The sequence below is a fragment of the Candidatus Pelagibacter ubique HTCC8051 genome (genome assembly GCF_000472605.1).
In the GTDB taxonomy this organism is placed as follows: Bacteria; Pseudomonadota; Alphaproteobacteria; order Pelagibacterales; family Pelagibacteraceae; genus Pelagibacter; species Pelagibacter communis_B.
Genome location: NZ_KI421440.1, coordinates 288,358 through 346,028, shown reverse-complemented (window position 1 = coordinate 346,028; position 57,671 = coordinate 288,358). Strand labels below are relative to the sequence as shown.

The 57,671-nt window shown below is 27.4% G+C and carries 62 protein-coding genes (2 of these 62 only partly in view); 32 read left to right on the top strand and 30 right to left on the bottom strand.

Annotated elements, in window-relative coordinates; all coding sequences use genetic code 11:
- Positions 1-587, top strand: partial view of a type I glutamate--ammonia ligase gene (glnA, locus tag F754_RS0101800; RefSeq protein ID WP_023648207.1) — the 3' end only. It extends 820 nt beyond the left edge of the window; only the last 587 of its 1,407 coding nucleotides appear in the window; the start codon falls outside the window, past its left edge; the stop codon is at positions 585-587.
- Positions 588-594: 7 nt separating this feature from the next.
- Here glnA and F754_RS07765 read toward each other — a convergent pair whose 3' ends face one another.
- From F754_RS07765 to F754_RS0101755, 9 genes are all read right to left on the bottom strand, one after another.
- Positions 595-765 carry a hypothetical protein gene (locus F754_RS07765; RefSeq protein ID WP_023648206.1) on the bottom strand — a complete coding sequence of 57 codons (171 nt, stop codon included), beginning with the start codon at positions 763-765 and terminating at the stop codon, positions 595-597.
- A 66-nt stretch (positions 766-831) separates the two neighbouring features.
- Positions 832-1,167 carry an iron-sulfur cluster assembly accessory protein gene (locus tag F754_RS0101790; protein ID WP_023648205.1) on the bottom strand — a complete coding sequence of 112 codons (336 nt, stop codon included), beginning with the start codon at positions 1,165-1,167 and terminating at the stop codon, positions 832-834.
- Entirely contained in the window at positions 1,167-1,466 is a 300-nt protein-coding gene (locus tag F754_RS0101785; protein ID WP_023648204.1) for an SUF system Fe-S cluster assembly protein, read from the bottom strand. Before F754_RS0101785 ends, F754_RS0101790 begins: the two co-directional genes overlap by 1 nt.
- A 6-nt stretch (positions 1,467-1,472) precedes the next feature.
- Positions 1,473-1,937, bottom strand: a complete 465-nt coding sequence (locus F754_RS0101780; RefSeq protein WP_023648203.1) for an SUF system NifU family Fe-S cluster assembly protein — start codon at positions 1,935-1,937, stop codon at positions 1,473-1,475.
- On the bottom strand, positions 1,937-3,154 hold the full coding sequence (locus F754_RS0101775) for a cysteine desulfurase (RefSeq protein ID WP_023648202.1): 1,218 nt from the start codon (positions 3,152-3,154) through the stop codon (positions 1,937-1,939). The genes F754_RS0101780 and F754_RS0101775 overlap by 1 nt, the downstream gene beginning before the upstream one ends.
- Entirely contained in the window at positions 3,151-4,398 is a 1,248-nt protein-coding gene (locus F754_RS0101770; RefSeq protein ID WP_023648201.1) for a SufD family Fe-S cluster assembly protein, read from the bottom strand. The genes F754_RS0101775 and F754_RS0101770 overlap by 4 nt, the downstream gene beginning before the upstream one ends.
- Positions 4,399-5,133, bottom strand: a complete 735-nt coding sequence (gene sufC, locus F754_RS0101765; protein ID WP_023648200.1) for a Fe-S cluster assembly ATPase SufC — start codon at positions 5,131-5,133, stop codon at positions 4,399-4,401.
- Positions 5,133-6,575 carry a Fe-S cluster assembly protein SufB gene (gene sufB, locus F754_RS0101760; RefSeq protein ID WP_023648199.1) on the bottom strand — a complete coding sequence of 481 codons (1,443 nt, stop codon included), beginning with the start codon at positions 6,573-6,575 and terminating at the stop codon, positions 5,133-5,135. Before sufB ends, sufC begins: the two co-directional genes overlap by 1 nt.
- A 3-nt stretch (positions 6,576-6,578) precedes the next feature.
- A complete protein-coding gene (locus F754_RS0101755) occupies positions 6,579-7,004 on the bottom strand; it encodes an RrF2 family transcriptional regulator (RefSeq protein ID WP_023648198.1) in 426 nt (141 codons plus the stop codon).
- Between the two features lie 138 nt (positions 7,005-7,142).
- On the opposite strand from F754_RS0101755, the gene F754_RS0101750 reads away from it, so the two are divergent.
- Positions 7,143-7,799, top strand: a complete 657-nt coding sequence (locus F754_RS0101750) for an alpha/beta hydrolase (protein WP_023648197.1) — start codon at positions 7,143-7,145, stop codon at positions 7,797-7,799.
- Here the strand turns inward: F754_RS0101750 and F754_RS0101745 are convergent.
- On the bottom strand, positions 7,796-8,944 hold the full coding sequence (locus tag F754_RS0101745; protein WP_023648196.1) for an anhydro-N-acetylmuramic acid kinase: 1,149 nt from the start codon (positions 8,942-8,944) through the stop codon (positions 7,796-7,798). The two genes, F754_RS0101750 and F754_RS0101745, sit on opposite strands and share 4 nt — an antisense overlap.
- 47 nt (positions 8,945-8,991) lie before the next feature.
- Here F754_RS0101745 and F754_RS0101740 point away from each other — a divergent pair, with 47 nt between their 5' ends.
- A complete protein-coding gene (locus F754_RS0101740) occupies positions 8,992-10,221 on the top strand; it encodes a tyrosine--tRNA ligase (RefSeq protein WP_023648195.1) in 1,230 nt (409 codons plus the stop codon).
- On the opposite strand, the gene F754_RS0101735 is transcribed toward F754_RS0101740, so the two are convergent.
- Genes F754_RS0101735 through F754_RS0101725 form a run of 3 tightly spaced genes read right to left on the bottom strand, consistent with a single transcriptional unit; the run spans position 10,218 to position 16,069 of the window.
- Positions 10,218-12,641: a hypothetical protein gene (locus tag F754_RS0101735; protein WP_023648194.1), complete on the bottom strand. Its 2,424-nt coding sequence runs from the start codon at positions 12,639-12,641 to the stop codon at positions 10,218-10,220. The two genes, F754_RS0101740 and F754_RS0101735, sit on opposite strands and share 4 nt — an antisense overlap.
- Entirely contained in the window at positions 12,638-13,729 is a 1,092-nt protein-coding gene (gene prfB / locus F754_RS0101730; protein ID WP_082254660.1) for a peptide chain release factor 2, read from the bottom strand. Before prfB ends, F754_RS0101735 begins: the two co-directional genes overlap by 4 nt.
- A gap of 3 nt (positions 13,730-13,732) precedes the next feature.
- On the bottom strand, positions 13,733-16,069 hold the full coding sequence (locus F754_RS0101725; protein WP_023648192.1) for a PBP1A family penicillin-binding protein: 2,337 nt from the start codon (positions 16,067-16,069) through the stop codon (positions 13,733-13,735).
- Between the two features lie 103 nt (positions 16,070-16,172).
- Between F754_RS0101725 and F754_RS0101720 the strand changes: the two genes are divergently transcribed.
- Entirely contained in the window at positions 16,173-17,981 is a 1,809-nt protein-coding gene (locus tag F754_RS0101720) for an Rne/Rng family ribonuclease (protein ID WP_023648191.1), read from the top strand.
- Here F754_RS0101720 and F754_RS0101715 read toward each other — a convergent pair.
- Complete coding sequence (locus F754_RS0101715) at positions 17,974-18,750, bottom strand: thiazole synthase (RefSeq protein ID WP_023648190.1); 777 nt, start codon at positions 18,748-18,750, stop codon at positions 17,974-17,976. The two genes, F754_RS0101720 and F754_RS0101715, sit on opposite strands and share 8 nt — an antisense overlap.
- Entirely contained in the window at positions 18,751-18,969 is a 219-nt protein-coding gene (thiS, locus tag F754_RS0101710) for a sulfur carrier protein ThiS (RefSeq protein ID WP_027303419.1), read from the bottom strand. It lies immediately after the preceding gene.
- Between the two features lie 16 nt (positions 18,970-18,985).
- Between thiS and aroQ the strand changes: the two genes are divergently transcribed.
- From aroQ to accC, 3 genes are read left to right on the top strand one after another with little or no spacing between them, the layout of a single operon-like run.
- Positions 18,986-19,435: a type II 3-dehydroquinate dehydratase gene (gene aroQ / locus F754_RS0101705; RefSeq protein ID WP_023648188.1), complete on the top strand. Its 450-nt coding sequence runs from the start codon at positions 18,986-18,988 to the stop codon at positions 19,433-19,435.
- Positions 19,422-19,856 (top strand): acetyl-CoA carboxylase biotin carboxyl carrier protein subunit, encoded by a 435-nt coding sequence (locus F754_RS0101700; RefSeq protein WP_023648187.1) that lies wholly within the window; start codon positions 19,422-19,424, stop codon positions 19,854-19,856. The genes aroQ and F754_RS0101700 overlap by 14 nt, the downstream gene beginning before the upstream one ends.
- A 4-nt stretch (positions 19,857-19,860) precedes the next feature.
- Positions 19,861-21,198 carry an acetyl-CoA carboxylase biotin carboxylase subunit gene (gene accC / locus F754_RS0101695; RefSeq protein WP_023648186.1) on the top strand — a complete coding sequence of 446 codons (1,338 nt, stop codon included), beginning with the start codon at positions 19,861-19,863 and terminating at the stop codon, positions 21,196-21,198.
- On the opposite strand, the gene F754_RS0101690 is transcribed toward accC, so the two are convergent.
- Entirely contained in the window at positions 21,195-21,602 is a 408-nt protein-coding gene (locus F754_RS0101690; RefSeq protein WP_023648185.1) for a DUF2155 domain-containing protein, read from the bottom strand. The genes accC and F754_RS0101690 overlap by 4 nt on opposite strands.
- Complete coding sequence (locus tag F754_RS0101685) at positions 21,565-21,924, bottom strand: NADH-ubiquinone oxidoreductase subunit NDUFA12 family protein (protein ID WP_023648184.1); 360 nt, start codon at positions 21,922-21,924, stop codon at positions 21,565-21,567. Before F754_RS0101685 ends, F754_RS0101690 begins: the two co-directional genes overlap by 38 nt.
- A 114-nt stretch (positions 21,925-22,038) precedes the next feature.
- Between F754_RS0101685 and F754_RS0101680 the strand changes: the two genes are divergently transcribed.
- The gene (locus F754_RS0101680) at positions 22,039-22,863 is read left to right on the top strand and encodes a ribonucleotide reductase (protein ID WP_023648183.1); all 825 of its coding nucleotides are present in this window, start codon (positions 22,039-22,041) and stop codon (positions 22,861-22,863) included.
- 2 nt (positions 22,864-22,865) lie between these two features.
- Here F754_RS0101680 and aspS read toward each other — a convergent pair whose 3' ends face one another.
- Genes aspS through F754_RS0101665 form a run of 3 tightly spaced genes read right to left on the bottom strand, consistent with a single transcriptional unit; the run spans position 22,866 to position 26,389 of the window.
- Positions 22,866-24,650: an aspartate--tRNA ligase gene (gene aspS, locus F754_RS0101675; protein WP_023648182.1), complete on the bottom strand. Its 1,785-nt coding sequence runs from the start codon at positions 24,648-24,650 to the stop codon at positions 22,866-22,868.
- Positions 24,651-25,313 carry a DNA replication protein gene (locus F754_RS0101670; protein ID WP_023648181.1) on the bottom strand — a complete coding sequence of 221 codons (663 nt, stop codon included), beginning with the start codon at positions 25,311-25,313 and terminating at the stop codon, positions 24,651-24,653.
- The gene (locus F754_RS0101665; RefSeq protein ID WP_023648180.1) at positions 25,310-26,389 is read right to left on the bottom strand and encodes a hypothetical protein; all 1,080 of its coding nucleotides are present in this window, start codon (positions 26,387-26,389) and stop codon (positions 25,310-25,312) included. The genes F754_RS0101670 and F754_RS0101665 overlap by 4 nt, the downstream gene beginning before the upstream one ends.
- 11 nt (positions 26,390-26,400) lie before the next feature.
- Here F754_RS0101665 and F754_RS0101660 point away from each other — a divergent pair, with 11 nt between their 5' ends.
- Positions 26,401-27,432, top strand: coding sequence for a phosphoribosylformylglycinamidine cyclo-ligase (locus tag F754_RS0101660; RefSeq protein WP_023648179.1), 1,032 nt, complete (start codon positions 26,401-26,403; stop codon positions 27,430-27,432).
- Positions 27,410-27,988: a phosphoribosylglycinamide formyltransferase gene (purN, locus tag F754_RS0101655; protein WP_023648178.1), complete on the top strand. Its 579-nt coding sequence runs from the start codon at positions 27,410-27,412 to the stop codon at positions 27,986-27,988. The genes F754_RS0101660 and purN overlap by 23 nt, the downstream gene beginning before the upstream one ends.
- Here purN and ndk read toward each other — a convergent pair.
- Both ndk and F754_RS0101645 read right to left on the bottom strand, forming a co-directional pair.
- Positions 27,978-28,388 (bottom strand): nucleoside-diphosphate kinase, encoded by a 411-nt coding sequence (gene ndk, locus F754_RS0101650; protein WP_023648177.1) that lies wholly within the window; start codon positions 28,386-28,388, stop codon positions 27,978-27,980. The two genes, purN and ndk, sit on opposite strands and share 11 nt — an antisense overlap.
- Positions 28,381-29,838, bottom strand: coding sequence for a leucyl aminopeptidase (locus F754_RS0101645; RefSeq protein WP_023648176.1), 1,458 nt, complete (start codon positions 29,836-29,838; stop codon positions 28,381-28,383). The genes ndk and F754_RS0101645 overlap by 8 nt, the downstream gene beginning before the upstream one ends.
- 61 nt (positions 29,839-29,899) lie before the next feature.
- Between F754_RS0101645 and F754_RS0101640 the strand changes: the two genes are divergently transcribed.
- Genes F754_RS0101640 through rsmA form a run of 6 tightly spaced genes read left to right on the top strand, consistent with a single transcriptional unit; the run spans position 29,900 to position 37,491 of the window.
- Positions 29,900-31,048, top strand: a complete 1,149-nt coding sequence (locus F754_RS0101640; protein WP_023648175.1) for an LptF/LptG family permease — start codon at positions 29,900-29,902, stop codon at positions 31,046-31,048.
- A 1-nt stretch (position 31,049) separates the two neighbouring features.
- Positions 31,050-32,123 (top strand): LptF/LptG family permease, encoded by a 1,074-nt coding sequence (locus F754_RS0101635; RefSeq protein WP_023648174.1) that lies wholly within the window; start codon positions 31,050-31,052, stop codon positions 32,121-32,123.
- Positions 32,113-34,830, top strand: coding sequence for an organic solvent tolerance protein (locus F754_RS0101630; RefSeq protein WP_023648173.1), 2,718 nt, complete (start codon positions 32,113-32,115; stop codon positions 34,828-34,830). The genes F754_RS0101635 and F754_RS0101630 overlap by 11 nt, the downstream gene beginning before the upstream one ends.
- On the top strand, positions 34,831-35,754 hold the full coding sequence (locus F754_RS0101625; protein WP_023648172.1) for a peptidylprolyl isomerase: 924 nt from the start codon (positions 34,831-34,833) through the stop codon (positions 35,752-35,754).
- Complete coding sequence (locus tag F754_RS0101620) at positions 35,744-36,709, top strand: 4-hydroxythreonine-4-phosphate dehydrogenase PdxA (protein ID WP_023648171.1); 966 nt, start codon at positions 35,744-35,746, stop codon at positions 36,707-36,709. Before F754_RS0101625 ends, F754_RS0101620 begins: the two co-directional genes overlap by 11 nt.
- A complete protein-coding gene (gene rsmA, locus F754_RS0101615; protein ID WP_023648170.1) occupies positions 36,706-37,491 on the top strand; it encodes a 16S rRNA (adenine(1518)-N(6)/adenine(1519)-N(6))-dimethyltransferase RsmA in 786 nt (261 codons plus the stop codon). Before F754_RS0101620 ends, rsmA begins: the two co-directional genes overlap by 4 nt.
- On the opposite strand, the gene gmk is transcribed toward rsmA, so the two are convergent.
- The 4 genes from gmk to fabD are packed head-to-tail and all read right to left on the bottom strand — an operon-like array spanning position 37,480 to position 40,070.
- Positions 37,480-38,112: a guanylate kinase gene (gene gmk / locus F754_RS0101610; protein WP_023648169.1), complete on the bottom strand. Its 633-nt coding sequence runs from the start codon at positions 38,110-38,112 to the stop codon at positions 37,480-37,482. The two genes, rsmA and gmk, sit on opposite strands and share 12 nt — an antisense overlap.
- Positions 38,113-38,120: 8 nt before the next feature.
- Positions 38,121-38,360, bottom strand: a complete 240-nt coding sequence (locus tag F754_RS0101605) for an acyl carrier protein (protein WP_008544320.1) — start codon at positions 38,358-38,360, stop codon at positions 38,121-38,123.
- A 49-nt stretch (positions 38,361-38,409) separates the two neighbouring features.
- Entirely contained in the window at positions 38,410-39,147 is a 738-nt protein-coding gene (gene fabG, locus F754_RS0101600; protein ID WP_023648168.1) for a 3-oxoacyl-ACP reductase FabG, read from the bottom strand.
- The gene (gene fabD / locus F754_RS0101595) at positions 39,144-40,070 is read right to left on the bottom strand and encodes an ACP S-malonyltransferase (RefSeq protein ID WP_023648167.1); all 927 of its coding nucleotides are present in this window, start codon (positions 40,068-40,070) and stop codon (positions 39,144-39,146) included. The genes fabG and fabD overlap by 4 nt, the downstream gene beginning before the upstream one ends.
- 87 nt (positions 40,071-40,157) lie before the next feature.
- Between fabD and rpsF the strand changes: the two genes are divergently transcribed.
- The 12 genes from rpsF to F754_RS0101535 all read left to right on the top strand — a co-directional run bounded on the left by rpsF (position 40,158) and on the right by F754_RS0101535 (position 52,183).
- Positions 40,158-40,511 (top strand): 30S ribosomal protein S6, encoded by a 354-nt coding sequence (gene rpsF, locus F754_RS0101590; protein WP_023648166.1) that lies wholly within the window; start codon positions 40,158-40,160, stop codon positions 40,509-40,511.
- Positions 40,512-40,513: 2 nt separating this feature from the next.
- Positions 40,514-40,786: a 30S ribosomal protein S18 gene (locus F754_RS0101585; RefSeq protein ID WP_023648165.1), complete on the top strand. Its 273-nt coding sequence runs from the start codon at positions 40,514-40,516 to the stop codon at positions 40,784-40,786.
- A gap of 1 nt (position 40,787) precedes the next feature.
- The gene (gene rplI / locus F754_RS0101580) at positions 40,788-41,246 is read left to right on the top strand and encodes a 50S ribosomal protein L9 (protein WP_023648164.1); all 459 of its coding nucleotides are present in this window, start codon (positions 40,788-40,790) and stop codon (positions 41,244-41,246) included.
- 68 nt (positions 41,247-41,314) lie between these two features.
- The gene (locus tag F754_RS0101575) at positions 41,315-42,733 is read left to right on the top strand and encodes a replicative DNA helicase (RefSeq protein ID WP_023648163.1); all 1,419 of its coding nucleotides are present in this window, start codon (positions 41,315-41,317) and stop codon (positions 42,731-42,733) included.
- A 20-nt stretch (positions 42,734-42,753) separates the two neighbouring features.
- Positions 42,754-45,165, top strand: coding sequence for an MMPL family transporter (locus F754_RS0101570; RefSeq protein ID WP_023648162.1), 2,412 nt, complete (start codon positions 42,754-42,756; stop codon positions 45,163-45,165).
- Positions 45,166-45,170: 5 nt separating this feature from the next.
- The gene (locus tag F754_RS0101565) at positions 45,171-45,716 is read left to right on the top strand and encodes a CvpA family protein (protein WP_023648161.1); all 546 of its coding nucleotides are present in this window, start codon (positions 45,171-45,173) and stop codon (positions 45,714-45,716) included.
- Positions 45,670-47,151, top strand: a complete 1,482-nt coding sequence (locus F754_RS0101560) for an amidophosphoribosyltransferase (RefSeq protein ID WP_023648160.1) — start codon at positions 45,670-45,672, stop codon at positions 47,149-47,151. The genes F754_RS0101565 and F754_RS0101560 overlap by 47 nt, the downstream gene beginning before the upstream one ends.
- Before the next feature lies 1 nt (position 47,152).
- The gene (locus tag F754_RS0101555; protein WP_023648159.1) at positions 47,153-47,710 is read left to right on the top strand and encodes an HD domain-containing protein; all 558 of its coding nucleotides are present in this window, start codon (positions 47,153-47,155) and stop codon (positions 47,708-47,710) included.
- A 30-nt stretch (positions 47,711-47,740) separates the two neighbouring features.
- Positions 47,741-49,036 carry a glutamate--cysteine ligase gene (locus tag F754_RS0101550; RefSeq protein ID WP_023648158.1) on the top strand — a complete coding sequence of 432 codons (1,296 nt, stop codon included), beginning with the start codon at positions 47,741-47,743 and terminating at the stop codon, positions 49,034-49,036.
- Positions 49,026-49,952 (top strand): glutathione synthase, encoded by a 927-nt coding sequence (gene gshB / locus F754_RS0101545; RefSeq protein WP_023648157.1) that lies wholly within the window; start codon positions 49,026-49,028, stop codon positions 49,950-49,952. The genes F754_RS0101550 and gshB overlap by 11 nt, the downstream gene beginning before the upstream one ends.
- Positions 49,949-50,809 (top strand): DMT family transporter, encoded by an 861-nt coding sequence (locus F754_RS0101540; protein WP_023648156.1) that lies wholly within the window; start codon positions 49,949-49,951, stop codon positions 50,807-50,809. The genes gshB and F754_RS0101540 overlap by 4 nt, the downstream gene beginning before the upstream one ends.
- Positions 50,810-50,866: 57 nt before the next feature.
- Positions 50,867-52,183: an MFS transporter gene (locus tag F754_RS0101535; RefSeq protein ID WP_023648155.1), complete on the top strand. Its 1,317-nt coding sequence runs from the start codon at positions 50,867-50,869 to the stop codon at positions 52,181-52,183.
- 11 nt (positions 52,184-52,194) lie between these two features.
- Here F754_RS0101535 and F754_RS0101530 read toward each other — a convergent pair whose 3' ends face one another.
- Positions 52,195-52,563, bottom strand: coding sequence for a thioredoxin family protein (locus F754_RS0101530; protein ID WP_023648154.1), 369 nt, complete (start codon positions 52,561-52,563; stop codon positions 52,195-52,197).
- A gap of 63 nt (positions 52,564-52,626) precedes the next feature.
- Positions 52,627-53,646, bottom strand: coding sequence for a D-2-hydroxyacid dehydrogenase (locus F754_RS0101525; protein WP_023648153.1), 1,020 nt, complete (start codon positions 53,644-53,646; stop codon positions 52,627-52,629).
- A gap of 73 nt (positions 53,647-53,719) precedes the next feature.
- On the opposite strand from F754_RS0101525, the gene F754_RS0101520 reads away from it, so the two are divergent.
- From F754_RS0101520 to F754_RS0101505, 4 genes are all read left to right on the top strand, one after another.
- The gene (locus tag F754_RS0101520; protein ID WP_023648152.1) at positions 53,720-54,205 is read left to right on the top strand and encodes a YajQ family cyclic di-GMP-binding protein; all 486 of its coding nucleotides are present in this window, start codon (positions 53,720-53,722) and stop codon (positions 54,203-54,205) included.
- Positions 54,205-54,981: a hypothetical protein gene (locus F754_RS0101515; RefSeq protein WP_023648151.1), complete on the top strand. Its 777-nt coding sequence runs from the start codon at positions 54,205-54,207 to the stop codon at positions 54,979-54,981. The genes F754_RS0101520 and F754_RS0101515 overlap by 1 nt, the downstream gene beginning before the upstream one ends.
- Before the next feature lie 37 nt (positions 54,982-55,018).
- Complete coding sequence (locus F754_RS07680; protein WP_082254677.1) at positions 55,019-55,549, top strand: prepilin-type N-terminal cleavage/methylation domain-containing protein; 531 nt, start codon at positions 55,019-55,021, stop codon at positions 55,547-55,549.
- A 109-nt stretch (positions 55,550-55,658) separates the two neighbouring features.
- Positions 55,659-56,948 (top strand): hypothetical protein, encoded by a 1,290-nt coding sequence (locus F754_RS0101505; protein WP_023648149.1) that lies wholly within the window; start codon positions 55,659-55,661, stop codon positions 56,946-56,948.
- Between the two features lie 310 nt (positions 56,949-57,258).
- Here F754_RS0101505 and F754_RS0101495 read toward each other — a convergent pair whose 3' ends face one another.
- Positions 57,259-57,633, bottom strand: coding sequence for a hypothetical protein (locus F754_RS0101495; protein WP_023648148.1), 375 nt, complete (start codon positions 57,631-57,633; stop codon positions 57,259-57,261).
- Positions 57,634-57,635: 2 nt separating this feature from the next.
- Positions 57,636-57,671, bottom strand: the 3' end of a protein-coding gene (locus tag F754_RS0101490; RefSeq protein ID WP_023648147.1) for a hypothetical protein. The gene runs 543 nt beyond the window's last position; the window shows 36 of its 579 coding nt (coding positions 544-579); the start codon falls outside the window, past its right edge — the gene reads right to left on this strand; it ends in the stop codon at positions 57,636-57,638.

Sequence of the window (57,671 nt, the reverse complement as noted above, 5' to 3'; positions counted from 1 at the left end):
TATGGAAGGGTGAAACACCAGTATTTTCTGGTGATGCTTATGCTGGTTTATCAGAGACTGCGTTACATTATATTGGTGGTATTTTAAAACATGCCAAAGCAATAAATGCTTTTGCTAACTCTACTACTAATAGTTACAAGAGATTAATTCCTGGTTTTGAAGCTCCAGTTCTTCTTGCTTACTCTGCAAGAAATAGATCAGCATCTTGCCGTATACCAATTACATTAAGTAAAAAAGGTGCAAGATGTGAAATAAGATTTCCAGATGCTTCTGGAAACCCATATCTAACTTTTGCTGCAATGCTTATGGCTGGACTTGATGGAATTAAAAATAAAATCCATCCAGGTGAATCATTTGATAAAGATCTATATGAATTACCACCAGAAGAAGTTAGTGCTATTCCAACTGTGTGTGGCTCTCTAAGGGAAGCTATGGAAAGTTTAGATAAAGATAGAGAGTTTCTAACTCAGGGTGGTGTATTTACAGACGATCAAATAGATGCCTACATTGCACTTAAGTTTGAAGAGATACATAAATTTGAGCACGCACCTCATCCAGTTGAGTTTGAGATGTACTACAGTAGCTAATAATTAATTACTGCCTAGTTGTTGCGATTGTATCTTTGTTAACACCTTTTTTAACAACGTAGTCCTGTGTACCGTTTGCACCAGTTTCTACTTCTTTACGAAGATCTTTGAAAAAAGTTCTTTGCTTTAAAGAATTCTTAAGGGTTTTAACAAGATTTTTAAATTCAAATGTATTCATAACAGATTCTTACACTAGATATGCAAGATTTGCAATACTGATATGCAAATAATAGGATAATACGTCCTACTCTATTTTAAAAGACTCACCACACCCACAACGCTCAGTTTCATTGGGGTTATTGAATACAAAAGATGATGAAAGTTCTTCTTTTTTATAATCCATCTCAGTTCCAAGCAAATACATTATAGCAGCAGAATCAACGAATACTTTTACACCTTTGTCATCAATAACTTCATCATTAGGATTAATTTCTTTTGTATATTCCATCACATAAGACATACCAGCACAACCACCTGTTTTAACTGACACTCTTACACCAAGTGAATCTTTTTCTGCATTAGACATGATTTCTTTAATTCTTAAAGCTGCATTATCACTTAATTTGATTATAGGATTCATTATAAATTTAACTCCAATTTTGCTGCTTCAGACATCATATCTTTATTCCAAGGAGGCTCCCAAACTAATTCAAGATCAACATCTTCTATTCCTTCAACTTGCATAGCACCTTCTTTAACTTCTTTAGGTAAGCTTTCTGCTACTGGACAATTAGGTGTTGTTAGTGTCATCTTAATTTTAGCAAAATTTTCATTTTCAACAGTAACATCATAAATTAAGCCTAGTTCATAAATATTTACAGGCAGTTCTGGATCGTAAATTTTTCTAATCTCTTCAATTATCTGTTCTTTTTTAGACATATCTTTTTAATTTTCTGTTTTAACTTCCTCATTTTTATCATCGAATGCAGACACTAAAGTGTGCCATGATAAAGTTGCACATTTAACTCTCATTGGATATTGCTTTACACCCGATAAACACATTAATTTTGTTTTTTCATCTTCTTCCAAATTTTCAGATTTTAATTCTGGATTTTCTTTAATCATTCCTAAGAAATCTTCAACAATCTCCTTAGCTTCATGTTCATTTTTTCCTTTGATTAAATCAGTCATTATAGATGCTGATGCCATTGAAATGGCACAACCACTTCCTTCAAAAGAAATGTCTTCAACTATTTTTTGACCATTAAGTTTTAAAAAAACATGAACATTATCACCGCATAAGGGATTATGTCCTTTGGCATCTTTATTAAAATCATCGGTCTTACCAAGATTCCTTGGATTTTTACCATGTTCTAATATTATTTCTTGATATAATTCTTTTAAATTCATTATAAGTTGAATATTTTTTTACAGTTATTTATAGCATCATTAAGTTTATCAAGATCATCTTTAGTATTATAAATTCCAACTGATGCTCTAGAACTTGCAGGAATATTTAATTTATCATGAAGTATTTGACAGCAATGATGGCCTGCCCTAATAGCCACACCATCTTCATCTAATATAGTCGCTACGTCATGTGGATGAATACCTTCAATGGTAAAAGATAAAACGCCACCCTTATTTTTTGGATTACCAATTAATTTAACAGAATTATTTTTTTGTAATAACTCTTGTCCATATTCAACTAATTCTGCCTCATGTTTCATCACATTTTCTATTCCAACACTCTCTAAAAATTTAATAGATTGGTCAAATGCTATTACTTGTGCAGTAGCCATTGTGCCAGCCTCATACTTATTGGGTAATTCACCATAGGAAATTCTATCTTTTTTTACCTCATTGATCATTCCTCCACCCCCTTGATATGGTGGCAATTCTTCAAGCCATTTTTTTTTACCATACAAAACCCCTAAGCCGGTAGGACCATACATTTTATGACAAGAAATCGCATAAAAATCACAATCTAAATCTTGCATATCCAATCTTAAATGAGGCGCTCCCTGACAACCATCAACAACAACAATTATATTTTTGGAGTGTGCTAACTCAGTTATTTCTTTAATAGGTAAAATGGCTCCTGTAACATTTGATAAATGGGTAATTGATATTATTTTTGTTTTGGGTGTTATTTTTTTTTCAATTTCTTCTAGAGTAATCTCACAATCTTCATTAATTTCAGCAAAATTAATTTTTATATTTTTTGATTTTCTCAAAAAATGCCATGGTACATAATTAGAATGATGTTCTAATTCTGTAATAAGTATCTCATCACCTTCTTGCAAATAATCTTGACCTAAAGTATTAGCAACTAAGTTCAGTGCTTCAGTAGCACCTTTAGTAAATACAATTTCATTCTTGTCTTTTGCATTAATATATTTTTGAACTGAAGCTCTTGTATTTTCGTATAAATTAGTAGCAGCAACAGCAAGATAATGAACGCTTCTACCTACATTAGAAAATTGTTTTGTATAAAATTCATTGATTTTATCTGTTACAACTTTCGGTTTTTGTGATGAGTTTGCACTATCTAAATATACCAAATCATTATTTTGAATTTTTTCATCAAAAATAGGAAACTCTTTTTTAATTTCATCTATTTTCATTCTTTAATTCCAATCATATTTTTAATTAAATTTTTTATTTCTGAGTCGGTAATCTTTTCAACCACATCAAGTAAAAAACCATTAATCAATAGTTCTCTAGATTGCTGATAATTTAATCCTCTAGACATTAAATAAAATATAGAGTCTTCACTTAAGCTACCTGATGCAGAGCCATGTGAACATTTTACATCATCTGCATAAATTTCTAATTCTGGTTTAGCATTAAATTCAGAGTCTTTATTTAATAAGATTGCTTTACTTAGTTGGTATCCATCTGTCTTTTGTGCTTCTGAATTAACAAATATTTTTCCCTGATACACTGATTTAGAATTATCATCTAAAACACTTTTAATTAATTGATAACTTTTAGTGTTTTCAATTAAATGGTTTATTATTGTTCTAATTTCATGATGTTTATCATTATTAAGAGAGAGAATGCCATTCACAAAAGCTGACGAATATTCCCCTTTTAAATTACAATTAATTTCATTTTTAAAGAAATTTGATCCCGAAGACAAAATAAATGTTTCTGAAATACTATTTTTATCTTGTTCAATATTATTAAAGGAATATTTAATATTTTTATTTTCAAGTTTATCTACTTTGTAATTTTTTAAAACTGCATTTTCTTTTAGATCAAAGTTATAAAAAATATTTAAAAAATTTTTTTCAGAAGTATCGTTATATAAGTCAATTAATCTTAAAGAACTATCTTTACCTAACTCAAAATCTAATCTTAAATTTATATTTTTGGACCAAATATCAGAGTTGGTAATATGATAAATAATTAGCGGTTTTACAAGTTGATAGCTATTTTTAACAATTATTTTAAATGATTTGTTAGTAAAAGCATTATTTAAATCAGATAGAGAATTATCATTATTAAATTTATTTATAGTTTCTGACTTATCAATTATTTCTATTTGGTCTTTTTTTTCATAATCAAAATCAATTTTTTCAATTCTGCCATTTATAAAAACTATTTTATTATGTTCTAGTCCATCTACAAATACAGAAGTATCAACTTTATTAGTAGATGTATAATCATTATAAAAACTTAATTCCCCAATATTTTTTTTTATTATTTGATTAAGATCTGAAAATTTCCAATTTTCATCTCTTCTATTCGGAAAACCTTTGTTTATAAAGTTATCTAAGTAAAATTGTTTAATTTCAGTATCTCTTTGAGATAAACTCAAATTTTTAATAATATTATCAAAATCTTTTTGTAATTGCTCTTTCATCTAATGAAAATTTTCGTATCCTTTTTTTTCTAATTCTAATGCTAAGTCTGGTCCTCCAGATTTAACAATTTTTCCATTCATCAATACATGTACAAAATCAGGTTTTACGTAATCAAGTAATCTTTGATAGTGAGTAATAATTAAAAATGAATTTTTCTTATCTCGCAAGGTATTAACTCCTTCAGCAACAATCTTTAAAGCATCAATATCTAATCCTGAATCTGTTTCATCTAAAATTGATAACTTTGGTTCCAATAATGACATCTGTAAAATTTCATTTTTCTTTTTTTCTCCGCCTGAAAAACCGACATTTAATTGTCTATTTAATTTCTCCTCATCAAATTTAAGCTCTTTGGATTTTTGTTTAACTAGTTTTAAAAATTCTATAGCATCAAGTTCTTTTTCACCTCTTGCTTTTCTAACTGCATTTAATGATGTCTTTAAAAATATATTTGTATTCACTCCTGGAATTTCAAGTGGATATTGAAAAGCTAAAAAAATACCTTTATGAGCTCTTTCCTCTGTTTCAAGTTCAAATAAATCTTTTTCTTCAAAAAAAACTTCTCCAGAAACTTCATAGCCTTTTTTTCCTGATAAAATATTTGATAATGTGCTTTTACCAGATCCATTTGGACCCATTATAGCGTGCACTTCTCCAGGATTTATATCGAGAGAAAATTCCTTTAAAATTTCCTTATTATCAATTTTTGCATTTAATTTATTTATTTTTAACATTACCCTACACTTCCCTCTAAACTGATACCCACAAGCTTCTGGGCTTCAACTGCAAATTCCATTGGCAACTGTTGCAAAACCTCTTTGCAAAATCCATTCACAATCAATCCAACAGCCTCTTCTGCATTCAATCCTCTTTGCTGACAATAATGTAATTGTTCTTCACTTATCTTTGAGGTTGTAGCTTCATGAGCAATATTTGATTCAGAATTTTTATTCTTAATATATGGAACTGTATGCGCTCCACATTTATCACCCATTAATAATGAGTCACATTGAGTATAATTATTTGAATTTGAAGCTTTAGATGAAATGTCGACAAGACCTCTGTAAGTCATATCTGAAAATCCAGCACTTATTCCCTTAGAAATAATCTTACTTTTTGTATTTTTACCTAGATGGATCATTTTTGTACCAGTGTCAGCTTTTTGATGATTATTAGTAATAGCAATCGAATAAAACTCTCCAACAGAATTGTCTCCTTTTAAAATACAACTTGGATATTTCCAAGTTATTGCTGATCCAGTTTCTACTTGTGTCCATGAAATTTTTGAGTTTTTACCTTTACATAAACCACGTTTAGTTACAAAGTTGTATATTCCACCCTTTCCATCTTTATCTCCAGGATACCAATTTTGTACTGTAGAGTATTTTATCTCGGCATCATCAAGTGCAATCAATTCAACGTTTGCAGCATGTAGTTGGTTTTCATCTCTCATTGGTGCAGTGCAACCTTCTAAGTAACTTACATAACTTCCTTTATCTGCAACAATTAAAGTTCTTTCAAATTGACCTGTGTTAGTAGCGTTAATTCTAAAGTAAGTAGATAGTTCCATTGGGCATCTTACACCTTCTGGTATATATGCAAATGAACCATCAGTAAAAACTGCAGAATTTAGAGTGGCAAAGAAATGATCTGTTGTTGGAATAACTGACCCTAAATATTTCTTAACTAACTCAGGATGGTTTTGGATAGCTTCAGATATAGGGCAAAAAATAATTCCTAGTTTAGATAATTCTTCTCTAAAAGTTGTGGCAACAGACACAGAATCAAACACTGCATCGACTGCTATACCATTTAATCTTGCTTGTTCTTGAAGAGGAATACCAAGTTTTTTATATGTCTCTAAAAGTTTCGGATCAAGTTCATCTAAGCTTTTTGGTTTATCATCCATACTTTTAGGTGCTGAATAATAATATAAATCTTGATAATCAATCTTTGGATACTTTGGTTTTTGCCAGTCAGGTTCTTTTAACTGTTTAAATCTTTCAAATGCTTTAAGTCTAAAATCAAGCATCCATTGAGGCTCTTTTTTAATATTCGAAATAAATTTAATTACATCTTCATTTAAACCTTTTGGTGCTCTTGTATTTTCAATATCCGTTGAAAAACCATATTTATAATCTTTCAAATTATCTATTTCTTTTTGTCTATTATCCATAATTTAAATTCTTTGATCTTTATTATTTCTTAATAAATCTTCTAAACTTTTCTTTTCAAAAAAACTATTGATATGAGTTTCTAACTCATCCCAAAGATTGTGTGTAACACATTTAGTTGCTTTTCCGTTGCATCCTTTTTTTGACTCTTTTTTACACTGGACAGTTTTTACTTTTTCATCTACTGCATGAAAAATATTTGTAAGTTTTATCTCATTTGGCTTTTTTGATAAAACATAGCCACCTTGTGTTCCTCGAATACTTTGTACAATTTGATTTTTTTTTAATTTAGAAAAAATCTGCTCTAAATAATCTAGTGATATTCCCTGACGCAAAGAAATATCTCTTAGTGAGACAGGATTGATGTTGTCAAACCTCGCGAGATCTACTAATGCCATTACGGCATATCTGCCTTTTGATGTTAATTTCATTTTACCCTTTTAAATTGGGTGTTTTATACATACCTGACTAAAATGGTCAAGTATAGATTATAATAAAAAAGCTAACATATTGTCGCTCACTTGTGATAAACGTATTTTTTTTTTTGAGAATAATAATCAATATCGTTTATGGACAATAAAATTTTAGAAATATTTATTCCAGGACCTGCTGGAAGACTTGAAGCAAAATATTATAAAAGTAAAAAAAATACATCCCCAATTGCACTAGTGTTACAACCTCATCCTCAATATGGAGGAACTATGAATAATAAAGTTGTAGTAGATACTTTTCATGCATTTATGGATAACGATTTTTCAGTATGCAGAGTAAATTTCAGAGGTGTTGGTAAAAGTGATGGTGAATTTGATAATGGACAAGGTGAACTAGCAGATGCAGCAGCTGCATTAGATTGGCTTGAAAGAGAAAACTTTGATAACTCACAATGCTGGGTATCAGGATTCTCTTTTGGATCATTGATAGCTATGCAATTATTAATGAGAAGACCAGAGATAAATAGATTTATTTCAATTTCTCCTCAGCCAAATGTTTATGATTTTTCTTTTTTATCACCATGTCCTACATCTGGATTAATGCTTTATGGAAAAAAAGATGAATTAGTTCCCATTGAATATATCACTGAACTAGATAAAAGGTTGAGTGCTCAAAAAGGTATAAAAGTTGAATTTCAATCTGTACCTGAAGCTAATCATTTTTTTTCCAAAACAGAAGATTCTTTGATTAAAAGTCTTGATAAATACATAAAAAAAGAAACTGCTCTTTACTAAAAATTTTGAATTAACTTACCGCCAACTGTAGGCACGACACAACCTGTAGACCTTGGATATGAAATTGGTAATTTTAAAAATGATCTGATTGCAAGATATCCAAATGCTTGGGACTCGATATAATCTCCATCTAAATCATAATCATCAATAGAGTTAAAACTTATATTTTTTTGGTGTAATAGATAATCTTTAATACTTTGAATAAGAATATTATTTTTTCTACCCCCTCCACAAACTAAAAATTTTAAAGGCTTTTTATTTTTACCATTAGCATGTTCAATACCTTTAGCTATTAGGTAAGCAGTAAAATTAGTAATTGTGGCACAACCATCTTCCAAAGACAGTCCTCTTAAAAATGAAATATCAAAATCTTTTACATCTAAAGATTTATCAAAACTATCTATTTTGAAATTATCAATTGCTTGATTCAAAATTAATTGATTAATTTTACCAGATTTTGCGATTGAACCACTATGATCAAAATTATTTTTTGAATTTTTTCTTACCCACTCATCAATCATACAATTGCCTGGGCCTGAGTCAAAAGCCTCTAAGTTTTCTTCTAATTTTTCATCATCATCAATAATTTTAGTAATATTTGAAATCCCTCCAATATTAAGAAAACAAATAGGATAATTTATTTGGAATTTTTCATTTATATTTTTAGATAATAAGTAATGAAAAATAGGTGTTAATGGTGCTCCTTGGCCTTCATTCAACATATCTTCTTGTCTGAAATCATAAATAACTTTTTTTCTGACTAATTGAGACATTAGTTTTCCATCACCTAATTGTTTTGAAACTTTGTGTGTGGGGCTATGGAAAATTGTTTGCCCATGAAAACCAACAAAATCTATCTCATCTTGATACCTTAAAGCTATATCGCTGACAATTTTGCTATGAAATATAGTAATTTCTCTCTCAAGATCGATTAATTTAGAGGAGTAAAGCTTCAAATCATTGATACTTAAAATTAAATTTCTTATTTCAATTAATTGCTGGTGTAAATTTTCATTATATTCAAAATATTCATCTAAAACATTGATAAATTGATTAAATCCATCTGATTTAATTATTGATACATCCACTCCATCCATTGAAGTTCCACTCATTAATCCGATAGCTGTATATAATTTATTTTTCATTGTTATTCTTTTTAATAAAAATTTGTATATTGTGTAACTATAAGCTTATGAATAAATTTTTAAAAGAATTTAAAGATAGAGGCTTCTTCTATCAGTGCACAAATGAAGAAGATTTGTCCAGTTTAATGGATAAGGAAAGAATTAAAGGTTACATTGGATTTGATTGTACGGCAGAAAGCTTGCACGTCGGTAGCTTGTTACAAATAATGTGTCTTAGATTATTACAAAAAAATGGTCATAGACCAATTGTATTACTGGGTGGTGGTACGACAAGAATTGGTGACCCTTCAGGAAAAGACAAAACAAGAAAAATTTTAAGCGAAGATGAAATTGAAAAAAATATTAAAAATATAAAGAATATACTTAAAAAATTTTTAGATAATGATAACCCAGAAACAAAACCCATATTTGTAAATAATTATACATGGCTTAAAAATTTAAATTATATCTCTTTTCTGCGAGACATAGGTAAACATTTTACAATTAATAAAATGTTAACTTTTGATAGTGTAAAATTAAGATTAGATAGAGAACAATCTTTGAGCTATATGGAATTTAACTACATGATTTTACAGGCTTATGATTTTTTAGAGCTTAGTAAAAAAGAAAACTGTGTTTTACAAATTGGGGGCTCAGATCAATGGGGAAATATTGTCAACGGCGTTGATCTGATTAAAAGATATTCAAATAAACAGACTTATGGTCTTACAACACCTTTAATTACTCTTGCCTCAGGAGCTAAAATGGGAAAATCTGAAAATGGAGCAATTTGGTTGGATGAAAAATTTTTATCAGCTTATGAGTATTGGCAATTTTGGAGAAATACAGATGATAGAGATGTTTTAAAATTTTTAAAAAATTTCACTGATATGGAAATAGAAGAAATTAAAAAAATTGAAAATAATCATATTAATGATTTAAAGATACTTTTAGCCAATAAAACAACCTCTATGCTTCATGGTGAAGATGCTGCTAAAAATTCTGAGCAAGCAGCAAAAGAAGCATTTTCTGGTAATTCACTAGGATCAAGTTTACCTTTTATCAAGATTAAATCAAAAATTATTGATGATAAATTAGATATAATTGACCTAATTATACTTTCTAAATTAGAAAAATCTAAAAGTGAAATAAGAAGATTAATTAAAGGTAATGCAATAAAAATTGATGATAAAGTAATATCTGATGAGAACTTAATTATTACAAATGAATTTTTTAATGAAAATTACCTTAAACTTTCTATTGGTAAAAAAAGACACTTAAAAATTCAATTAGATTAGTTTTTTTTTATTTTTTCCAGAGTTCTAGTTATAAATCTTGGAGTTAATGTTTTTATTGGATTTACAGTTGTTTCAAGTTTTTTTGGAGGTCCCTTTACTTTAAAACTTACCCCAAAAACGCCATCACCAACTTTCTTCCCAATAAGCAGATCTCCAATTAAAGGAATTGAGGCAATGGTTCTATTAATTGTGGTCGCTGGAACTAGCGTGCCTCTTAGACTAATGATATTATCTTCTTCAATATAACCCTCAATTAAAATAGATATTGCCGGTCCAATTGCGTACAATTCTTGAATTGTCATAAGTTTATTCTTTTTTGTAAAATTCATTTCAAAATCTGAAAATCTAATACCCTCTCCAGTCAGTAAATCTGCTATTCCTTGAAGAGAGGCAAGAGCCAGTAACTTTGCCAATGCTGGAATTTCTTTGACTTTGAAATTGTCTATAATCAGTTTTGAATTTGAAATACCGTTCTTTTTTGAAGAATAAAAATCTAAATATCCTTCATCACTACCCTCAAAACCTTTAATAAATTTATATCTGTTTACCAAAGGTTTAGCATTAGATGAATAAAGTGTAGTAATTTTTTCACCATCTTTTGTGTTTATTGAAAATGTTAAATTCTTATTAGCATCAAACAGTGCTGAAATTTTAGCTTGATTTACTTTATTATCCACTATTCGAAGTTTACCATTTAGATTTTTAACAACATTATCATTATCAAGATAAACATTTAAAATATTAAGTGTCATATCTACATTTTCTTTAAAAATATCTATTTTTTGATCTTCTTTACTTTTTAATAATTTTGTAATCAGGCTATTAGCATTTAATAATGAACCATTTAATTCATAATTATTTTTTTTAATTCTTCTAAGCGCAAATTTATTTTTCTTATCACTTCTATCAAAATAATCTAAGTCGATTTTATCTACTTTTATTATTTTATTTTTTTTGTTAATTGTTAAATCATTAATTATAAAATTATTATTTTTTGATAAAAGTCTAATTTTTTTAAAATCAAATCCAAATTTTTTAGTATATTTTCCATTAATTTTTAATTGAGAATTTAAGTTTTTATCTTTTTTATAATTAATAAAATCAATTTTTATAGGTGTGTCATTAATTGCTAAATCAGTTTCAAAATTATACACTTTATCTTTTGTTGAAAAAAAATATTCTATTTTATTTAATTCTTTCTCTAATTTAATTTGACCCGTACCCTTAAATGATAGGGTGTCATCTTTATAATTCAATTTAATTTTATGATCTTTTAGATTTAAGATATCTTTTGTTTTGGGCAAATATACTTTTATTAATTTTTGATTTTTGATATCTAATTCACTTAGATCAAAATTTGACACTAAACTAAAATCAGAACGAGTATTTGTCATTTGATAATCAATAATCTCAAATTTATTTTGAATTTTAAATTTCCCCTTTCCTTTGATTGATAATTTATTTTTAGAATAAGATGCTTTTATCTTGTGATCTTTTAGTTCAATTAGATCATTAATTTTGATGAAATTTTTACTAATTAAATTGTTTTTTTTAATCTGAGAACCATCAATTAAAATATTTGAGTTAATTGCTAAATTCTTTACTTTAAACTTGTTATTAATATTGAATGAAAAATCATTATCTGACTCAAAGTTTGTTTTTATTAGGTCAAATTGAGGATATTTTAATTTTATTATTTGAAGTAACTCATCATCTAAAAGAGAATTTTTATTTTTTATATTCCCTCTAAAAAAATAGTCTTTTTTATCTTTTTTTACGTTTATTCTTTCTGATAAAAAATTAATATTATTTGTATTAAAGCTAATATCTTTAAAACTAAAATCATTTCCAGTGATATTAAAAAGAAAGTTTATTTTTTCTAATTGATTTTTTTTACGTAAACTAATTTTACCGTCTCTAAGTAACCCATTTACTTTATAATCTTCTTTGAGCTTACCAAATTCATCAAAATTAAATTTTAATTCAGCAATTAAATTACCTCTCTTTATAAATTGTTCTAATAAAAATAACTCAGGTCTATTATTTATTGATCTTACAAATGTCACGAAATCTTTAAGTAAAATTGATTTAGTTGAAATTTCCACTTGAGATTCAACTAGTTGATTTTTGATTAATGAATTTATCGATATTTTTGACTTAATATGTTCTAGCTCAATCGACCGACCTTTTAAATTTATTTTAGCGTCTATTGTCTTTGCATTAATCTTAAAATTTAATGGATCTAGGGTAAGATTTATTTTTTTTAAACCAATATCAATTTTATCATTTTTTTGTTGTACAAGATCCTGTATTTGTTTGTTAAATTTTTCTGTCTCAATACCAACAGTGCTCAAATAAATTATTAATAAAATAAAAAACCCAATTATTGTAGATATGTATTTTAAAATTTTTTTACTCATTTAATTTGATATAAAGATTGTTCTAAAAATTCATCTATATCTCCATCTAAAACTTTATCCGGACTTGTGCTTTCAAAATTTGTTCTATTATCTTTTACTAGTCTATACGGCTGCAAAACATATGATCTTATTTGATGACCCCATCCAATTTCAGATTTTGAGTTTTCTGTGTTTTGATTTTCTTGTTCTTTTTTTTTAATTTCATAATCATATAGCCTTGCTTTCAACATGTTCATACATGTTTCTTTATTTTTATGTTGAGATCTCTCATTTTGACATTGAACAACAATTTTAGATGGTATGTGAGTAATTCTTACAGCACTATCTGTCGTGTTTACATGTTGGCCGCCTGCTCCACTAGATCGATAAGTATCAATCCTTAAATCTTTTTCAATAATTTCGATATTGATATTCTCATCAACCACTGGATACACCCATATACTTGCAAAACTTGTATGACGTCTTGCTCCAGAGTCAAATGGAGATATTCTAACTAATCTATGAATACCAGACTCTTTTTTAAGCCAACCAAACACATAATCACCTTCAATTTTTATTGTTGACGATTTAATACCAGCCTCATCTCCTTTATGTTCGCTAATCAAGTTTGATTTAAATTTTTTTTGATCTGCCCATTTTAAATACATTCTTCTTAACATTTCTGCCCAATCTTGACTTTCTGTACCACCTGCGCCTGCATGTATTTCTATATAACAGTCAAGAGAGTCTGCCTCATTTGATAAAAAACATTTAACTTCATTTTTTTTTACCAGAGTTCTGAGTTCTTTAATATTTGATAGTACTTCTTTTTGTACAGTCTCATTTTTTTCTTCTAAAGCTAACTCGCTTAAATCCTCTAAATCTGAAAGCTTCTCAATTGTAAACTTGTAAGTTTTTAATAGATCTTCAAATAGTTTTTTTTCTTTAATTAGTTTTTTTGAATTTTCTTTATCTTGCCAGAAGTTAGCTTCTAACATTTTAGCGTTTAATACTTCAAGTTTTGAATGAATATTATTTGTTTCAAAGATACTCCTTAACACTGGAATTGATCTTCTCAATTTCTTTTTTGTAATCTTGAAATTTATTATCCATTAATAAAATTTTAATATATTATTTGCATCTAATCTATCATTATTTGAGTATAAAACTTTTCCATCAATCACATTTTGTTTTTTATAAACTTCAATAATAGTGTTTTTAGAATTAAATTTTGCTTTTTGACCAGTATTTGGATCAACTACCATCATTACTGTTCCCTCTGCTACTTTAAAAGGTCTTGCATCAGATTTATTAACTATTTTTTTAACAAAATCCTTAAAAATAGGTAAAGCTGTTTTTGAGCCAGTTTCATATCTACCTAATGGTGAAGGATTATCTAAACCAACATAAACTCCTATCAAAAGATTGGATGTGTATCCAACAAACCATGTATCGGTATTTTTGTTAGTTGTACCAGTTTTACCAGCAATATTTAATTCAAGATCTCTTAATTTTTTAGCTGTTCCTCTTTGAACTACTCCCTCAAGTATTGTTGTTATTTGATATGATGTCTGAGGAGAAAAAATTTTTTTATAATTATCTTTTATAATTGGATAATCTTTACCTAAATAAGATATTTCATCACAATTAACACATTTTCTTTTACTATTATTAAAAATAGTTTTTCCTTCACTATCTTGAATTCTATCAATTAAAATTGGATCAACTAATTTACCTCCATTAACAAAAACTGAGTAAGCTGAAGTTAGTTTTAATAATGTTGTTTCAGCCGATCCAAGCGAGATAGATAAAAGTTCTTCGGGATTATCATATATGCCTAAATTTTCTGAAAAATTTATTATTTTTTTGATACCCAAATCTTGAGCAATTCTTACTGTCATCAAATTTCTTGATTTTTCTAACCCAACTCTCAAAGTTGATGGGCCATAAAATTTTTTTCCGTAATTTTCAGGTTTCCACATTTTAAGATCTTCTCCTTGATCCAAAACAATTGGAGCATCTAAAATTAAGGATGTTGGGGTATATTTATTTTCAAGTGCTAAAGCATAAACAAATGGCTTAAAGGCTGAACCAGGTTGTCTTAGTGCTTGAGTTACTCGGTTAAATTCACTTTTTTTGAAACTAAAGCCACCACTTAAAGCTAACACTCGACCTGTATAAGGGTCCATAACAACTATTCCTCCATTAACTTTCGGCAGTTGTTTTAAACTGTAATTTCTATCACTTATTTTTTTTACATAAATTATATCGCCTACTTTTAATAATTGATTAAATTCTTTTTTTGTCCAAGAAATATTTTTATATTCTATTTTTCCATTGGATTTATTTTCAGTCTCAATACTTGCTGAAAATTTATCTAATTTTTTAACAATTGCTAATTCCCAACCAATTGAATCTTCTAAATAAAATTTATTAATATCTTTATTCCAATTATTAGAATATTTTTTGTTAGCAAGTGCTCCTCTCCATCCTTTTCTTTTATCATAAGATAATAGTCCATCTCTAAGTGACTTAGTTGCTATCTTTTGAAATTCTAAATTAATTGGTGTATTAATATTAAATCCTTGTTTGTAAACTTTATCATAAGTTAAAGTATCAATTACACTTTTACGAACATCCTCAATATAATATTGAGCATCTTCTGAAAAAACTTTTTTATTTCTATTAAGTATAATTTTTTTATCCTTGAGATAATTATATTCTTCAAAATCTATATATTTGTTTTCAAATAAATTATTTAAAACCAAATCTCTTCTAAATTTTGCTAGCTCGATATCTCGATAAGGATTATATTTACTTGGTGCTTTAGGAAGAGCTGCCAATAAAGCAGCCTCACTATAATCTAAATCTTGAATAGATTTGTCAAAATATTTTAAACTTGCTGCAGCTACACCATATGCTCCACTTCCAAGATAAATTTGATTTAAATATAGTTCTAAAATTCTCTGTTTAGATAATGCTCTTTCTATTCTAAATGCTAAAATAGCCTCTTTTATTTTTCGATTAAGACTTACCTCGTTAGTTAATAAAAAATTCTTAGCTACTTGTTGAGTAATTGTTGAGGCACCCTCAAGTCTTTTTGATGAAATTATATTAGAAATATTATTAATCACAGCTCTTAAAACTCCTTTTGCATCAACTCCAGGATGAGAAAAGAAATTTTTATCTTCTGATGATAAAAATGAGTTAATTACATTTTTTGGAATTGAGTTAAATGGAATAAATATCCTTTTTTCTTTCGAAAAGTCTGCAACAAGATCTCCATTGCCTGAATAAACTTTACTAGATACAGGTGGCTTATAGCTTTTAAGAAATCTATAATCAGGAATATTGTTTGAATAAGACCATAAAATTCCAAATATCAAAATTCCCAATAATAAAAGAAAAGATAACAATACAAATAGAGTATTTTTGAGAATTTTATTCATTTTATTTCCATTATATCTTGGAATTTGTTAAAGATAAGGCACTAGAATAAACAAAATTTTATAAATACAAAAAACATTAAATGAACCAATCAATCAAATTATTATGGAAAAAAATTTATATATCGATGCATCGCATCCTAATGAAACTAGAGTTGTTCTTAAATCAGATGACAATATTGAAGATTACGAATACGAAGGTTTAAAGAATAATTTAATAAAAAATAATATATATCTAGGTAAAGTAAGTAGAATAGAACCATCTCTTCAAGCAGCATTTATTGATTTTGGGCGTGAGCGTCATGGTTTTCTATCTTTTAATGATATTCAGTCTGATTATTATCAAATACCAAAAGCAGATTTAGATAGAATTAAAGAAGAAGAGGAAAAAGCTAGAGAAAAACTTTCTAAAGAAGTTGAAGCAAAAGAAGATGAGAATATTGCTGAAGGAAAACTTGAAATAGATGACCCTATTAATATTGAAAAAGAAACAATCGAGGAAAGTGAAAATGACTCTGAGGAAAAAGATAAAAAAAAAGAAATTAAGTTTAAATTTAAAAGATACAAAATACAGGAAGTTATAAAACCAAATCAAGTTATCTTAGTTCAAGTCATTAAAGATGAACGAGGACAAAAAGGTGCAGCACTTAGTACATTTATTTCGATTGCTGGAAAATATATTGTCTTGATGCCCAATACTCCAAAAGGAGGTGGAATATCTCGAAAAATATTTAATCCAGCAGATAGAAAAAAAATAAGAACTATTTTGAATGAAATTGAGATTCCAAAAGAGATGGGTTTAATTGTGAGAACTGCTGGAAGCAATAAAACTAAAAATGAAATTAATAATGATTTAGAAACTCTTATCAAAACTTGGGGACAAATTAAAGATACTGCTATCAATTCTATAGCACCATCATTAATTCATCAAGAAAGTGAGATTATAAAAAGAACTTTAAGAGATATGTTTGATGATACCACTCAAAACATAATAGTTGAAGGTAACGAGGGTTATAAAAAAGCACAAACTTTTATGAAAATGATAATGCCATCTAGTGTTAAGAGGGTAAAAAAATATAGAGGAAAAATTCCATTATTTATTGAAGAAAAAATTGAACAAAAATTAAATCAGATATTTGATTCTGAGATAAAACTAAAATCAGGAGGATATTTGGTAATAAATCCTACTGAGGCACTTGTTTCAATTGATATAAACTCTGGTAGTTCAATTAAGGGAAAAAATGTTGAAAGCACTGCATTAGATACAAATATTGAGGCAGCTGAAGAAATTGCAAGGCAAATAAAAATTAGAGATTTATCTGGTCTAATTATAATTGACTTTATTGATATGCTTAGTTATGGAAATAGAAGATTGGTTGAAAGAAAACTTAAAGAAAAATGTAGAGCTGATAGAGCTAGAATTCAAATAGGACGAATAAGTAATTTTGGTCTTCTTGAAATGTCCAGACAACGGTTGAGAGAAAGTGCAATAAAATGGAAAGTAACTCTCACAGATGAGTCATTTGCCCAAAAATTACTTAAAACAGTTGAGTTAAATGCAGTTATTAATAAAGCTAAATTTGTTGAGCTAAAGGTTTGTGAAAAAATCTCTGATTTTTTAAAAGAAAATTTTGTTGATGATTTAACTTATTTTGAAAAGAAAAATAAAATGACAATAGATATTATAAGTGATCCTACGCTTATTATTCCGGAGTATATTATAAACATTCAAAATAAATCAAAAAAAACAATTGAGCTAATCGAACATTATGAAAAACTAAAAAATTTAGAAATACAAATTAAAGAAGATAAAATTTTTGAAAATAAAGAGGTCAAAAAATTTCATAAAAAACCTTTTAAAAAGAAAGCTTATTTTAAAAAAAAGAAGTATATTAAAAAAACAGCAACTATTTAATAATTCCTGTTTTTGGAGAAGATGCATTTCCGTATAAATATTTATTAATACGTCCTGCTAAAAAAGATTGTCTACCAGCAATTACTGCATTCTTAAACGCGAGAGCCATATCAAATGGTTTTCTTGCTTTTGCAATCGCCGTGTTAACTAAAACACCATCACAACCTAACTCCATTGCAATTGTTGCATCTGATGCTTGACCTAAACCAGCATCAATAATTAAAGGTAATTTAGTTTGCTTTCTAATAATTTGAATATTTGTTTTATTTTGAATACCTAAACCAGAGCCAATAGGAGCTGCTAATGGCATTATTGCATCTGCTCCTGCGTTTTCCAATCTTTTTGCCATTAGTGGGTCGTCATTGCAATAAACCATAACCTTAAAACCCTCTTTAGCTAAAACCTCTGTTGATTTTAAAGTCTCAATCATATCAGGAAATAAATTTTGTTTATCACCTAAGACCTCTAATTTAACCAATTTCCATCCACCAATTTCCCTTGCTAATCTAAGTGTTCTCAATGCTTCCGCAGAAGTAAAACATCCCGCTGTATTTGGTAAATAAGTGATTTTTTTTGGATCAATATAATCCATAAGAAGTGGTTTTCTTTTATCAGTTATATTAACTCTTCTTACAGCAACAGTCACAATTTCTGCTCCAGAGAGTTTAATTGCTTTTGCACACTCAGGCAAATTTTTATATTTACCTGTACCTACGATTAATCGAGAATTAAATTTTTTGTTTGCTATAATTATTTTATCATTTTTCATTTAACCACCTCCAATAAAATGAACTATCTCAATTTTGTCATTTTTTTTTAGAACAATTTTGCTAATATTTTTTTTATCTATTATCTCTTGATTGAGTTCAATTGCTACTTTTTTTAGAGGAATCTTGAGATCTTTTACTAAATCTGAAATCTTATAATTTTCATTAACATGCTTAAATTTACCATTCACTTTAATTTCTATTTTTTTTATTTTTTTCATCGTATATAAGAGTTAAATGAATAATAAAATTATTATTATTAATGGTCCAAATCTTAATCTATTAGGTGAGAGAGAACAATCACAATATGGTTCAACTACTTTCGATCAATTAAAAGAAAATTGTTTAAAAGAGTCTAATAAAATTGGTATTGAATTAGAATTTGCTCAATCAAACATTGAGGGAGAGCTAGTTAATTTAATTCAGGATGCAAGAAAAAAATATGATGGAATTATAATAAATGCTGCAGGTTTTACCCATACATCAGTTGCAATTAGAGATGCTCTTGATTTATTTAAAAAGCCAATAATTGAACTACATATATCAAATATATATAAAAGAGAAGAATTTAGACATAAATCATTAATAAGTGATATCGCAACAGGGGGAATTTTTGGTTTAGGTGTAGAGGGTTATATTTTGGCCATAATTTCATTAGAGAAGATCTTAAAAAATGAAAATAGATAAAAGTATAATTAAAGAATTAAGCAACTATTTGGATGAGTTTAATCTTACGGAAATAGAAATTACTGAAAAAGATACTAAAATAAAAGTTTCAAAAAACAATGTATCTATCAACAATCAACCAGGTGCAATATCTTCAAATATTCCCTCTGGAAATGAAAATCACTCTGAAAAACTAATTGTAAAATCTGGTACTGAAATTACTTCACCAATTATTGGAACCGCTTATCATGCTCCAGAGCCTGGGGCAAAAAAATTTGTTGAAGTAGGTAAAAAAATTAAAAAAGGTGACACTATTATGATTGTTGAGGCAATGAAAACTATGAATCATGTGCCGTCAACTGCAGATGGTGTTGTAAAGGAAATTTGTGTTGAAGATGGTCACCCTGTCGAGTTTGGTCAAACTATTATTATTCTAGAGTAAACAAATGTTTAAAAAAATCTTAATTGCAAACCGTGGGGAAATTGCAGTTAGAATTATTAGAGCTTGTAAAGAATGGGGAATTCTAACTGTTGCTGTTCATTCTGATGTTGATAGAGAAAGTATGCATGTGAGAATGGCAGATGAAAGTGTGTGTATAGGATCTTATCAACCTGCAAATAGCTATTTGAATATTCCCAATTTAATGTCAGCAATAGAACTTACCAATGCTGACGCTGTACATCCTGGCTATGGATTTTTATCTGAAAATGCTAGTTTTGCAAAAATTCTTGAAGAAAATAAGATAAGTTTTATTGGTGCATCATCAAAACATATAAAAATGATGGGTGATAAAATTCAAGCAAAGAGAATTGCTAAGGAGAACGGTTTACCAGTAATTGAGGGTTCTGAAGGTGGTGTAACAAATATCGCTCAAGCTAAAGAGTTATGTAAAAAAATTGGATTTCCTGTCTTAATTAAAGCATCAGGTGGTGGTGGTGGAAAAGGTATGAAAATTGTTTACAAAGAAGAGGAATTTGAAACATTGTTTTCCACTGCAAAATCTGAGGCAAAAAAATACTTTGGCAATGATGAGGTTTATATTGAAAAGTTTTTTCAAAATCCAAGACATATAGAAGTTCAAATCTTAGCAGGTAAGAATAATGTTATTCACCTTCATGAAAGAGATTGCTCTGTTCAAAGAAGACATCAAAAATTAATTGAAGAAACACCAAGCCCAGTTCTCAATGATGAAATAAGAAAAGATTTATTTGAAAGAACAGTCAATATGGTAGCAAAAATTGGCTATATGGGAGCTGGAACTGTAGAATTTATTTATGAAGATGGAAAATTTTATTTTCTTGAAATGAATACACGAGTACAAGTTGAACATCCCGTAACAGAAATGGTAACTGGTATTGATATTATTAAGGAGCAAATTTGGATAGCTTTTTCTGGAGAAACAGCACTAAAACAAACCGATATAAAACCAAGAGGTCATGCAATTGAGTGTAGAATAAATGCAGAAGATGCAAGTAAAAATTTTCAACCATCACCTGGAACCATAGGTATGTGTCATCAACCATCTGGTTTTAGGACTAGAGTAGATGGAGCTATTTTTCAAGGATATAAAGTTACTCCTTATTATGATAGTATGGTTTGTAAATTAATTTGTCATGGAAGAAATAGAACTGAGGCTATTCAAAGAATGAATAGATCTTTAGATGAATTTGTTATAGAAGGAATTACAACAACAATTCCACTTCATAAAAAACTTCTGAGTCATAAAAAATTTATTAATTCTGATTTTAATGTAAGCTGGCTAGATAAAGACACTATTGTCTAATAGCATTTTATAAGCCAAACATCATATACTGGATGATCAAATGGAGTTATTGATGGGCTTGATGAAAACATCCACCCATTAAATACAAATACCTCATTATTATTTTCATCAGTAAGATCTTTGACTTGTATATAGGCAGTGATTTCAGGATTATCATCAAATTCTGAATTTTTACATTTTAAACTTTTTATAGAAAGATCTTTAAAAGTTGCTAACTCTCCATTTTTTAACCTTAACAAAGTATTTTTTGAACTTATTTTATCTAAGATTTTTAAGTCTGTAAAAGTACCATCTGTATTATCTTTTGATAATGAGAGATTTATTAAAAAAAAATAAATTAAAAAAATAAAAAGATAAAAGGAAAATTTATTGTTTCCAGCTAGAATATTTCTTTTTGATTCCATCTTTATCTTTATTGGGATAATAGGCCTTTTCAGTACCAGTTAAATTTGATTGATGAGGTTTTTGCCAATCATATTTTTCAAGTTCATGGGTTTTTTCTATTTTGTTAGGGGTGAAATGAATCCAAGAATACCACTCAACCGGTATTTTTGAGGCATCGATAGTATTTGCGTAAATAACCCATCTTTTTCCATTTTTACTTTCATAATATTTGTTACCAATATTATCACTACCAACTAATTTTCCAAAAAAAATTGTTTTTAATCTTGTGCCAAAAGTATCTTGATTCCACCAAGTGAAAATTTTTTTTAAAATTGTCAACATAAAATATTTTTTTTATTCAATTAAAAATTGTAAAATTTAAATTAGACTAAAATATGAATTTGTATATAAATATATTGTCTAACTCAAGATTCAATAAATTTATAAAGAGGAAAAATGGCAAAATATTTAGTTGAGACCTACTACACATGTACGTTTAAAGTTAATCATTACCTGGATGATATAAATGAAACAGAGTTAAAAAACCTTGAAAAAAGAGATGATGGAAAATTTGAGGTTTTAGATGTTAAACTTGATAATCGTAAAACTAAAAGTCTTGATCCTAATAATAATAAAGTTATTGAAAGTAAAAAGGTAGAAGTAGTAACTGAAGTAAACCAAACAAACTCTATAAATAAAGAAAATATTATTTCAAACTTTAATAAATCCTCTGAAAAAGGTGGTAAAAGATTTGGAATGCCTGATAGAAGGAAAGGTTATATCCAAAAAGCTACTATTGGAGACCATAAAGTTTACTTACATACTGGTGAATATGAAGATGGCAAAATAGGTGAGATTTTTATTGATACAAGTAAAGAAGGAGAATTAGTGAAAGCGCTAATGAATAACTTTGCTATCGCTGTATCTTTAGGGCTTCAATATGGAGTTCCACTTGACGAATATATAAGTGCATTCGTTGGTACTAAATTTGAACCATCTGGAAAAGTTCATGGTAATGACAGAATACTTAGCGCAAGTTCTATACTTGATTATATTTTTAGAGAATTAGCCATATCTTATCAAAATAGGGAGGATCTAGCTCACACACCTTCAATTGGTGGTAATGATCCTGCTTCAAGTGAGGATTCTCAATCTGAAGACCAAAACCAGTTATTAAAAATTGTAAAAGATATAACAAGCAAAGGTTTTGTAAGAAATAATTATAAAAAAAATTTAGTAGATCTTTCAGATGTTAAGATAAATTTAAAAGGTAAAAAGTAATCTTATTTTTTACCTTTTATTGCAATACTAAGTTCTTTTAATTGCTCTTCACTAACATCAGATGGAGCTTTCATCATCAAATCTTGTGCATTTTGGTTCATTGGAAACATAGTTACTTCTCTTATATTTTTTTCATTTGCAAGCAACATCACAATCCTATCAATCCCAGGTGCGATTCCTCCATGAGGTGGAGCGCCATAACTTAATGCATTGATCATTCCACTAAATTTTTCATCTACTTGTTTCTTGTCATAACCTGCTATTGAAAAAAGTTTGTACATAAGATCTGGTTTATGATTTCTTATTGCACCTGATGAAAGTTCAATACCATTACAAACAATATCGTATTGATAAGCTAATAAATCTAGAGGTTTTTCAAAATTTTCTTCGGTTAAATTCCCTTGTGGCATAGAAAATGGATTATGGCTAAATTCAATTTTATTAGTTGTTTCATTTTTCTCAAACATTGGATAATCAATAATCCAACAAAATGCAAAAATATTTTCATCAATCAAATCAAGATCTTTAGCTATTTTATCTCTAGCGAGTGAAGTGATTTTTTCTAAATCAATTTGTTTACCACAAGCCATGAAAATACTATCCCCTACTTCTGAGTTAGTTTGTTTCATTATTTCTTCCAAAGCTTCTTTAGAAAAAAACTTTCCAATTGGACCTTTTGCTGAAAGTTGATCTTCTTTTTCAAAAGTAAAATATGCTAATCCAGAAGCACCTTGTTCTTTAGCCCATTTATCAATATTATCAAAAAAGCTTCTAGGTTTATCTTTTGTATTTTTAGTTGAAATACATCTTACATTTAAACCGGATTTTACAAGTTTTTTAAATATTTCAAAAGATACATCTTCTCTTGTAAATATTTCTGTTATATCATTTATAAGTAGTGGGTTTCTTAAATCAGGCTTGTCACTTCCATAATTTAGCATTGCATCAGCATATGAAATTTTAGGAAATTTATCGTACATAAGTTTCTTGTTTGAAAATTTTTTAAAAGTATTAACCATTAAAGTTTCAACAACATTAAAAACATCCTCTTGTTCTACAAATGACATCTCTAGATCTAGTTGATAAAATTCTCCTGGACTTCTGTCAGCTCGAGCATCTTCATCTCTAAAACATGGCGCAATTTGAAAATATTTGTCAAATCCAGAGACCATTATTAATTGTTTAAATTGTTGAGGAGCTTGTGGTAAAGCATAAAATTTTCCAGGGTTAAGTCTACTTGGAACTAAGAAATCTCTTGCTCCCTCTGGACTTGAGGATGTTAAAATTGGTGTTTGAAATTCTAAAAATCCAAGTTTAGTCATTTCATTCCTGATATATGAAATCACTTTAGATCTTAAGATTATATTTTCGTGAATTTTTTTTCTTCTTAAATCTAAAAATCTATATTTTAATCTTATTTCCTCAGCATACTCTTGATCACTAAAAACTGGCATTGGCAATTCTTTGCAAGTCCCTAATATTTCAAATTCATTTATAACAACTTCAATTTCACCAGTTACAATATCTTTGTTAACTGTTTCATCAGAGCGGCTAACAACTTTCCCACTTACTTTTATAACAGTTTCAAGTTGAGTTTTTTCTAAATTTAAAAAATTTTTATTTTCTTTATCAATAATACACTGGGTAATTCCATAATTATCTCGTAGATCAATAAACAAAAGGTTTCCATGATCTCTTTTTTTATTTATCCATCCAGATATTGAAATATCTTTGTTTAAATCATCTTTTCTTAATTCATTACAATTATGTGTTCTATACTTATTCAATTATTCTCCTAAGGCTTCTTTTATAATCTTAAAATCGATTGGTTTTTTTCGTTTTAAACTAATTTTGTCGATTTTATATATGAAATCAAAAATTTTTCCATACGATCTATCAATTCTTTTAATAATAAAATCTACTAATTTCTTATCTATAGATATTTGACGATCAGATAGGTTTTTTAATATAAGTGCAAACATCAAATCATCTCCTGGTTTTTCTATATTACATAACAAAAAATTTTTAGATCTTGAATTTAAGTCGTTTAACTTAAAGCGGTAATTAACAATCGGATCTTTAGAGGTTAAGATTATATGTTTATTATCCTGATCAATAATATTTAATAGAGTGAAGAATAAATTTTCGTCAATTTTATCATCCATATTTTCAATGATTATATTTTCAAAGACCTTAATTTTTTTTAAAAATTCATTATTAATTTCGTTAGCTTCAATCTTAATTCCTTTAAACTTTTCCAAAAAAATATTTATTAAATGAGTTTTACCTGAAAACTTTTCACCAATTAAATTTATGAAATTTTTCTCCCACTTGGGCCAGCTATTTAATAGTTTAAATGCAAACTCATTACTTTTTGAAACATAAAAATCTTGATCTTTAAAATTTTGATCATAATCAAAATTAAGTATAAGTTGATTCAAATCATTCATTTAACTGACCAAATTTTATTTTGAATATTAAATTCATAATTTCTACTTTTCATAAACTTAAGAAAATTATCCGGTGATCCATTAAAAATTATTTTATAAAAAGTATCTTTACTATTAAATTTATAAATATAATAATTATATACAAGATCTGCATTATCTAATATTTCTTCAAATTTTGAAATTTCTGAGTTGTTATTATTATTGATTGAAATATTTAAAGATATCTTTACCGATGTATTAATTTCATTTTTACTCTTCCAATAATTTTCATAAATACTTTTTAAACTTTCGACTAATTTATCTGCTTCTTTATAGTTATCTATATTGATATTTTGAAAACTAATATTTTTAAGATCCTCTTCTTGATTAAAGTTTATTTTATTTAAAACTTTAATAGTATTATTTTCTTTATAGATGATTGATATGATATATTCATCGAGATTATATTTTTTGATAATTTCACTAAAATTATAACTTTCCAATATTTTTGAATATCTTTTAATTAAATTAAAATCATCTAGATCTTGAGTAGGTAAAATATATCTTAATAAATGATATTTTTGATTATTAGAATTCCAATTATTATAAATATAGTTTTCAGAAAAAATTGAAATTTCGTCTTTATTTTTATCTACTATAATTGGTAAAAAAAATATTTTTTTTTCAACGGGAAGAGATGGAAAAATATTTTTTTTCTCCATAAATTTTAATATTTTCTTTTTATTAAATGACACATTTAAAGACAAATAATAAACCTCATCAATAAATTTTTCCTCTTGAATAGAAAAAGTTTCGATCATACTTTTGATTGCACCAAGTGGTGTTTTACCGAGTTTTTTCTGATCCTGAGTTTGTAATATAGATAAAACCAACCTATTAAATCCCTGCGCAAAACCCTCGTCAATTATCTTATTTTTGTTAAAATTAATCTCAAAAGGAGTGGATATTTCTATATCATTGATTGAAAAAGTCTTTGCGTAAATATTTTCTGTGGAAAAAAAAATATTTAACAAAGCCACAAAGCAAAAATGAATATATAATCTTTTACAATTTAAAAGTTTAATATTAAATCTCATAAAACATATTAATGAATAATAAATTAATAACCTATAAAAAAAGTGGCGTTAACATAAATGCTGCTGATAAATTTGTTAATTTCATTTCATCTGTTTCAACAAAAAAAAGGGGCAAAAAAAAGTTTTCAAATATTGGTGGTTTTGGATCTATATCTGACATTCCAAGTCAAATTAAACAACCTAAAATTGTTGCCTGTACTGATGGCGTTGGCACTAAAGTAGAAATTGCAAACACGCTTAAAAAATATGATACTATTGGCATTGATTTAGTTGCAATGAGCGTAAATGACTTAATTGTCCAGGGTGCTAAACCTTTACTATTTCTTGATTACATATCTATAAATAAAATTGATTTAAAAAAGTTAAAATCAATCATTAAAGGTATTGTAAAAGGCTGTAAGCTATCTCAATGTGAATTAGTTGGTGGTGAAACAGCAGAAATGCCTGGCACATATGAAAAAGGCAAATTCGATATTGCAGGTTTTGCAGTTGGGATTGTTAGTAAAGATAAAATTTTAAGTAAAAATAAAATTAAAAATAATGATTTAATTTTGGCTATTCCTTCAAGTGGTTTACATTCAAATGGGTATTCTTTAGTTCGTTATCTTCTTAAGCAAAAAAAAATAAATATCAAAAAAAATAAATTTTTAAAAAAAGAATTAATCAAGCCAACTAAAATTTATGTGAATGAAGTTTTAAAATTAATAGATAAAAATTTAATTAATGGATGTGCTAATATTACTGGAGGTGGTTTGGCTGATAATATTAAAAGAATAATTCCAAATAATTTTTCAGCAGAAATAAATTTGAAAAAAATAAAAACATTTAAAATTTTCAAATGGCTACATAAAAATGGTTTATCTGATAAAGAAATGCTTAAAACTTTCAATTGTGGTGTTGGCTTTTGTTTAATAATTAATCCAAAAAAATTGGATAAGATTAAAAGTCATTTTACTAATAATTTTAAACCTTATGTTATAGGAAAAATTACTAAAAATTTTAAAGATAAAGTTAAATTAAATGGCTCTGTCAACTGGATCTAATAAAATTAAAACGGCAATTTTTATTTCTGGAACAGGTAGTAATTTAAGATCTCTCATCAAATTTTCTAAACTTAAAAAATCGCCAATAATCATTAAGATGATTGTTTCAAATAATTCTAAAGCAAAAGGTTTACAATATGCAAAAATTTACAAAATCAAAAAAAAGATATTTGATTTTAAAAACGCTTTATCTGAAAAAAAAGTTATCAATGAATTAAAAAAAAATAATATTGATTTAATTTGTCTTGCTGGTTTTATGAAAATTTTATCTAAGAATTTTATTAATAATTTTAAAGGTAAAATTTTAAATATTCACCCTTCTCTTCTTCCAAAATATAAGGGATTAAATACTCACGAAAAAGCAATCAAAAACAAAGATAAATATTCTGGATGTACTGTTCACTTTGTTAATTCTAAACTAGATTCTGGTAAAATTATTAATCAAAAGAAAGTAAGAATTAAAAAGTTTGATACACCTAAAAGTTTAGCAAAAAGAATTTTAATTCAAGAACATAAGCTCTACCCAGCAGCTATTATAAAGATGATTAGTCTTTAAAGAAGAAGTCTATTTCAATTTTTGCATTTTCGACGCTATCTGATCCATGTACAGAATTTTTATCAATAGAAATTCCATATTTTTTTCTTATAGTTCCTTCTTCAGCATCATTTGGGTTAGTAGCGCCCATTAACTCTCTATTGCCTAATACTGCATTTTCTTTTTCAAGTATCATAACTACAATTGGTCCAGACGACAGATATGCACAAAGCTCATTGTAAAATGGTTTTGTCTCATGGACCTTATAAAATTTTTCAGCCTCCGATTTTTCAATTTGAATTTTTTTTTCTTTTACGATTGAAAATCCTTTATTTTTGAACATTTCTTTTATTTCAGTATCTAAGTTTCTCTCTACGGCATCTGGCTTAATAATTGATAATGTTTGTTCTGTATTACTCATAATCATCCTCTACTAGTTTATTTAATAATCTTACACCATAACCAGTTGCACCACCTGAATTTAATGCTCCTCCATATTTTGAAAAAGCCATACCAGCTATATCTAGGTGTGCCCAAGGTGTTTTGTTTAAAACAAATCTCTGTAAAAATTGAGCTGCTGTAGTTGATCCTGCTCCACCAACATAATTAATATTTTGCATATCTGCATTCTTAGAGTTAATTAACTTATCAAAATTTTTGTGTAGTGGCATTCTCCACAATTTTTCATCAACTTTATCTCCAGCTTTTATTAATTGATTTGATAGTTTGTCATCGTTTGAAAAAAGACCTGCATATTCTGATCCAAGTGAAACTATAATTGCGCCGGTAAGGGTTGCTAAATCAACCATAAATCTAGGCTTGAATTTTTTTTCTGTAAAGGTAAGAGCATCAGCTAAAACTAATCTACCTTCTGCATCTGTATTTAATATTTCAATTGTTTTGCCACTATATGATTTAACAATATCGCCTGGTCTTTGAGCATTCCCACCTGGCATATTTTCTACAAGTCCCACAACACCTACAGCATTAATTTTTGCTTTTCTTACAGCTAAGTTTTTCATTAAACCAACTACTGTAGCAGAGCCTGCCATATCATAAGTCATATCCTCCATAAATTTAGCAGGTTTTAGTGAAATACCTCCTGTATCAAAACAAACACCTTTGCCAACAAAAGCCAAAGGTTTGGAATTATTTTTAATACCATTCCATTCCATTGTTACGAGATAAGATCCTCTAATACTTCCCTGACCAACACCAAGTAGAGCGTTCATACCAAGTTTTTTTAATTTTCTTTCATCGTAAATGTTGATTTTTAATCCAAACTTTTTAAGTCCGTTTATTCTTTTAGCATATTCATCAGGATGTAAAATATTTCCTGGTTCAGAAACAAGATCTCTTGCAAAAAAAGTTCCTTCTTCTAATGCTTTAAATCTTAATTGGTCATGTGCAGATATTTTATTTTTATTTCCAATAACATCTACAGAAACAAGTTTTTTATTTTTTTTTGATTTATAAATATTAAATTCATAAGATTTTAATTTTATTCCATGTAAAAAATACCCAACAAAATTTCTTATCTTACTAGTTACAGTATCTGAATTTACAACATAATCATTTTTTTTATCATAATTTATATAACTATGAAATTTTGCACCTAAATTCTCTATATCTGAAGTTTTAATGTCTTTCTTAATTGATGCTAAATATATTGTTTTTTTTGAGTTAATTTCAAAAACAAGCAAATCTCTTTTTAAATCACTATTCTTTAATAAGTCCGAAATGTATGAAAATTCAAAATTTGAAATATGTTTTTTTAATCCACTAATATTGAATTTTTCATCAACAAATAGGACAAGATTTGACGAATTTTTTTTTGGACTACTACTTTTATAATTAATTTGAACAGTCATAAATTTTAAATACACTCAATATGAGATGAATGGTATATATGAATAAAAATACTATATTTCAATGAAAAAGATACTATACAGAAAATTCTTATTGGACTGTCTATTATTCTTTTTAATTTCAATTATAAGCACAGGTGTAATTATATGGGTTTTTCAAGCTGTTAATTATCTCGACATAATAATTGAAGATGGTCGCACATATAGCATTTATCTATATTATTCTCTTTTAAATTTTCCTAAAATAATAAGTAAAATTTTACCTTTTGCCTTTTTTTTCAGTTTTTCTTATGTAATTGCAAAATATGAACTGAACAATGAGCTCCTAATTTATTGGAATTTTGGAATAAATAAGTTTTCTTTTATTAATTTTTTTTTTATTTTTTCAGTATTTGTTTTTTTTATTCAAATTGTTTTAACATCATTTGTTGTGCCTTATTCTCAAAATATCGCTCGATCATTAATAAGAACATCTGATTATGATTTTGTGAGTAATTTTATTAAAACGAAAAAATTTAATTCTACTATCAATAACCTTACAATTTTTACTGAGAGCAAGGATATTGAGGGAAATTTTAGAAATATATATATTAAAAAAGATACTGATAGAGATAGTTTTCAAATTATATTTGCTAAAAAAGGTATTTTAATTGAAAATCAAAATAATCCTGTATTAGAGCTTTATGAAGGTGAAAACACAAGTTTTTATAATAATCGAATTACAAGTTTTAGTTTTTCAAAATCAGAATTTAATCTTTCATCATTTTCAACTGACACAATTTTAGTAAAAAAGACTCAAGAACATAAATCAAATGAACTTTTAGAATGCATAATAGTTTTAACAGATAAAAATTTTAAAAATGATGTTCAAATAAAAAATAAAGTTAGAAACTGTGAATTTAGAAATTTAGATAATATTTTAGCTGAATTATACAAAAGATTAATAATACCCTTATACCTGCCTGCCTTAATGTTAATATCTTTATTTTTAATTATCCACTCTAAAGAAAAAATTAATTATACCAGATATAGATTGATTGTTTTTTTAATTGGTTTTTTTTTAATAATATTTTCAGAGTCAACATTAAAATTTGTCAATAAATCATTCTACAATAATCTATTTATAGGTCTTATTCCCATTATTATAATTTTATTTTTATACATTTATATAATTTCAAAACTTAACTTCAAAAAAGCACTAAAGAAAATCTAAGATGAAAACATATATCAAATTTTTAACAAATATTTTTTTAAAATCTTTTTTTTATATTATATTAATAATAATTAGTTTGGTTTTTATAATTAATTTTTTAGCTGAACTGGAATTCTTTAAAAATATAGACACACATATTTTTTTAACAATGTATTTGGCTTTAATTAATTCTCCATCAATGGTTTTTGAAATTTTTCCTTTTATTTTACTATTATCGACACAATTATTTTATATAAAATTATTTACTAATAACGAAATTCAAATTTTTAAATATTCTGGTTTGAAAAATTCGAAAATACTAATAATTATAAACTCAATTTCATTTCTACTAGGATTAATAATAATTAGTTTTTACTATAATATTTCCTCAAGTTTAAAAAATAATTACTTAGAATTAAAATCAAATTATACCAAAGATGGAAAATACCTTGCGGTCATTAATAAAAATGGTCTTTGGATAAGAGATAGGATTGATGATAAAATATTAATTATTAATTCATCTAAAATTGATAATAACTATCTACTTAATAATTTTATAACTGAATTTGATAAAGACTATAAAGTAATTAGAAACATAAAAAGTGAAAAAATTGATATTAAAAGTTATGATTGGCAAATTTTTTCTCCTGAAATTTTTGTTCAAAATATAAAAGAGAAAAAAGATGAGATAAAAATTAAATCAAATTTTGATTACAGAAGAATTCAAAGTCTATTTTCTAATCTTTCATCACTATCACTTTTAAAATTAATAGAATTGAAAAAAAACTATGTTCAAATTAATTATTCTACAATAGAAATAAACATTCAAATTCAAAAGATATTATCTTACCCAATTTATTTAGTTTTAATGACAATGTTTTCAGCTGTTATAATGTTAAATACCAAAAAATTTAAAAACAATACCTTAAAAATATCAGTAGGGTTATTTTTTTGTGTAATTATTTATTATTTGAACAATATATTTAATGTACTCGGCAAAACAGAAAAAATAAATTATATTTTATCTGTTTGGTCACCATTATTAATATTAGCTTTTATAATATTTTTAATTACTAATAGAGTTAATGATAAATAAATTTAAATACTTATTTTTTTTTATAGTTTTATTTTCTATAAATCCTTCGTTTTCGATAGCAAATGATGTGTTTGAATTTAATGTCACTAATATAGAGATAAAAGAGAATGGAAACATTTTCAAAGGCACTAATGGAGGCGAAGCTTTTACTAATGATGTTTTTATTAAAGCAAAAAATTTTGAATATAATAAAAAATTAAATCTATTGGTCTCAGATGGAGATGTAAAATTACAAGATAAGAAAAAAAATATAATCATAATTGCTGATAAAATTTCTTACTCAAAAGCTAAAGAAATAATCACTGCGTATGGTAATGCAAAAATTCAAGATATAGATAGGAAGATAACTATACGTTCAGATCAAATTGAATTTAAAAAGAATGATGAAATAATTAGTGCGTATGGTGATGCAAAAATTAAAGATATAGATAGGAAGATGACTATACGTTCAGATCAGATTGAATTTAGAAAAAATGATCAAATTATTACAGCAATCACAAACGTTAATTTAATAGATGGAATAAATAAGATAAAAATTGATTCAGATAAAATTACATATTTAATGAATGAAGAAAAAATATTTACACAAGGAAAAACATTTGCAGAAATTCAACCTACTTACAAATTTTTTTCTGAAGATGTAGTATTTTTAAAAGATGAAATGAAATTATCATCTAACAAAAAAACTATTATTACAAATAATAAATTTTCTTTATATGAGCTTGGAAGTTTTGTTTACCAAATTGAAGAAGAATTCTTGAAAGGAACTGATATAACAATTACTTCGAATACAAATGTCCCTCCTGGTGAGAGTGATAAAATGTTTTTTGAAAGTGGTTTTTTTGATTTAAAAAAAGAAAATTTTCAAACAGCAACAACAATAATAAAACTTAAAAAAAATACTTTTAAAAGATCAGATAATGATCCTAGAATTTATGGTGCGTCAACATCTAAAAAAGGAAAGATTACTTCTATAAAGAAAGCTGTTTTTACTAGTTGTAAGAAAACAGATAAATGCCCCCCTTGGCAATTACAAGCCTCTGAAATTAAACATGATAAAAATAAACAACAACTGATTTATAATGATACAATTTTAAAAATTTATGATGTTCCAGTCTTTTATTTTCCAAAGTTTTTTCATCCAGATCCTACAGTAAAAAGACAGTCTGGTTTTTTATCTCCAAAATTTGGTAATTCAAATACTTTAGGCTCTTCATTAAGTGTTCCTTACTTTTATGCTATCTCAGACAATAAAGATTTAACTTTTAGTCCTACATTTTTTTCAAAAGAAACAAAAATTTTTCAAAGTGAATATAGACAAAAAAATCAAAACTCATCATTTATTGGAGATTATGGATTTACCAACAGTTACAAACCATCAGACTCATCAAAAAAGAAAAATGTTAATCACTTGTTTGCTAAATTTGAAAAAAATCTCAAGCTAAATAATTTTTTCACCAGTAATTTTAATATTTTCATAGAAAAAACATCTAATGACTCTTATTTAAAAATTTTCAATGATAATTTAGCAAAAAGCCCGATAAAACCTGAAAATACAGATAGCTTACATTCGGGTCTAAACCTATTTGTAGAAAATGAAAAATTTTCTTTGCTTGGTGGTACCGATATTTTTGAAGATCTGTCATTAAATCAAAATGATCGATATCAGTTTGTGTTGCCTTATTATAATTATTCTAAATTTTTAAATCCAACAAATTATGGAACTTTTGAATTCGACTCGCAAGGTGATAATATTTTGGAAAATACAAATGTTTTAAAATCAAAAATCGTAAATAATTTCAACTTTAAATCAAATGATAAAATAATTAATGGATTGGGACTTAGTAATAATTTTAATATTTTTTTTAAAAACCTTAATTCATTAGGAAAAAATACAACCGAGTATAAATCTAGTGGACAAAGTGAACTACAATCATTACTTGAAATTAACTCTGAACTACCTCTTTTGAAAATATCAGAAAGATACAACGAAACTTTAATGCCAAAAATATCAATAAGATTTAATCCAGGTGAAATGAAAAATCATTCAGCTGATGAAAGAACAATTAATGTATCAAACATTTTTGATACAAATAGACTTGGTATAAATGATAGTTTGGAAGCAGGAAATTCTGTTACACTAGGTATTCAATACGAAAAAAATAATAAAGTTAATAACGACAATTACTTAAAAATTTCACTTGCGTCAGCTTTTAGAGATGTAGAAGAAGACAATATTTCAAAGCAGACAAGTTTAAATCAAAAAAGTTCCAATGTATTTGGATCTATAGATTTTGGTTTATCAAAGGCTATAAATCTTGACTATAAATTTGCAATTGACAATAATATTCAAGAATTTGAATATAATTCATTTGGAGTAAATTTATCTCTTAACAATTTTGTAACAACATTTAATTTTGTTGAAGATAATGCATCTTTAAATAATGCTAATTATTTTGAAACCTCAAGTAAATTTGATTTTGATGAATCAAATTCTATTTCTTTTAAAACTAGAAGAAATAGAGAAATTAGTCTTACAGAGTACTACGATTTAGTTTATGAATATAACAATGATTGTATGACCGCGGGTATTAAATATAATAAAACTTATTATGATGATGGAGATTTTAAACCTACAGAAAACATAATGTTTACTATAAGTTTGTTTCCACTAACAACAATCCAACAATCAACAAAAACTGAATAAATGCGTAATTATTTAATTTCATATTGTATTTTTTTAATTTTTTTTTTTTTAAGTTCAGCTTCATCAATTGAAAATAGGATAATATTAAAAATTGATAATTCAATTATAACTAATGTAGATGTGATAAACGAAGCTAAATATCTTCAAGCTTTAAATCCAAACTTACAAGATCTAGCAAAAGATAAAATACTTGAGATTGCAAAAAACTCTTTAATAAGAGAAAAAATTAAAGAAATTGAAATATCAAAAGCAAGTTCATCAAGTATAAATTCTGAGTATTTAGAGAGTGTAATTAAATCTATTTATATGAGTATTGGATTTAAAAATAAAAAAGAGTTTATCAAGCACATAAAAAAATTTGATATTAACATGCAAATAATTGAAAAAAAGCTATCAAATGAAACACTTTGGAATCAATTAATATATAATAAATTTTTTTCAAAAATAAAGATAGATAAAGAAAAAATTAAAAAAGATATTAATTCTATTAATAAAAAGTCTAAATCTTATTCATTAAATGAGATTGTTTACTCTACTGAGAATAATGATGAAACAAAAAAATTGTTTGAAAAAATAAAAGAAAGTATTGCAAAAAATGGATTTGAAAATACTGCAGCTATTTACAGTATTTCAGAAACTTCAAAAACTGGTGGAAATCTAGGATGGGTTAGTGAAAATTCTATTAATAAAAATATTTTAAGTAATATTTCAAAAATTAAAATCGGAGAGTTCACAAATCCAATATTAATCCCAGGTGGATTTTTAATTCTAAAAGTAAAAGATATAAAAGAAATTGAAAAAAAAATTAATATGGAAAAAGAGTTTAATTTAAGAATAGCATCTATGCAAAATCAACAACTTAATCAATACTCAAACATATATTATAAAAAAATTAAAAAAGATATTTTAATTGATGAAAAATAAGCCGATAATAATTATTAATGGTGAGCCAAATAGTATTTTTTTAGAAATTTTTTTTAAAACAATAAAATATAATAAGTTTAAAAGTCCCTTAATTTTAATTTCATCATTAAAAATTTTAAAACTTCAAATGAAAAAATTAAAGTTTAAAAATAATATAAATTTAATTGAATATAAAGATTTAAAAAAAAATATAATTGATAATAAATCAATAAATTTGATCAATGTTGAATATAAACAGAAAAAAGTTTTTGAAAAAATATCAAGTAAATCTAATTCTTTTATAAAAAATTCATTTGATATTGCTTTAGATATCTTAAAAGAAGATATCAGTAATAAGTTTATAAATGGTCCAATTTCAAAAAAATCATTTTTGAATAAAAATTACTTAGGTATTACAGAATATTTAACAAAAAAAACTAATTCAAAAAAAACAGCTATGTTAATCTATAATAAGAATTTATCTGTATGTCCTTTAACAACGCATCTTCCTTTAAAAATGGTTGCAAAAAAAATTTCTAAAGATTTAATTTATGAAAAAGTTTCTTTAATTAATAATTTTTATAAAAAAAACAGAAGACTAAAACCTAAAATTGCAATATTGGGTCTTAATCCTCACTGTGAAAGTGTTCATAAATTTAATGAAGATGAAAAAATTTTAAAACCAGCAATTAAAAATCTATTTAATCAAGGATACAAAATATATGGTCCTTTTTCAGCTGATACTTTCTTTTTAAAGGATAATAGAAAAAAATTTGATGTAGTTATTGGCATGTATCATGACCAAGTTCTAACGCCTTTTAAAACTATATTTGAATATAATGCAATTAATATAACTTTAGGCCTTCCATTTATTAGAGTTTCTCCAGATCACGGCCCCAATGAAAAAATGATGGGTAAAAATATTTCTAATCCACAAAGCTTAATTGAAGCAATTAATTTTTTGGATAAAAATTGATAAAAGCCAAAAAAAGCCTTGGTCAAAATTTTTTAATAGATAGAAATATTTTAAAAATAATTTCAGAAGTTACTTCAATTAAAGATAAGATTGTTTTAGAAATTGGCCCAGGAACTGGAAATTTAACATCATTCATTTTAAAAAAAAAACCCAAACAATTTATTGTTATTGAAAAAGATAATGATCTAGCATCAAATATTGCTGAAATATTTAAAGACCAACTAAAAATTATTAATGAGGATGTTTTAAATATAGATGAAAATTCTTTATCTACTGAAAAAATTACTGTTTTTGGAAACTTGCCATACAATATATCTACTGAAATATTAAGTAGATGGATTATTAATCTTAAAAATGATTTTTGGTTTGACCGCTTAGTACTTATGTTTCAAAAAGAAGTTGCAGATAGGATAATAGCTAATTTTAATAGTTCTTATTATGGTAGATTGACAATTTTAAGTAACTGGAAGTTAAACATAGAAAAAATTTGTGATATTAAACCAGATTCTTTTTCTCCAAAACCTAAAATTGATAGTTCTTTATTGGTTTTTTCTCCCAAAGAAAATTTTTTCAGAATAAATGATCCCAAAAACTTAGAAAAAATCACTAGAGTTTTTTTTAATCATCGAAGAAAAATGATAAAAAAACCTTACAATCAATTATTTAATGGAAATCAAAAAGTACTGGAAAAATTGAAAATTAATTTAAATTTAAGACCGCAAAATTTAAATTTTGAAACATACTATAAATTGACAAACGAATTTGAAAATCTAGGAGATTAGTTTATTAACATGGCTTCTTATATACTCTGCGTCATAATCCTTAGATCCATTGTTTATTTCTGCGTCAATCAAATTCTCAATTTTAGAAAAACATTTTTCTAAATTGTCGTTAATGACTACATAATCATAATTAATCCAGTGCAAGACATCTCTGTCAAATTGCTTCATTCTTTCTTCTGCAATTAACTTATCTTTCATATCTCTATTTGAAAGTCTTTCAAACAAAACTTCTCTACTTGGTGGTAAAATAAAAAAAGTTATCAATTTATAATCTAATTTTTTATTTTTTATCTGGTCAGCTCCTTGCCAATCGATATCAAATAATATATTTTTCCCCTTGTTTAATTTATCAATAACAGGTGTTCTTGTTGTTCCGTAAAAATTACTAAAAACTTTTGCGTATTCGAGAAATTCTTGATTATTTATTAGTCTTTTAAAGACATCCTCTTTAACAAAATAATAATCTTTATTGTTTGTCTCGCTTGGTCTTGGTTGACGAGTTGTATGTGAAATAGATATCTCATAGTTGTCCATTTTAGACAACATTTTTACTAATGTGGTTTTACCCGCTCCAGATGGAGAGGATAAAACAATCATTACCCCATCATTTACTGAGGGCATCTGAATTATTAATTTGCTTTTCCTTCGATAAACTTAACCGCATCACCTACAGTTAAAATTTTCTCAGCTTCACTATCTGAAATTTCAGATCCAAATTCCTCTTCAAAAGCCATCACTAATTCAACTGTATCTAAGCTGTCAGCACCTAAATCATCTATAAAACTAGATTCTTCTGTTACTTTTGCTTCATCGATACCTAAGTGATCTGCTACAATTTTTTTTACTTTGCTTGAAACGTCTTCTGACATATTGATCCTTTTTAGTTATAAATTCTTATTAGTTTAAAAAGCTATTTTGTCAAGCCATATACATGCCTCCATTTACATGCAATGTTTCCCCATTAATATAATTTGACTGTTCTGAACTTAAAAATAACACAGCATTTGCAATATCATCTGGCTTACCAAGACGAGCTGACGGTATTTTTGATATAATAACCTCTTTGAATTTATCATCAATTTTATCTGTCATTGCTGTTTGAATAAATCCTGGAGAAATACAATTTATATTAATGTTCTTCTTAGCGTATTCTATTGCAAGACTTTTTGACATAGCAACAATTCCTGCTTTTGATGCTGTATAATTAGCTTGCCCTAAATTGCCTGTATGACCAACAACTGATGTGATATTTACAATTTTTCCAGATTTATTTTTTAACATTTTTTTAATAGCAAATTTACTAATTAAGAAAGTTGAGGTTAGATTAATATTTATCACTTTTTGCCATTCATCTAAGCTCATTCTAATTGCAAGATTGTCTTGGGTTATACCAGCATTATTTACAATACAATCTAAACTTCCACCTAACTCGTTTGTAGCATTATCAATAAAATCCTCAACTTTATCAGTTTGGGATATATCAAATTTTAATATTTTAATGCCCTCATAATTTTTTTTAAGTTCTTCAAGTTTTTCAATTCTAGTCCCTGTAGCTAAGATATTTGCTCCAGCTTCATTCAATTTTTTAACTATTGAATTACCTATTCCACCTGATGCACCAGTAACAATAATATTTTTTTTTATCAAATTATTCATATTTTTAAACTTTCAATATCACCTTGATTATTAATGTTGTCAATTTTTACCTCTTTGTTAATTCTTTTAACTAAACCTGACAAAACTTTACCTGGGCCTATTTCAATAAAATGATTTACATCGTTATTAATCATATGTATCACACTTTCTCTCCATCGAACTCTATTTTCAATTTGTTTTACCAGTAAATTCTTAAGTTCATCAGTGCTAGATATTTCATTAGCAGTAACATTTGAAATCAGTTTATTTTTTCCATCAGTAAAATTTAGTTTATCTAATTCTTCATTCATTATATTTGTCGCTTTATTCATTAAATTACAATGAAAAGGAGCACTGACTGGCAATTTGATATTTTTGATAGTATTTTCCTTTAAAATTATAATTAATTTATCTAGATCATCTGTCTTACCACTTAATACAACTTGACCCTCAGAATTATCATTTGCAATTTGAACACTTAAATTTTGCTCATTATTTTTTAATATTTTTTCAATTTTTTCAACTGTTGAACCTAATACCGCAACCATTCCACCTTGTCCTTTGGGAACTGAGTTTTGCATTGCATCTCCTCTTATTCTCAATATCTTCAAAGTCTCTAAAAAACTTAAGTAGCCAGCACAAGATAAAGCAGAATACTCACCTAAAGAATGTCCTGCAAAATATTTAGCTTTACTTAAATCAACGTTAAATTCTTGATTAATTACATTATAAATTGAATAACTAATTAAAAAAATTGCTGGTTGAGTATTGACTGTTAAGTCTAATTCTTCTTTTGGACCCTCCAATATGAGTTTAGATATTGAAAAATTTAATGAGTCATCTGCTTCTTTAAATATGTTTTTTACGAGATCATACTTGTCATAGAATTCCTTTCCCATACCTACCATTTGAGAACCTTGACCTGGAAAAATTACTGAAAACATATAAAAAAAACTTATTATTTTGCCTTTTTAACTATTGTAATTGAACATTTATAATAGTATATCCTCATTTTTTATTAAAGAACTTAAATGAATTTATACGAACACACAATAATAGCTAGACAAGACGCATCCCCAACTGAAATTAAGCAATTAACAGAAAAATATTCTAAAATTGTAGAAAAAAACGAAGGTGAGATTGTTAAGACCGAAAATTGGGGTCTGCTAAATCTTTCTTACTTAATTAAAAAGAATAAAAAGGGTAGCTACATTCATTTTAAAATAAAAGGCAAAGGAAATGTGATTGATGAGCTTGAAAAAAATGAAGCTATCGACAAAAAATTATTAAGATATATGACAGTAAGAGTTAAAAAATTTGATTTAGAGGCAAATTATTTCACAAAAAAAGAACAAGATGAGAAAAAGGAAAGCTATAAAAACTAATCATGCCTAAAAGACAAAGTGGAAATAAAAGAAGCAAGCAAAGTAATTTTGCTAAATTAAGTATATTCCAACCTAATAAATATAAATTTAAAAAAACATGCCCTTTATCTGCAAAAGGTGCTCCAATTGTAGATTATAAAAATGTAAGACTTCTTAAAAAATATATGTCAGAAAATGGGAAAATATTACCATCAAGAATTACAAATGTTTCACAAAAAAAACAAAGAGAATTATCCCTTTCAATCAAGAGAGCTAGAAATTTAGCATTAATATAAAATGAAAGTAATTTTACTAGAAAACGTAAAAAGAATTGGATCTATTGGTGAAGTCATAGATGTTAAAAGAGGTTACGCAAGAAATTTTTTAATTGCTAATAAAAAAGCATTATATGCTTCAAAAGAAAATATTTTAGAAGTTGAAAAAATAAAAGCAGATTTATCAAAGAAAGATAATGAAAAAAAAAAAGAGGCATCACAAATTTTAGATCAAATTAATGGTAAAGAGTATGGAGTTAAAAAACTTAGTACTGAAAATAATGAATTATATGGTTCAGTTAAACCAACTGAAATTGCAAAATTAATCCAGGAGGAAAATAAAATTGATATAAAACCTTCAATGATACAACCTATTGAAGAGATAAAATCTTTAGGAAAATTTAAAGTAAAAGTTTCTTTACACTCTGAAGTTGATGCTGAAATTACAATTAACGTTTCTTCAGCTGATACGATACAATAATTATACATTCTTTTCCCCAGACATTAATAATAATTTTATTAGATAAATAATTCTATAAATTAATGTTTATGGAAAATAATTTAAGCATCGTTAAGGATCAATTCAAAGAGTTACCTAATAACATTGAAGCTGAACAAGCTGTCATTGGCTCTATTCTAGTTAATAATGAAATCTTTGATGAAATTAATACCATTATATCTGGTACAAATTTTTATGATCCAATGCACCAAAAGATTTTTGATGCTGTTGATAATTTGATTTACAAAGGAATGCTTGCAAATCCTATTACTTTAAAAAACTATTTTGAAGATGAAAAAGATGATTTAAATGTTCCAGAATACTTAGTTAAAATTACAAAATTTTCTACATCAATAAGGCAAGCAATAGAATATTCAAAAATTGTATATGATATGTTTGTAAGACGTGAGTTAGTAAAAATCTCTGAACAAACAATGGATAGTGCAAAACTAAGTGAGCTAGACACTACAGGTCAAAATATTATTGAGAACACAGAAAAATCTTTGTTTGACCTTGCAGAAAAAGGTTCCTTTAATTCTAATCTAGTTAAGTTTGATGCAGCTATGAAAGAAACTATAGAAATGGCATCTGCAGCTTATAAAAATGAAGAAGGTATTGTAGGTGTACCAACAGGACTTAGAGATTTAGATGATAAACTTGGTGGTCTTCATCAATCAGATTTAATAATTATAGCTGGACGTCCTTCAATGGGAAAAACATCTCTTGCAACAAATATTGCATTTAATGCTGCCCAAAAATTACAAGATAACGGAAAAAAATCATCAATTGCTTTCTTTTCATTGGAAATGTCTTCTGAACAATTGTCTACCAGAATTATTTCTGAACAAGCAAGAATCAGCTCAAACGACATAAGAAGAGGAAGAATCTCTGATGAACAATTTGATAAATTTTTAGAAACTTCAAAAAATATAGCTGACTTACCTCTATTTATAGACGAGACACCCGCAATTAGTATTGCAGCTATGAGCAATCGAGCAAGACGAATAAAAAGACAACATGGTCTCGATATGATTGTCGTTGATTATATTCAATTAATGAGAGGAACTACTTTTAATAAAGATGGTAGAGTTCAAGAAATTTCCCAAATCACTCAAGGACTAAAAGCAATTGCTAAGGAACTTGGAGTGCCAGTTGTAGCTCTCTCACAATTATCAAGACAAGTTGAACAGAGAGATGACCACAAACCTCAACTAGCAGATTTAAGAGAGTCTGGTTCAATAGAACAAGATGCGGACGTAGTAATGTTCGTTTATAGAGAAGGATATTATCTTTCAAGAAAGGAACCAAGAGAAGCAACAGTTGAACATGCAGAATGGCAGGCAAAAATGAATGAAGTTGCTCACTTAGCGCAAATTATAATTGGGAAACAACGACACGGCCCAATCGGTAATGTAACTCTTGAGTTTGAAGAGAGATTCACTAAATTTAAAGATACTCAAATTAACTAAATTCCAATATAAAAGAGCTAATGATAGCTCAATTTTATCAAAGTGGAGTTCTTAAAAATCCAAAATTAGTATTTGTTTTACTTATTATTGCAATATTGAGCTTTGGTTATTATTCGAAAGATTTTAGATTAGATGCATCCTCAGAAACACTGTTGATTGAAGGTGATCCTGATTTAGCATACCTTAAAGAAGTTACAGAAAGATACGGTTCAAAAGACTTCTTAATTCTCACTTATACTCCAAATGAAGGAATGGTTACTGATAATTCAATCAATAATCTTTTAAGTTTAAAAAATAAAATTCAAAGTCTAAATTGGGTCCATAGTGTAATCACACTTTTAGATATTCCACTTTTAAATAATTCGGATGCACCATTACAAGAGAGATTGGAAAGTTTTAAAACTCTGAAAGATGAAGATGTTGATAAAGATCGTGGATTTAATGAAATTCTAAATAGTCCAGTATTTAGAAACTTTGTGATCAGTGAAAGTGGTAAAACAAGTGGAATTATCGTCAACATAAAAGAAAATGAAAAATTAGAAAATATTGAAAATTTATCAAAAGAAGAAATTGAAACTTACAAAGATAAAATAAAAAAACAAAATCATGAAAATATTTTAGAAATCAGACAAGTGATTCAAAGTTATGGAGATGTTGGCAAGATATATCTTGGAGGTATTCCCATGATAGCAGATGATATGATGACTTTTATTAAAAGTGATATTATAGTTTTTGGTTTAGGAGTTCTTTTATTCATAATTGCAACCTTATGGTTTGTCTTTAGAAAATTAATTTGGATTATAGTGCCAATAAGTAGTTGTTTATTTTCTGTTGTAATCATGATGGGATTACTTGGAATTTTAGGCTGGAAAGTAACTGTAATATCCTCAAACTTTATTGCTTTGATGCTGATACTAACAATGGCAATGAATATTCATATGAGTACTCGTTTTTTGCAATTGAGAAAAGATCATCCAACAAAAAATAATTTTGAGATTATATCCCTTACAACAAATAAAATGTTTTGGCCTATAATATATACGGTCTTCACAACAATATTTGCTTTTTTATCTTTAATTTTTAGTGGAATAAAACCAATTATTGATTTTGGATGGATGATGACATTTGGTTTAATTACATCATTTATAGTCACCTTTACTCTTCTTCCTACCCTTTTAAATTTTGCACCTACCAAAAATATATCGCTTAAGAAAGAACAAGATTCTAAAATTACAAAATTTTTAAGTATGCTTTCTTTAAAGCATAAAAATGCAATTTTTGGAGTGACTGCTGTAATCGTAATTTTAAGTATAATTGGAATTAGCAGACTTGAAGTTGAAAATAGTTTTATAAATTACTTTAATAAAAATACCGAAATCTATAAAGGAATGAAACTTATTGATGAAGAATTGGGTGGAACCACGCCTTTAGAGGTTATTTTAAAGTTTCCTGTAGCTGAAAATGAAGAGCCTACTGCTGAAAATGAAGAGTCTACAGCTGAAGATGATGAGTTCGAAGATTGGGAAGACGAAGAAGACACTAATGATGAAAAGTATTGGTTTACTAAAGATAAAATTAATAAAATAGCCTCTGTACACAACTATTTAGATAGTCTTCCGCAAGTTGGAAAAGTTTTATCGTTTTCGTCCATCATTGATGTTGCGACACAGTTAAATAATAACAAGCCCCTTGGTACTTTAGAAATGGGAGTTTTGTACTCTAAGATACCAGAAAGTATTAAAACGGAGATAATTGATCCTTATCTATCAATTAAAGATAATGAAGCCCGAATAAGTTTAAGGATAATAGACTCACAAGAAAATTTACGTAGAAATGATTTAATTAATAAAATTAATTTTGATCTTAAAGATAAGCTTGGATTAGAGGAAAGTGAATTCAAACTTGCTGGAGTTCTAATCTTATTTAATAACCTGTTACAAAGTTTATTTAAGTCACAAATTCTGACTTTAGGATTAGTCATGGTTGGAATTTTTTCAATGTTTATAATTTTATTTAGAAATATTAAATTATCTTTAATTGGAGTGGTTCCTAATTTTATTGCAGCTTTTTTTATTTTAGGGATTATAGGTCTTCTTGGCATCCCATTAGATATGATGACTATTACAATTGCAGCGATTACCATTGGAATTGCTGTGGATAATAGCATTCATTATATTTACAGATTTAAAGAAGAGTTCAGTAAAATTAAAAATTACAGTAAAACTTTAAAAAAATGTCATTCTACAGTTGGAGTTGCAATATTAAATACATCCATCACTATTGTTTTTGGTTTTTCGATTTTAGTTTTATCTAAATTTATTCCAACAATTTATTTTGGAATGTTTACAGGCCTTGCAATGTTGTTTGCAATGATATCTGTTTTAACACTGTTACCTGTATTGATCTTAGCAGTTAAGCCTTTTGGAAAATAATTTTAATGCTTGATGCTTTAAAAGATTTTTATGAAGCTATATCTATCATAGATCTTATCTATTTGTTGATAAGCATCTTTACTTTAATACAGTGTTATAAAAAAGGATTTGTTTTAAGTATATTGTCTATGGCAAAGTGGTTATTGGCTTATATAATAACATTAATTTTATTTCCAAAAATTAAACCCTATTTTAAAGGAACAATTGATAGTGAGTATGTTTTAGACGTTGGCCTTGGAATTACTATTTTTATTGTAGTTATTTTTTTAGTTTTGCTTATTAACAAAGGGATTAGTAAAGCTGTTACCTACACTGGAATTGGTGGGCTCGATAAAACATTTGGATTCTTTTTTGGTTTTATTAAAGCTTACATAATTTCAGTTTGTATCTTCTCAGGGTTTCATATTGTCTACAATCATGATAAATGGCCTATAAATAAAGATCAATCATACGTCTTTCCTTACCTTAAAAAAGGTAGTAATTATCTCATAAAAGAATTTCCGAATGAAAAAACATATCAAGACTCTAAAGAAAAAATTGAAGAACTTTGATCCAAAACTAAAAGAAGAATGTGGTGTATTTGGTGTAAGTAATGCAAAAGATGCCTCTGCTTTAGCGGCTCTTGGGCTTCACGCGCTTCAACACCGTGGTCAAGAAGGATGTGGAATAGTAACTTTTGATGGCGAAAAATACTATTCTGAAAAAAGATTTGGTTTAGTCGGCGATAACTTTAATAAGGAAAAAGTACTTAAAAACCTTAAGGGTAACTATGCGATTGGTCACAATAGATACAGCACAACTGGTGAAAATACTTTAAGAAATATTCAGCCTTTTTTTGCAGACACAAACGCTGGTGGAATTGGAGTTGCTCATAACGGAAATTTAACTAATTCAATATCTTTAAGAAATAAGCTTGTTGAAGAGGGAGCTATTTTTTACACAACATCTGATACTGAAACAATAGTTCAATTAATTGCGAAATCTAAAAGACCAAAAACAATAGATAAAGTTGTTGAAGCTATATTTCAAATTCAGGGGGGGTATGCTTTAGTTATGTTGACACAAAATTCATTAATTGGAGTAAGAGATCCTTATGGTATTAGACCATTGGTTATTGGTAAGTTAGGAGGTAGTTATGTGCTTGCTTCTGAGACATGTGCCTTAGATATTATTGGAGCTAAATTTGTCAGGGATGTTGAAAATGGAGAAATTGTTTTAATTGAAAATAATAAATTAGAAAGTATCAAGCCCTTCCCTCCTAAAAAAGTTAGACCATGTGTTTTTGAATATATTTATTTTGCAAGACCTGACAGTATTATTGATAATAAAACAGCTTATGAACATAGAAAAAATATTGGAGCTGAACTCGCTAAAGAAAATGATGTTGAGGCAGATATAGTTGTTCCTGTTCCAGATAGTGGTAACGCTGCAGCTCTTGGTTTTGCTCAATATTTAAAAATAAATTATGAACATGGTTTAATCAGAAATCATTATGTAGGTAGAACATTTATTGAGCCCAGTCAAAAAATTAGAAGTTTAGGAGTAAAATTAAAATTAAACGCAAATCAAACTACAATTAAAAACAAAAAAATTGTTTTAATAGATGACTCGCTCGTTAGAGGGACAACTTCTCATAAAATTGTTAAGATGTTATACGACGCAGGTGCTAAAGAAGTTCATGTTAAAATTGCATGTCCTGAAATCAGATATCCTGATTTTTATGGAGTTGATACTCCTACCAAAAAAGAATTGTTAGCAGCTAATAAAACTAATGATGAGATTTGCGAATATATTGGAGCAAAATCTTTGAAATTTTTATCTCTAAACGGGTTATATAAAGCAATAGGGTTTGATAAAAGAAATGATACTTACCCTCAGCTTACTGACCATTATTTTACAGGTGATTATCCTGTAAAACCTATTGATGAACTTGGAGATAACAAAGTTACTCAATTATCTTTATTAAGCACAGCTTCAAATAATTAAAATGAAAAAAGTAAGTTTCACAGAAATGAAAAATGGTACCAAAGAGGACTATCAGCTCTTGGAAAAATATGAAAAAGATTTTGAAAGGAAAACAGCTGACAGGATTATAAAATATTTAGCATCTCAAACAACAACTCTTGAAGGATATCAAATTACAAGATTAGAACACTCTTTACAGGCCGCAACTAGAGCATATAAAAATGGTGAAAGCGAAGAAATGGTTGTTGCAACACTTCTTCATGATATTGGTGATGATTTAGCTCCGATGAACCATTCTCAATATGCTGCATCAATATTAAGACCTTATGTCTCTGAGAGAACTTATTGGATTATTAAACATCATGGTCTTTTTCAAACTTACTATAGCGCTCACCATTTAGATGGAGACAGAAATGCTCGAGATAAATTTAAAGATCATGAATTCTATCAAGCAACAATCAATTTCTGTGAAAATTATGACCAAGCTTCTTTTGATCCAAATTACAAAAGTATGACTTTGGATGAATTTTATCCAATGGTTCAGAAAATTTTTTCTAAAAAACCTTATTATTATCTTTAAATAATATAATAAGATATTATCTAAGTAAAAATGATAACCTCTAAAGAACAAATAATAAATTATTTCCAATCTGGTATCAAAGAAACAAAAGATTTTAGAATAGGAATTGAACATGAAAAGTTTCTATTTGATAATAAAAATAATAAGAGAATTGATTATTCAAAAATAAAACAAATGTTTGCAGCTTTGTTGGAATTTGGATGGAACCCAATTCTAGAGAAGAATAATATTATTGGATTAAACAAGGGTGGTAAAAATATTACTCTTGAGCCTGGCAATCAAATAGAATTATCAGGTGATAAACTAAATCATATTCATGAAGCTTGTGCTGAGTCACAAGATTATTTATTTGAATTAAGACAAGTTACTCAAAAATTAAATATAAATATTGTAAGTGCTGGATTTGACCCAATTTCAAAATTAAATGAAATTCCAAATAATCCAAAACAAAGATACGAATTAATGACTAAAGATATGCCTCTTGGAGGAGAATTAAGTTTAGATATGATGTACCGAACATGTGGAACTCAATTAAACTTAGATTATAATTCTGAGGAAGATTTCATAAAAAAATTTAAGATCGTAAATTCAATAGTTCCTATTTCAATTGCTTTATTTGCAAACTCAGCAATAGTAGAAAAGAAAAAAAGTAGTTATTTATCTTATAGATCAAAAGTATGGCAAAGTACTTCAAGAGGTGGTCTCCCTAAAATATTTTTTGAAGAATTAGACTTTGAAAAATATGCTGAATTTATAATTAATTTTCCAATCTTATTTATCCAACATCAAGATACATATATTTCTGGAAGAAAATACACCTTTAAAGACTTTATGGAAGGCAAGATTAATGAAATAGGAAATAAATTACCAACAGAGAATGATTTAGCTACTCACCTCAGTACAATTTTTACTGAAAATAGATTAAAAAAATATATTGAACTTCGTTCAATGGATACTTGTGGTTGGGATTGCCTATGTTCTGGACCTGCTTTTTATATTGGAATGCTCTATGCAAATTTAGATGAAGTTTATGAAGTTATTTCTAAATGGGACAAAAGCAAAATTATCAACGCATATCTTGAAGCTCCTCAAAAAGGATTTAATACTCAACTGATGGGTAAAGATCTTTTGTATTGGGCCAGAACATTACTGGATTTATCTAAAAAAGGGTTAGAGAGAAGGGATATACTTAACAAAAATGGTAAAAATGAAACTTTATTTTTAAATCATTTACAACAAGTGATTGATAATAAATTAACTAACGCAGATCATATGATCAGTAAATTTTCTAAAACTGAAGATTTAAGCGAATTATATGATAAATAAAATTGTTGCTATTCAAGGAAACGACCCTTCAAAATTAAATCCTATAACCGATACCAGTGTCTTTCTTGCCAATGAAATTCAAAACAAAAACTACAAGATATTCTATTACGATCCTAAAGACCTATCAGTAATTAATTCAAAAGTAGTTGCATCGGGTTTTTTTATCAAATTTAATTATGAAAATAAAAAATTCTTTAAAGTTTTAAAAAAACAAAAATTAGAGCTTAACAAATGTAAGTTTATTTTAATTCGCCAAGATCCTCCATTTAATCTTGAGTATATTTCAGCAACTTACATCTTAGATACTATTAAAAATAAAGTTAAGATTTTAAATAACCCTACCTCTATAAGAAATGTATCTGAAAAACTATATTCTGTTAGATATCAAAAATTTATGCCAAGCACTATTTTTACTCAAAACATTATTGAGATTAAAAAATTTTTTAAAATACATAAAAAAGTAATTTTAAAACCCATTCATAGTTATGGTGGAAATGATATTCATCTACTAAGTAGATTTAATTCAAGGCTAATTAATAGATTTATTAAAAAACATGATCATATTATGTGTCAAAAATTTTTACCTAAGATCAGCAAAGGAGATAAAAGAGTATTTATAATAAATGGTAAAGTTTGTGGTGCAATATCTAGAGTTCCAAAACAAGGTTCTTTTTTAAGCAACATGAGCAAAGGTGCAAAACCAGCTAATATTAAATTAACTTCTAAAGAAAATAAAATTTCAAAATTAATAGCTAAAGATCTAAAAAAAGAAAAAATTTTTTTTGCTGGTATTGATTTTATTGATCAAAAATTAAATGGAGATATTAATGTAACTTCTCCAACTGGATTAAAAACATTGTATGATTTATCAGGTATTAATCTTGCTAAAACTTTTTGGAAAGAATTAAAAGCATGAAAAATCTATCAAACCAACATAAAGGGTCTTTATTAGCATTTGTTGCTGTCATGTTAATAACACCGGACTCTATTTTTATTAGACTTTCAAATATTGAAACTTGGGGAATGCTTTTTTATAGAGGAGCAATCCCTTTTATAGTTGTGCTTGTTGGACTTATTTTTTTTTATAAAAATAATCTATTTAAAGCTTTAGTTGGTATTGGATATCCTGGTATTTTTTATGTCGTAAGTTTTTCTATCTGCAATATTACTTTCATAATATCTATTCAAAATACTAATGTCGCTAATACTTTGGTAATGATTGCAATGGCACCAATGTTATCTGCTATATTAGGCAGCATCTTTCTAAAAGAAATACCAGACCAGAAAACCTGGGTTGCTATAATTATAACTTTAATTTCAGTAACTTATATTTTTTACGATTCAATAGAGATGGGTAATTTTTATGGTGATTTATTTGGTATAATCACTGCTTTTGGACTTGCTTGCAATGCTGTTATTGCTAGGTATGCTAAAAATAGGGATTTAGTTCCATCTGCTGTAATCGGTAAACTTTGTGTTGCAATTTTTGCTTTTTTTTTCGTAGATAGTTTTTCTCTTGTAGGTACGGACTTGATAATTGTACCTGTAATGTGTGTTATGTGTGTTGCTATTCCTTTTGTATTAGTGACTATTGCACCACGATTTATACCCGCAGAAGAAGTAAATTTATTTTTCTTGTTGGAGACAATTATTGGTCCATTTTGGGTATGGATGGTAATTAAAGAACAGCCTAGTATTGAAACCATCCTGGGTGGAACAGTCATCATTTTGACGATTGCAATTCACTCATTTCTTAAGCTTAAAAACACATAACTCTTAAAATACAATTTACTTGATTTGGCCACAAATCAGAAATAGATAGCGACTCAAATGAACAAAGTATTAAAAAATTCGTGGGCATTATTTTTAGGTATGGGAGCGCTTATGCTTGCTTATGGTTTCCAAGGATCATTACTTGGGGTTAGAGCAGTTAAAGAAGAATTTAGTTTAACTGAAACTGGATTTATGATGTCTGGGTACTTTGTTGGATACTTTATTGGTGCTAAAACTATTCCTCAAATCATTTCTCGAGTAGGACACATCAGAGTTTTTGCTGCATTTGCATCAATAGCATCATTAGTAGTTTTAATTCACGCAGTATATGTAAGTCCCTTTGTGTGGTTTTTATTAAGAGTACTTACTGGAATTAGTATGGTCTCTATTTATACAGTGGCTGAAAGTTGGCTAAATGATAGAGCAAGTAACAAAAACAGAGGGAGTGTTTTATCTGTTTATATGGTTATTTTGTATGGAGCTATGGGGTTAGGAATGTTTTTCTTAAACTTCAGTGATCCTCTAAATTTTGAACCTTTCATATTAATTTCAGTTATAACCTCTGCAGCTCTTATTCCAATTTTACTTACAAAAAGGAAAGCTCCAACATTTAAAAAAATATCAACAATGTCATTGCAAGAAGCCTTTATCTCATCTCCATTTGGAATGGTTAGTTCTTTTTTTTACGGAACTATTCAATCAGCATTATTTACTTTACTTGCTGTGTATGCAACCACTATGAACTTTTCAATTTTTCAAATATCATTAGTTACTTTTTTACTTGCAATCTCTGGTGCAATTTCACAATGGCCGATTGGAAAATTGTCAGACATGTATGATCGAAGAAAAGTAATTATTATCGTAACATTTGCTGCTGCCTTTTTTGCTTTATGTGCAATTTTTGCAAGTGGAACGATGTATTATGATGGAGTGTTAGGATCAAATAAGTTTTGGTTTTATGTATTTTTAATTTTATTTTCTTTTTGTAGTCTACCAATGTTCTCTTTAATTCTTGCACATACTAATGATTTTATTCCTAAAGAAAAATTTGTTGCTGCAGGTGCAAGTTTACAGTTTATATTTGGAATGGGGGCTATGGGAGGACCTTTTTTATGCTCTATTTTTATGGGTATCGTTGGGGCTAATGGTTTTTTTATTTTCTTAATTTTTTTCCATTCTTTAATTGGTATTTATGGAATTTATAGATCAAGAGTTAGACCTGTTGTTGAAAATTCAGACTCTCAGTTTGTTGCAATGCCTCAATCAATCACACCAGCTGGTATTGAACTTAACCCAACAACTGAGCCAATTGAAGATCCAATTAAACCTATGCCAGAACCAGATGTTGAAGAAAATAAACCTGGAAGCCTTTAATTTTAGAATTGTTATAGTGAATTAATTTGAGAGTAAATCTTTTCTTTATTCGTTTGACCAATTGAACGAGATACTTCCTTATTATCTTTATAAATGACAATTGTAGTCCAATAATCAATGCTTAAAAATTTGGCGATTTCCTTATCTTTTGTTTGTTCAAAACTTAAAAAAATCACGTCATTAAAATCTTGTTTTGCTTTATCTAATATTTTCACTTGTTTAGCGCATGTAGAACAAGTCTTGTTCCATGAATGAATTACAACAGTTTTTCCATCTAATTGAGATTTTTTAAATATCTCATTGGAAAAAGTAGTTTCTTTACTTATTGCGGTCACGCTAAAACTAAATAATAGAGTAATAAGAATTAATATTTTTTTCATATGGAAAGAATTTATAAATATTAATAGTTAATGTAATCAAACAAATTGTCTCTATATCAAAAACTAATAACCTAATTTTCGATCAATTTGATTAATTAACTCTTTATTTTCTATAAATAGTTTAAGATTTTTAAAAAATATCTTTAATACCATTTCAATATAGTTACCTTGGCTATCTGATGAAATATGTGGAGTAATAATCAAATTTGGTGTATCCCAAAAAGTAGAGTTTTTTGGAATGGGTTCGTGTGAAAATACATCTAAAATAGCACCAGCTAATTCATTTTTTTCTAATTTAATTCTTAAAGTCTCATAATCTAAAACAGATTGTCTTCCAATATTAACAATTCCACATGTAGGTTTAAGACTATCCAGTCTTTCTTTATTTATTAACCCTTTGGTTTCATCTGTTTCAGGTACAGCAAGATATAAAAAATCAGCGACAGGTAATACTTCATCAATTTTATCAAAAGTAATCACTTTTGAGCAAGCCTCTACACTTTTTCCTCTTCGGTTAACACCAATTACTTCAGCTCCAAGTTTGCTAATATGTTTTATCATAGAGCCACCAAGAGAACCTGTTCCAACTACTACAACTTTAAAACCTTCAATAGGCTTACTAAGCAAAGTAACAAATTCTTTATTTTTTTGGTTAGTAACTATTTTGGTCATTTGATTTTGAAGCATTAAGATGCTCATTAACCCAAACTCACCTGCTTTTTTAGAATGTACTCCACTACTATTAGTTAAAATTAAATCATCTTTCATCCAATCAAAAGGAGACAAATGATTAACTCCTGCTGAACTAACATGGATCCATTTAAGGTTTGGTGCAATTTCTCTAATGTTATTTGTTGGAAATTGCCAACCTAACAAAACATCTGCTTCTTTCATTGAAGGAATATAATTATCTTCATCCCAATCCACTAAGTATTCAATCTTATCTTTAATTTCTGGATATTGACTAAGTCCTTTTTCAAATTCTTCCTTGGTAATTGTACTGTGTTTTTCACCTTCTAGATCACAAGGTAAAAAACCCTCTTTCCAATGGTTATTTCTAATATGAATTCTAATTTTTTTCATTTTTAAATAATTATCTTATCTTTAATTTATTTTAATAAAAAATGTATTATCATATAAATTAATAAAAAAAATTATGCCTTCATTTGATGTTATTAGTAAAGTCAACTATCAAGAATTTGATAATGCTTTAGCCAATTGCTTGAGAGAAATTAGTAACCGATATGATTTTAAGGGGCTCAATATATCAATCGAAAGAAAAGACAAAACCATCACAACAATAGCCACAGATGAATTAAAACTTAAGCAAGTGAATGAGCTTTTAGAAACTCACCTTGTAAGAAGGAAGGTAGATCCGCGGGTTTTGGATGTCAAAAACTCAGAAGGTGCATCAGGTGGAAGCATTCGACAAGTTAGTGAGTTAAAAGAAGGAATAAGCCAAGAAAATGCTAAAAAAATTATTGGAGACTTAAAGAAACTAAAACTTAAAATTCAAGTTAAAATTCAAGGAGAAGAATTAAGAGTGGATGGAAAAAAAAGAGACGATCTTCAAGAAGCAATGGCTGCAATTAAAACTATTAATATTGGTCTACCTATTGAATTTATAAACTTTAGGGATTAATGAAAAAACTTTTAGGGATAATTATTTTAAGTTTATTAGTTAGTTTTAATGCCCAATCTTCTGGCTATATAGTTAAAAATAATCTTTATTCAAATTGTAATATCCTTACTAAAAAAGATCAAACCAGTTTCAAAAATGTATCTTTAATAGAAGAAAAAAAAATTAAATGGTGGGATAGAAGAAAGGCAAAATCTAGCGGTTGGAAACAAAGCTCATTTAAAGTTTTTATTTTTAAAGCAACCTTTGAAAATGGACCTGAAATTAAAATTCGAGTAAATTCTGAATTTAAAAATAAAGATAAAGCAGAGGAGCAAGCTCTAAAATATGGAATTATGGTAGGACAATTGCCAAATTTTTTAAGAACAAATGTTAAAACTTTAACAGTACATAAAGGGAATAAAGCTTGGGGTGGTGGTAATAAAGATATTTTAATTCACACAGGTGATACAATGGCAAAAGGAGAATGTGGCGAAGAAGTTATAATGCACGAGAGTGGACACACTTCATTAGATTGGTCTTTTGATGGATCTGTTAGTTCATCAAAATGGAAAAAAGCAGCAAAAGCGGATAAAAAATTCATTTCAGAATATGCAAAACTATATCCTGATAGAGAAGATGTAGCAGAAACAATTAATTGGTGGATAGCTATAAGATGTAAACCAAATACAATTTCTAAATCAAATTATAAGAAAATTCTTGAAGGGATACCTAATCGTTTAAAATATTTAGATGAACAAAATTTCGATATGTTCCCATTAGTTTGTAGTAACAAATGAGGACATGAACAAAGAAAACGCAAGTAAACTTTGGAAAATGAGACAGAAAGGTTTTACGCTAATAGAACTCTTGGTTGTTGTAGCAATCATCGGTATTCTAGCTGCAGTAGGTGTTACAGCTTATAGTGGGTATACGAGTAGTGCTAAAATTGCTACTGCAAAAGCAAATCAAAAAAGTGTATTAAAGTGGATAGCTGCCGAAGCTCAAAAATGTCAGCTAGGAATTGATATTATTATGAACGGTGAAGTTTCGTGTTCAGAAATAAGTGCTGAAATAAGTGCAGGAGGAAATCCTGCTGGTACCACTGTTATGGCAATTCAATCAGCTTTAGAGGGACAGTTTAGAAATCCTTATGGAGCAAACTGGCCAGCATTTGGTGATGAGGGAGTTAGAGAAGGTGGTTGGGGCAATGAACGAGACCTAGGTTATGTTTTATTAAACGCTGGTGGAGACACAGGTTTTTTTAGAATAAGTGTCAGTGTGTGTCATCAATTACCTTGTACTGGGGATAAATGGAATAATCCAGGAGATAATGTTATTGTTGCAGTTTATAGATGGTTTCCATAAAAAAATTACTTAAGGACTCATCAATTTAAGTAACAAACTAGAGATATGACTAGAGACTTTTGAGATAAATCAATTGGTCAATTTTATAAATTTTTGATAATACTTTATTATGAGAAAATTTTATTTAATTATACTAACCTTATTTATTTATTCATACTCATTTGCTGAAATAAAAACTCCTGGATCAGGTATGATTGAGAATAGTAAGTTAGAGGAAAGTTATAAAAAAAAATTAAAAAAAGCACAAAAAAAGAAACAAAATTTAATTTATTATTTATCTATTGGAAATGGAGGTAGTTGGGGAGATGGAACAAGTTTTTCAAAAGAAATAAATGATGCTGCCCATGAAAAAGCTTACAAAAAATGTATGAAAAATGCAAAGAAATCTACACAAAATGATTGTTTCCTATTTGCAATCAATGACAAGATTGTGTGGGATTTTACAAAAAAAAATTCACTACAAAAAGAAACAGTTGATCTTAGTTATACCGAACAGGACCAATTAAAATACTCTAACCCTGAAGATGATAAACCAGGCAGATCTTTAGCTGATAGACCAGATGTTAGTAATGATTTTCAAGTACACATCATCTATGGCTTAGCATCAGATTCAAAAGATAACGAAATGGATATAAATGGTGAATTGGAAAAAATTGTTAAACATGTCAATGAAGGAATTTATAGTATTACAAAGAAATCAAGCAAATCTGGAATAGGTCAAAAATTTAAATTTGATATGACTAAAGATGGAAAATTAGATGTCACTTTTGTTAGGTTTGATTGCTCAGAAAAAAACATGAAAAGAAAAACGGGAGGTGATTGGTCCGGTAAATGCAAACTAAGTAAATATAATTATTGGAGTAATTTTTTAAAATTAAATGGTTTTAATAATCCTAAAAAAATTTATGTTAATTTTTCTGATATAAATTCTAATACATATGCATTTTCAGCAGGATATCCGTATGTAAATATATGGAAAAAAGTTAAAGGTAAAAAAGTTGAAAAAAAAAGAATGCCAACATTATTTTTACATGAGATTGCTCATTCAATGGGAGCTGTATTTAAATGTTCACCTAATGTCGAAAATGGACACATAAAGGGAGAAAATAACGATCTTATGAACTCCAATAGTAACAATGTCTTAGATAAAAAAAATGACGATTATTATGACCATGAAATAAGTGATTGTCCTGATCTTATAGATAGTGTTTATTTTACACCTACATCAAATACACCCTATGATCCATTTGAATGGGCCTGTCTAAAGAGAGACGATTGGAAATTAACTAATAAAAAATTTAAATATGAAGGGAACACTTGTTTTTTAACTGATGACTATGTTTCGGGTCCTCCAAAGTGGTTAAAGAATGCAAGAAAAAGAGATCTTGATGAATATTAATATAAGTTTATGAAAACGATATTAATAGGTGCTAAACTAGAGATACGACTAGAGACTTTTGAGATGTTTCAAGGTTTTGTAGTAAATGAATGAAGATAATCGCCGTAAACTCTGGGTTTTAATTCAGGAAGCTGGCCATTATTTGGGGAGTTAGAGGTACACACTACCTCACACTAGCTCACACTAGCTAACACTAGTTATGCGGGCCATTTAGCTTTCATTAAAAATAAATCACATACAGACTCATCAATTTAACTAACAAACTAGTCCTGTAACTAGACCAGATTGAGATAAATCAAATCGGTGTTATTTAGTCTATATAAGCTTTTACAACTTCACATTCATAGTGATCAATAAATTTATTGTTTATATGATCATATTTAGACATCGTGATTGTGGGTTTTGCATCTCCTGCAAAAACTATCCTCTGAAAGCCTAATTCATATTCTGGAAATTTAGCAGTAAATCTATCTTCGCCGTACTCTAAATCCTTGGCTGCGATTACCTTAAATTTGTTATGATCTTTATCAAAATAATGAAACCCTGTTACTTCAAGTTTAAAGTTTAGAGGTTCATAATTTTTACCAAAGGCTGATAACATATTTTTACAAGAAAGGTTTAAACCTTCATCTGCGTGCAAAATACTAGGTATTAGCATTATAAATAATAGAATAATTCTAATCATAACTAACTATCCAAATCATTTATTTGTTTGCATAGCTT

Coding starts and splice junctions, on each gene's coding strand:
- F754_RS07765 (WP_023648206.1), bottom strand. CDS start 765: ATGAATACATTTGAATTTAAAAATCTTGTTAAAACCCTTAAGAATTCT.
- F754_RS0101790 (WP_023648205.1), bottom strand. CDS start 1,167: ATGAATCCTATAATCAAATTAAGTGATAATGCAGCTTTAAGAATTAAA.
- F754_RS0101785 (WP_023648204.1), bottom strand. CDS start 1,466: ATGTCTAAAAAAGAACAGATAATTGAAGAGATTAGAAAAATTTACGAT.
- F754_RS0101780 (WP_023648203.1), bottom strand. CDS start 1,937: ATGAATTTAAAAGAATTATATCAAGAAATAATATTAGAACATGGTAAA.
- F754_RS0101775 (WP_023648202.1), bottom strand. CDS start 3,154: ATGAAAATAGATGAAATTAAAAAAGAGTTTCCTATTTTTGATGAAAAA.
- F754_RS0101770 (WP_023648201.1), bottom strand. CDS start 4,398: ATGAAAGAGCAATTACAAAAAGATTTTGATAATATTATTAAAAATTTG.
- sufC (WP_023648200.1), bottom strand. CDS start 5,133: ATGTTAAAAATAAATAAATTAAATGCAAAAATTGATAATAAGGAAATT.
- sufB (WP_023648199.1), bottom strand. CDS start 6,575: ATGGATAATAGACAAAAAGAAATAGATAATTTGAAAGATTATAAATAT.
- F754_RS0101755 (WP_023648198.1), bottom strand. CDS start 7,004: ATGAAATTAACATCAAAAGGCAGATATGCCGTAATGGCATTAGTAGAT.
- F754_RS0101750 (WP_023648197.1), top strand. CDS start 7,143: ATGGACAATAAAATTTTAGAAATATTTATTCCAGGACCTGCTGGAAGA.
- F754_RS0101745 (WP_023648196.1), bottom strand. CDS start 8,944: ATGAAAAATAAATTATATACAGCTATCGGATTAATGAGTGGAACTTCA.
- F754_RS0101740 (WP_023648195.1), top strand. CDS start 8,992: ATGAATAAATTTTTAAAAGAATTTAAAGATAGAGGCTTCTTCTATCAG.
- F754_RS0101735 (WP_023648194.1), bottom strand. CDS start 12,641: ATGAGTAAAAAAATTTTAAAATACATATCTACAATAATTGGGTTTTTT.
- F754_RS0101725 (WP_023648192.1), bottom strand. CDS start 16,069: ATGAATAAAATTCTCAAAAATACTCTATTTGTATTGTTATCTTTTCTT.
- F754_RS0101720 (WP_023648191.1), top strand. CDS start 16,173: ATGGAAAAAAATTTATATATCGATGCATCGCATCCTAATGAAACTAGA.
- F754_RS0101715 (WP_023648190.1), bottom strand. CDS start 18,750: ATGAAAAATGATAAAATAATTATAGCAAACAAAAAATTTAATTCTCGA.
- thiS (WP_027303419.1), bottom strand. CDS start 18,969: ATGAAAAAAATAAAAAAAATAGAAATTAAAGTGAATGGTAAATTTAAG.
- aroQ (WP_023648188.1), top strand. CDS start 18,986: ATGAATAATAAAATTATTATTATTAATGGTCCAAATCTTAATCTATTA.
- F754_RS0101700 (WP_023648187.1), top strand. CDS start 19,422: ATGAAAATAGATAAAAGTATAATTAAAGAATTAAGCAACTATTTGGAT.
- accC (WP_023648186.1), top strand. CDS start 19,861: ATGTTTAAAAAAATCTTAATTGCAAACCGTGGGGAAATTGCAGTTAGA.
- F754_RS0101690 (WP_023648185.1), bottom strand. CDS start 21,602: ATGGAATCAAAAAGAAATATTCTAGCTGGAAACAATAAATTTTCCTTT.
- F754_RS0101685 (WP_023648184.1), bottom strand. CDS start 21,924: ATGTTGACAATTTTAAAAAAAATTTTCACTTGGTGGAATCAAGATACT.
- F754_RS0101680 (WP_023648183.1), top strand. CDS start 22,039: ATGGCAAAATATTTAGTTGAGACCTACTACACATGTACGTTTAAAGTT.
- F754_RS0101670 (WP_023648181.1), bottom strand. CDS start 25,313: ATGAATGATTTGAATCAACTTATACTTAATTTTGATTATGATCAAAAT.
- F754_RS0101665 (WP_023648180.1), bottom strand. CDS start 26,389: ATGAGATTTAATATTAAACTTTTAAATTGTAAAAGATTATATATTCAT.
- F754_RS0101660 (WP_023648179.1), top strand. CDS start 26,401: ATGAATAATAAATTAATAACCTATAAAAAAAGTGGCGTTAACATAAAT.
- purN (WP_023648178.1), top strand. CDS start 27,410: ATGGCTCTGTCAACTGGATCTAATAAAATTAAAACGGCAATTTTTATT.
- ndk (WP_023648177.1), bottom strand. CDS start 28,388: ATGAGTAATACAGAACAAACATTATCAATTATTAAGCCAGATGCCGTA.
- F754_RS0101645 (WP_023648176.1), bottom strand. CDS start 29,838: ATGACTGTTCAAATTAATTATAAAAGTAGTAGTCCAAAAAAAAATTCG.
- F754_RS0101640 (WP_023648175.1), top strand. CDS start 29,900: ATGAAAAAGATACTATACAGAAAATTCTTATTGGACTGTCTATTATTC.
- F754_RS0101635 (WP_023648174.1), top strand. CDS start 31,050: ATGAAAACATATATCAAATTTTTAACAAATATTTTTTTAAAATCTTTT.
- F754_RS0101630 (WP_023648173.1), top strand. CDS start 32,113: ATGATAAATAAATTTAAATACTTATTTTTTTTTATAGTTTTATTTTCT.
- F754_RS0101625 (WP_023648172.1), top strand. CDS start 34,831: ATGCGTAATTATTTAATTTCATATTGTATTTTTTTAATTTTTTTTTTT.
- F754_RS0101620 (WP_023648171.1), top strand. CDS start 35,744: ATGAAAAATAAGCCGATAATAATTATTAATGGTGAGCCAAATAGTATT.
- gmk (WP_023648169.1), bottom strand. CDS start 38,112: ATGCCCTCAGTAAATGATGGGGTAATGATTGTTTTATCCTCTCCATCT.
- F754_RS0101605 (WP_008544320.1), bottom strand. CDS start 38,360: ATGTCAGAAGACGTTTCAAGCAAAGTAAAAAAAATTGTAGCAGATCAC.
- fabG (WP_023648168.1), bottom strand. CDS start 39,147: ATGAATAATTTGATAAAAAAAAATATTATTGTTACTGGTGCATCAGGT.
- fabD (WP_023648167.1), bottom strand. CDS start 40,070: ATGTTTTCAGTAATTTTTCCAGGTCAAGGTTCTCAAATGGTAGGTATG.
- rpsF (WP_023648166.1), top strand. CDS start 40,158: ATGAATTTATACGAACACACAATAATAGCTAGACAAGACGCATCCCCA.
- F754_RS0101585 (WP_023648165.1), top strand. CDS start 40,514: ATGCCTAAAAGACAAAGTGGAAATAAAAGAAGCAAGCAAAGTAATTTT.
- rplI (WP_023648164.1), top strand. CDS start 40,788: ATGAAAGTAATTTTACTAGAAAACGTAAAAAGAATTGGATCTATTGGT.
- F754_RS0101575 (WP_023648163.1), top strand. CDS start 41,315: ATGGAAAATAATTTAAGCATCGTTAAGGATCAATTCAAAGAGTTACCT.
- F754_RS0101570 (WP_023648162.1), top strand. CDS start 42,754: ATGATAGCTCAATTTTATCAAAGTGGAGTTCTTAAAAATCCAAAATTA.
- F754_RS0101565 (WP_023648161.1), top strand. CDS start 45,171: ATGCTTGATGCTTTAAAAGATTTTTATGAAGCTATATCTATCATAGAT.
- F754_RS0101560 (WP_023648160.1), top strand. CDS start 45,670: ATGAAAAAACATATCAAGACTCTAAAGAAAAAATTGAAGAACTTTGAT.
- F754_RS0101555 (WP_023648159.1), top strand. CDS start 47,153: ATGAAAAAAGTAAGTTTCACAGAAATGAAAAATGGTACCAAAGAGGAC.
- F754_RS0101550 (WP_023648158.1), top strand. CDS start 47,741: ATGATAACCTCTAAAGAACAAATAATAAATTATTTCCAATCTGGTATC.
- gshB (WP_023648157.1), top strand. CDS start 49,026: ATGATAAATAAAATTGTTGCTATTCAAGGAAACGACCCTTCAAAATTA.
- F754_RS0101540 (WP_023648156.1), top strand. CDS start 49,949: ATGAAAAATCTATCAAACCAACATAAAGGGTCTTTATTAGCATTTGTT.
- F754_RS0101535 (WP_023648155.1), top strand. CDS start 50,867: ATGAACAAAGTATTAAAAAATTCGTGGGCATTATTTTTAGGTATGGGA.
- F754_RS0101530 (WP_023648154.1), bottom strand. CDS start 52,563: ATGAAAAAAATATTAATTCTTATTACTCTATTATTTAGTTTTAGCGTG.
- F754_RS0101525 (WP_023648153.1), bottom strand. CDS start 53,646: ATGAAAAAAATTAGAATTCATATTAGAAATAACCATTGGAAAGAGGGT.
- F754_RS0101520 (WP_023648152.1), top strand. CDS start 53,720: ATGCCTTCATTTGATGTTATTAGTAAAGTCAACTATCAAGAATTTGAT.
- F754_RS0101515 (WP_023648151.1), top strand. CDS start 54,205: ATGAAAAAACTTTTAGGGATAATTATTTTAAGTTTATTAGTTAGTTTT.
- F754_RS07680 (WP_082254677.1), top strand. CDS start 55,019: ATGAGACAGAAAGGTTTTACGCTAATAGAACTCTTGGTTGTTGTAGCA.
- F754_RS0101505 (WP_023648149.1), top strand. CDS start 55,659: ATGAGAAAATTTTATTTAATTATACTAACCTTATTTATTTATTCATAC.
- F754_RS0101495 (WP_023648148.1), bottom strand. CDS start 57,633: ATGATTAGAATTATTCTATTATTTATAATGCTAATACCTAGTATTTTG.